A 57671-nucleotide genomic window follows, 5' to 3' on the forward strand; every position below is an offset into this window, starting at 1 on the left:
GGCGATATCTATGGTAAAAACAAGCGTATTGGTCTTTTTTTAATCCAATTTCTCTTGATAAGGAGTTCCTCTTTTTACTACGGCGACTACTCTATGGAGTAGTTTGTTTCTCACTGCATTGAGTGCACTCATTTTACTTTTCCCTTCTTCGGTTTTCCGAAGGTAATATCCTCGAAGTTCTTTGTGACATTTGATGGCATTCATCGCACACATGTGTAGATGAAATTTGAGTTGTTTGTTGGCAAAACTTGATGTGCCTGGACTGGCAAATATGCTGGTTCCACTACTGTATTCGAAAGGAGCTACACCGCAATAACAAGCCAGCTTTCGGTTGTCCAACATGCGAGTAAATCCTTCTGTATAAACGATCAGATCCACGGCCAAAACCTTGCCTACACTTTTCACCGAAGTGACCAATTCGTAGAGGGTCTTTAAGTGTTTATCTATCTGAATCAATTCGTCCATTTTGGCTTCAACTTTATCTAAAGATTTTTTTAACCCACTGATAGCTGACCTACTGATTCTTTCGATTTCACGTCCTGCTTTTGGGTCTACTTTGGTCAACTCATCTACAGCAATTTGCTGACTGTGTAAACTTTTTTGAAGCCTCATTCTGGTTTTCATTAGATCTTTGAGGCGGTTTAAGGTAGGATGTGAGAGTTTGACCAGTTTGGCATCACGTTGATGATCAAAAGCAAAATTGGCAATTCTTTCAGCGTCGATTTTGTCTGACTTACCCCTGATTAGTCCCATGCTTCTTTTGATGTGCAGGGAGGATTCCAGCCAAACTTTGCATCCTCTTTTGAGCAAATACTTGACAATGTTTCTGGTATAGATACCGGTATGTTCCATGCAGAAAAGGATGTCCTCACCACAGTCATTGCCATGTTGTTTAAGCCATCTTTTCATTTTCTGGAAGCCTTCGCTATCATTACTAAACAAGCCATTGTTGCACTTCATCGATGAGCTGTTAATCAAAGCCACATCAATACTCATTTTGCTAATGTCTATACCCACGATATGTGGGTAGAAGATTTGTTTAGGGGTGGTATTTTCCATAATTTCAATATTAAGTTCAAAACCTTGATGTTAGGGCATCTCGACGGATCGGGATCCCTGAATATCTATCTGAACATTTAACAATGGAAAGCAAGCCCTGAATCGCCCGATAAGTCTGGGTAACTTGGTTAGCGCGTAGTTCTGGCTTGCTTTCTTTTACTATTAAAAGTAAAACCTTTATTTCTTTGATTAATTATAGACAGGAAAGCTAAAGGTTAGGGCTAATTGCCGCACTGAACAAATTTCAATGCCAAACCACTTCACTGAACGTTTTAAGCAAAAAACTGATATTGAGCTAACAAGAATCGTTAATACTCCAAAGAACTACGTTCCTGAGGCGGTAGAAGCAGCAATTGAAGAACTAAACGCCCGAGAAAATGGAACATCGAAGTACATTGATCCTGAGGTAGTTCGAGAGGAACGAAGAAGGCAGTATGAACTTGACAACCCAACTAAAAAAACCAAGTCAAAACCCAGCTTTAGACTTATAAAATCCTTCATTCGACTAGTTAAAAGACCTGACACTCACCGGATAAGAACAACGACCAAGAACCGACTTTTACTAACCTTAAGGTTTTACTTTATCTCACTGTTATTGTTGCTGATTTCTGCAATTCCAACGATGATCTTAGAAGAGTTGGGAGTTTTCACAAGTCCTGATCAATTCAATGTAATCCCTGACTTTATTAATAACTCTTCTGACATATTTATCGCATCAATTCTGATCCCAATAATTGCTGGTGTCCTAGAGGAAACTAAATTTCGACTAGTACTTCATAAGTTCAATAAAAGGTATTTCGACATTTTCGTTTCTTTTTTTGCAAGCTATTTGGTAACGAGATTATTCGGCCGATACTTCTTAGCCTACACCGAATTCTATAGCAACCTATTGGTTCAATCGACTCTTATCTATTTGATTTTTTCCATACCCATTTACTTCTCACTCTCTCGGACTAACTCTCATTCATCATGGTTTGAGAACAACTGGAACAAGGTTTACAAGTATCTATTCTATGGACTTGCACTTTTATTTGCAGTTGCGCATCTACCAACTCTAGACTTAACTCTTGAACACCTAACTTTTCTGCCTTTAACGATCCTACCATTCTTTGTTTATGCGCTAACATTTTCCTACGTCCGAATAAGGATTGGATTTCAATACGCTGTTTTACTTCACTTTACTATCGACTTGATCATTTTAATGGGGAAAAACTAGCCCTAACAGACGCTGATCGGGCATTTGTCACCGTGCTTTCTGGCAGGTTTTAGTGAAACTCGCCCGTGAATCTGTCGCTGAGATACTGCGGTGCTTTCTACCGTCTTTAGTGCGCAGGAGCCTTAGACTTTCAGAACGCAGTGCCTCTCTTAACCGTTGTGAGCTTCGGCAGATTTCACTACTTTAGTGCTATTCACTAGCTGTTGGACATACGCCCGATAGCTGGCCGTTAGATTTAACTATCTAAATAACTTTCTACTTTTTCTTTACTTGATACCTTAAACACTATATTTCTCCCATCTTTCTCCTCCTGAATCACCCCTAATTTCACTAAATCATTAAGGTCTTTTCTCGCTGTTTGTCTTACAACATCGTGCTTGTTAGAATAAGCAGAGATATTCACTCTATTTGATTCTTTTGCATACAAATAACCTATCAAATCAGCTTGTCTTTTATGTAACCCCTTCTCTATTAATTTATATGCTATCAAATTTGCTTGGTCTCTTTCTTCTTTCTTTTTATCTCTATACCGAATCAAACTTTCAAAAGCTACTCTTAAACTTTTAATAGAGTATGTAATAAAGTATGTTAAGTCATTATCGTCATTTTCTGTTTTCAAGAAGGCTTTGTCATACTGTATACGAGAATCGAGAATAGCTCTAGAAATTGAAATATTCTTAATTAGACTATAATCATGCTTAATCAAGAACCAATAAAACAATGCTCGTGCGGTTCGTCCATTACCGTCCTTAAAAGGATGAATAAACCCTATCATAAAGTGTATAATAGCTGCCTTGACAATTGGATGTACAAAACTCTTATCTTCATTAGCAAATTGACATAGTTCTTCCATTAAATCATCTACCTGACTATGATCAGGTGGTGTGTGAGCTATTTCCCCGTCAACGTGATCTTGAACATAAATCTCACCATCTCTAAAAGCACCCGCACAGTCTTCGGCAGAAGTTTTAGCAGTCATAATCTTATGTAAATCAATAATAAATTTGATACTAAGGTTATTAGATATTTCTTCATCAATAAACCTTATTCCTCTAAGATTATTAAAGATCATTTGTTCCGATTCATTTCTCGGTTTCCTCCCTGATTTCAACATATCCCAAGCTACTTTAGTAGTAGTTGCAGCCCCTTCTATCTGCGAACTAGCTATGGCTTCCTCTAATAAGGAGTTTTTTAAATACTCTGTCTTTTCAAAATTTGTAATTGGGCTCTTATATAACCCTCCCACCATTTTTAAATCAAACTCATGCAGGCTCTTTTGAATTGATTCTGTCAAAAAATACTTAAAATCGAATCTACCAAAGGTTAATGTTTTATAATTTGAACGACGATTGAGTTTGATTAAAGCCCATGATTTAATCGGATCGAAAGGGAGGTCTTTTCGATATTTAACTTCATCCCAATAAAGATATCTAGAATCAACAGACTTAAAAAAAGCTTCAAACTTCTTAGAGAAGTAATCTTTAATTAATTGACTATCCTCAAATAAGGAGTTCTCAGTATCATGTGAAGGAGGATTTTCAAACTTCATAAGTTATAACATATTAAATTCACGTTCAATTTTAACATATTTAACATCAAAGAAAAAATAAATCTAACATTTTGTATGATATCATCCGTATTCGCTGCTAGAGGGTTTTAAGTGTTATAGAAACACCGCCAAAATTGTATTCTGATCTATTGGGAATCAAAAAAGGTAATAGATGAGAATACAGTTTTGGCTATTTTGATCATACCCCAAAAAATGGGACAGTGAGTTTAGTTCAGAAATAACAAAGAAAGTATAGATATCAACTCACTTCACAGCCCAAAGTTTCGCAGTACGATCGCTAGAGCCTGTGAGCACCTTGGTTCCATCTGGTGAAAAAGCCACATCATTAATTTGTCCCTTGTGCTGGGTGTACTTTTGTAGCATATCACCATTGAGTGACCACAAGATAGCGGTGTGATCTGCCGACCCAGTAAGCACTTTTTTGCCGTCAGGCGAAAAAGCCACTGCATTGACTCCCTTCGTATGTCCTACCAGCTTTTTATTTTTCCTATCCTTGAGCCTCCAGACACGAGCAGTCTTATCTCTCGATCCTGTAATGATAAATTTACCATCAGGAGAAAAAGCCACATCAGTTACCCAGTGTAAGTGACCAGAAAACTCTGCCACCATATTGCCCTTGAGATCCCACATACGTGCCGTGTGGTCATTGGAGGCCGTCAGGATGTTTTGTCCGTTAGGCGAAAAAGCCACCGCATTGACCCAGTCTCTATGTCCGCTAAACGACTGTACAAAAGTCCCATCGAGCTTGTATAGTCTGGCAGTCTTGTCGAAGGAGGCCGTGAGCACATACTGACCATCAGGAGAAAACACCACATCACTCACATGAAAACCATGGCCTGTAAATTCACCTATCATACGACCATTCACATCATACAGCTTGGCGGTCTGATCCCATGAAGCAGTTGCCATGCGTTTGCCATTAGGAGAAAAGGCTACCGATGTGAGCCAATCTTTGTGACCTTTCAATTCTTCTATCAAATTGCCTCTCACATCCCAAAGCCAAGCCGTCTGATCCCAACCTTTGGTAAGTATCCGACGACCATTTGGGTCTATGGCTACACTCAATACTTCTTTGGGCAAAGCATATTCCCTAATCAAGTAGCTCTTCGCCTTCACTTTGGCCGGGCGAACAGCTACTTTTTTGGTGCGTTCGGCAATGATGCGCTCTGCCTCATTGGCAAATTTACCATTAGGTGAAAGCCGAAGATAAACGCGGTAGCTCACCACTGTATTTTCCTCACTGGCTTCCTGCCAAGCCTGCTCGTCTTTGAGCTCTTCTATTCTGGCAAAAGCCAATTCTTTGTAAGCCCCTTTTGGATTTTCCTGAATATAAGCTTCTAATACAGGGATCGAATTGGCAATCAAGGCTTTCTCCCAACTGCTTGCCTCTTGTAAACTGTCCAATTTGAAAACTGCTACGCGTACAAACTTCCCTTCGGGATATGCGCTTAGGTATTGTTGATAACCAACCGCTTCATTTTTATTTATATACTCCTGCCAGTCTCTCAATTCTTCCGTACGGTTACGATGTAAAATAGACAGTATAAAAGCACTCCATATCACCACCAGCATGAGCGTAACGAATACAACTAAGTTTCTAAATATTCTATTAGACACCCGAATGGGTGGATGTCCAATCAGCTCATAAATATCGCTGAGAAGAATCTGAAAAGTCTTATGAGCCGTGTTTCCATTCCAATTAGAAAGGTTGGTATAGGTAGGTGATGGAATGGTATGTGTCTCCTGAACATCATCATAGACCAACGAAATCAGATTGTTTTTATTTAGCGCCAATTGGGCATGCGCCAAAATAGTCTCGTTGACCAAGGCAGCAGGAGACCAAAGTACGATAATGCAATGAGCACTTTTAAGCGCAGATGCAATTTGCGCATCAAAATGTTCGTCGTCAGCTATGGCAGATTCCCACCAAACCGACCAACCAAATTCTTCTAATGCTTCTGCCAGTTGCCTGGCTCTTCTTTTGTCTTCTGGAATATAGCTGATGAATACTTCTCGCAATGTTCCGATGTTGAGTTTAGAAAATCAAGTTAATTATTAATTGGGATAATTAGTGCTAAAACCAGCACCAGTACCTCCATCAACTCAATATTTTCTACATCTTAGTTAACTTTTTCTCCTATGTATGGTCATACATGAGAAGGAGTCACTCACATAGTAGATTATATCCTGACGTGATCACAAGCAAGTGGCATGAAAAGTAATGAGGAAGAAAAGACTAACTAACTTCTATAAAAACATTGGGAGGACTGGCTGCCATTAGCAAACAGCCAGTCACTTCCAAGTCTACGATTCCATTTGCACCGAAGGTCGGCCTAGTCATGTTTTTCAACAGTAACGAAGTCTATTTGGACAAATAGTGTGTTTCAGATTGTTTGTTGATCTGATCTGCAGCAAACTCTGGCGTGATGTCACGCTGTGGATTACCTAACATTTCGTACCCAACCATGAATTTTTTAACTGTAGCCGAACGCAATAACGGTGGATAAAAAGTCATATGCCATTGCCACTCTTCGTGCGCTTCTCCATCGTATGGTGCCTGATGAATACCCGCCGAATAAGGAAAAGAAGTCTCAAACAGGTTGTCATATTTGATGGTCAGATACCTGTAAGCCTCGGCCAATCCCAAACGCTCCGCTTCGGTCATTTCCGTAATGCGAGCCATTTTTCTTTTTGGCACTATCATCGCTTCGTATGGCCATACTGCCCAATATGGTACAAGTACAACCATATGCTCATTTTCGAAGATGATACGTTCTTGCTGTCCCTGCTCTTGAGCCAGGTAGTCGAGGAGCAAGCTTGCCCCGTGTTTTTCGAAATAATCGAGCTGCTGCTTTTGCTTCTTGGCTGGTTCTACTGGCACAGACTCCTGTGCCCAGATTTGCCCATGAGGGTGCGGATTGGAGCATCCCATTACCGCTCCTTTGTTTTCAAATATTTGAATATGGTTGATAAAATCTAGTGCTCCTATTTCATCACATTGCTCTATCCATAGGTCCACTACTTTTTTGATCTGATTGGCTTCCATTTCTGGAATAGTGAGGTCGTGACGTGGCGAAAAGCAAATCACTTTGCAGACACCTCTTTCGCTTTTGGACTGGAGCAACCCGCTCTCAAATCCACCCGACGGGATATCTGACTGCAACGCCGCAAAATCATTGGTAAACACAAATACATCCTTGTAGTCTGGGTTTTTTTCACCACCTATACGCTCATTGGTTGGGCAGAGGTAGCACTTTTCGTCGTAGGCAGGTCTGCGATCTACCGACAGTTTTTCTACCTGTCCTTGCCATGGACGTTTGGATCTGTGAGGCGATACCTGTACCCATTCGCCCGTCAGAATATTTAGTCTTCTATGCGAATGATCGTTTGCATTAAATTCCATTGTTGATAGCTTCTTTATATAGACCTACACCATCTCCTATCGCTACGCGGTAGATTTTAGTGTCTATCCCTGCTGTTCCCTTATACCCTTTCACTACTTGATCTATAACGTGATCTACAGCCTCTTTCTGAATCAGGTTAATGGTGCATCCACCAAATCCTCCTCCCATCATTCGACCACCGATGTGCCCATCCAGCTTAGTAGCAATATCGATCAGTATATCCAATTCCTTGCAGCTCACTTCATAGTCGTCGCGCAAGCCAGCATGAGTTTCAAGCATGATCTTGCCCACTGTTTTAATGTCTCCTGCTTGCAAAGCATCACAAACAGCTTGCACTCGGATATTTTCTTCTATGGCATATTTACATCTTCTATAAACTACTTCTTCCATGTCTGATTTGGCTTTCTCCAAATCCTCTAGCGAAGCGTCTCTTAACGATTGAACGGATGGCTGAATGGCTTGAATGGCAGCTACACCTGCTTCGCACTGGCTGCGACGAATGTTGTATTGAGAGTCGGCAAGATTGTGTTTTACATTCGAGTCGAACAACACCAGCTCATAGTCTTTGAAGTCAGCTGGATAATATTCGTAAGCCAAACTTCTACAGTCTAGCTTCACTACATGTCCGTCTTTGCCCATACAACTGGCAAACTGATCCATAATACCACATTTCACTCCGGCAAATTTGTGCTCTGCCTGCTGTCCCATTTTAGCCAGAGCAGTTTTTTCTACTTCGATATCAAACAATTGGCTCAAAGCCATACCAAACCCACACTCCAATGCTGCAGATGAAGACAAACCCGACCCCATAGGAATATCGCTAGTAAACATGAGATTGAACCCTTCTAACGAATGCCCTGAAAGACGAAATTGATCGATCACACCCAAGAAATAATTGACCCAGCCTTGCTCTACTGGCTCAAGTGTATCTGATATGTCGAAGGTATAAGAATCATCCAAATCAACTGATATCAACTTGGTTTTAGTCGTACCACTCTTCTGAATATATATATATACAGCCAAATCGATGGCTGCTGGCAATACGAATCCATCATTGTAATCGGTATGTTCTCCGATGATATTGATTCTACCTGGGGCACGAACCACCAATGGTTCATTGCCAAAGTTTTCTACAAACGTGTGACTTACGTCTTCCCTATTTCGTCCCATGGAAATATCTTTTAATTATAAACGTAAACTTAACGCTTATTATGTAATTTACAATTGTATTTTATACAATTAATAAATTAAGCGATTAAATTCGCCTATTATTCCAATCTAAATGACAGACGAAAGTACTTCAAGCTATATAGTTGCTCAGCCCATTTTAGTGGCTGTAGACAACGTCATCTTTGGTTTTGATGCTGAGACAGAGAGATTAAAAGTACTTTTATTCAAAAGGAAAATAGAACCATTTGCAGGTCAATGGTCGCTAGTAGGAAGTTTTGTACAACCCAACGAGTCTGCCGTAGTGGCTGCTTCTCGTATTCTTACGGAATTTACTGGACTGGAAAGTGTGTTTTTAGAGCAGCTACATTGCTACAGTGGTGTAGATCGAGATCCAGAAGACCGCGTAATTTCCATAGCCTATTACAGTCTGATCCAGCTACAAAAATACAGAGAGGAATTGGTAGAAAAACACCAAGCGGCTTGGTTTGAGATCAATAATGTGCCTGATTTGGTTATAGACCACAGGCAAATGGTGTCCGATGCGCTCATCAAACTACAAGACAATGCTCGTAGAAGACCGATTGGGTTTAACTTACTCCCTCCTAAGTTTACCTTGCCACAGTTGTTTAAACTATATCAAGAGATTTATCAACAAGAAATTGATGATCGAAACTTTAGAAAAAAGATATTGGCCACTGGTTTGTTAGAAAAACTGGATACCAAGGACAAAACCACTTCTAAAAAAGGCGCCTTTCATTATCAATTCAACAAGGCCAAGTATCAGCAGTATGAAACTGAAGGATACGACATTCTGTTTCATTAAGCCCATACTCAGCCTTATCGTTTACATCACTCTGTTTACTACAGTGATGAGATCCTCGGACGTAAATGGCTTTACTATGTACTCTGAAGCTCCCAGTTCGATGCCCTCATTGATCACGGACTGCTGTCCTACAGCACTCACCATGATAACTTTGGAGGCGATTCCTTGATCCTTAAATACTTTTAATATATCAGTACCAATCATATCTGGCAAAATATTGTCGAGCGTGATTAAGTCTGGATTCAATTCCATAGCAAGGTCTATCGCCATTTCACCATTGGGTGCTTCACCAACGATCTCATAGCCTTCGGCTTTCAATGTATCTTTGATCAACGTACGCATGTACATGGAGTCGTCTACTATCAATACTTTTTTGCTCATCTTACTAATTTTATATTTTTCCTTTTTTTATAAATTCTTGTTTTCACATCAAATACTTCGAACATCTTCTTGCCAGCTTCGGGCATAATATCATAATACCCTATGACTAAGAACCCCCCGTCGTTGAGACTATTATAAAAGAGCTCTAATACTTGAATTTTTAATTTCTCATCGAAATAGATCATTACATTTCGACAAAAAATAATATCATGTTTGGTCAGCATCGAATCGTGCACCAAATTGTGCCGTTCGAAAATAACATGACTTTTATAAGCTGATTTGATGGTGGCATGACTTTCATTGAAATTAAAAAAATCAGCCAATTTTCTATTAGGGTAAAACGCCAAAAATGGCTTGAGATACTGCTCCACTATGATGAGCGAATAATCCCCAGCTCTGGCTTTTTTCAACGCGATAGAACTTAGATCCGTCGCTATGGCCCTAGTCTTTTGCAGCATACCCTTTTCCTCTAATACGATGGCCATGGTATACACTTCTTCTCCTGTAGAGCAGCCAGCATGCCATATATTGAGCCTCGGTTTGGCTTTAAATTGATCGAGAATTTGATCTCGGATCACAATCCAGGCATCTGGGTTTCTGAATAACTCAGTCAGATTGACCAACAGGTCGTCTATTCCTTTTTCAAAAAATTCTTTGTCTTTGATGATTCTAGCCCACAGCTCCAGCATAGAACTCATCTTATGCTTCATCATCAGACGAACAATACTCCTCTTCAAGGACTTTTTTTCATAATTAGTAAAGTCCAAGCCATACCTGTTTTTCAAGGCCTGCATCAACGCATCTAATTCTTCATCCGATATATTATCTATCACGCTTGTTGTGGTTTACACACTATTTTTTAGTTTGATTATACTAATTCCTTAGCCAATATTTGCTCTGCGTTGGCTTTCACTTTTTCTATAAAACTCTCTTGTAATAGCCACACAAACTCTGGAGCCACACCCAAATGAGGAATACTAAAAATAGCACGAAACTCTACTTTTGACTTGTACACCACAGACTCTGCCTGAATGTACTTATTTACTTCATTGGCTTGCATCACGTGCAACGAAGGCACGTTGCCATATATTTCCAAATCCAGAAAATTAGCTAACTGTGTGATGACAGAACCAGCTACCATATTGTCGATCTCCGTGAGATACTCCAATTTCATCAAGCGAGTTTCTGGATTGTTGTTGAGCAATATTTCTTCGGGCAGACCTGCATTCTGAATCTTTTGCACTTCACTTTCTGAAAAGATCAAATGACAAAAGCCTTTGAGGTCGCCTACTAATTCTGTTTTTAGCAAATGTGTTTTGCTATCGGCTTTAGTGCAATACTGCGGTACATCAGACACCGTTTCAAGAGAGGTGGTGATGCTTTTGAGGGTAGCCTCCGAGCGCAAGATACTCTGGAAGGCAGTGGCCGCCTTTGACAATCCAAATTCTAGTAATTTGTTGGCTGCGCTGGTTTCCCTTTCTGTCAAATTATTAAACATGATCTGTGAGTTTATATCTAATTTTCACTTTCTACTGATTTCTGAGCCAATGTTTTAAACATTAGATCTGAGATGGTGGTCACGTCTATGACCAAACAAACTTTGCCATTACCCAAAATGGTGGTTCCACTGAGGAGCTTAGTTTTTTCTAATGGAGGTACCATAGATTTTTCTATGATTTCCTTTTGCTGAAGCAAACGATCGACTACCATGCCTAGCAGCTTGCCTGCATACGAGAGTACGATCACATCCAATTTTACATCTTCTTCGATCGCCTCAAAACTCTGGTGCAAAACACCTTCTTTCTGACAATCTGCAAGATTTTCAAGATTGACTATATCTTTCAAAAAGATGATCGGTATGGTCTGATCGAGGTATTGCGCCATCAGTCCATCCGTAATCCTGTGGATGTCGCTCTTGGCTAAAGATACCACTGCTTCGGTATAAGACAAGGCTACCGCATACTCTTGTTCGCCTAGTTCGAAGAGCAGTGCTCCTTTTAGGGCCATAGATGAAGGCAAGTTGAGCTTGATCGTAGTGCCCATGCCTACTTCAGTATCTACCTTGATCTGGCCTCCGATAGACTCTGCCGCTTTTTTCACCACATCCATCCCTACACCTCTACCAGAAATTTCGGTGATTTTTTCAGCATTAGAAAAGCCTGGTTCGAAGATGTACATAATCACTTCATCGTCGGATAGGCTTTGTGCTAGTTCTTTGCTGGCCAGCCCTTTTTCTACGATTTTTCTGCGAATGATTTTGGCATCTATGCCATTACCATCATCGCCTACTTCTATGACTACATTATCTTTCTCATAATGAGCACTGAGAATAATAGTGCCTTTATCTGGCTTTCCTTTGCCTCGCCTTTCTTCACTACTTTCTATTCCATGACTCACGGCATTTCGCACTAGGTGAATCATGGCATCACTCATGATTTTGAGTATGTTTCTGTCTATTTCACATTCGGTACCTTGTAGGACCAAACTCACCTGTTTGCCTTCGATGGCGGCTACATCTCGTATGATTCGGTGAAATTTATTGAACAAAAAGCCCACCTGAACCATACGGGCATTCATGACTCCATACTGCAGATCTGAAGTGATTCTTTGTAGACCTTCGAACTCTGAGGTTCGCTTACCATCTACACTATTGAGTGTGATTAGTCGATCTCTTTCGATGATAAGCTGTCCCACCATGGTCATGAGTTCGTCCATTTTTTTGACTGGAATCTGGATCACATCAGTAAATGTGATCTCCGATTTCATTGCCTGAAGTTTACTTGCATCGACCGATGGACTGCTGGCTTCTTTTTCTTTGATGAAATCCATCATTTCCTGACGATCTTCATCTTCTGCTGCTTGTACTTTGGCTTCGTTGGATGTTGCAGTCGCTGATTCTTCGTTTACCGCTTTTTGTTCAGGGTTTACTTCTGTGGCCTTGGTATGTTTTTCTAAGAGTACAAATAGTTTGGTTTTGATACCCAAGTAGGCCACTTTCTCACCTGTACTTAGTGCACCAATCAATGCACCCAATTTGTCATTGGCCTTAAAAAGGCTATCAAACAAGTCTTTGTTGAGCGCCATATTGCCTTGCTGCACAGCACCCATTACATCTTCCATGACGTGGGTCAGCTCAGCGATGTCATTGAACCCCATCCCCATCGCATTGCCCTTGAGGGTATGTACGATTCTAAAGATGGAATTGATGGCATTCAGGTCTGAATGATCGTTTTCCAGATCGGTAAATAAGCGGTTTAATTCTTCGAAATTCTCCAGCGCTTCGGCATGAAAGAGTTCTCTATATTCTGCTTCTTTGGACTTCAACGTTTTCCCTTTTTATAAACTATTGACTAAAAAACTTCCGATTTCTTTGATATCGATTGACTTGTCAATCGCTCCACACTGCACCGCTGCTTTCGGCATCCCATAGATGACACTCGATTTTTCATTTTGTGCGATGGTGTATCCTCCAGCCTCCTTGATGGCCTTCATTCCTTCTACTCCGTCTTTGCCCATACCCGTCAGGATGACTCCTAATGTCTTGGCGCCGTGTACAACAGCTGCAGAGAGCATAATCGAATTGATCGACGGATTGTTGTATTCTCTAAACTGTTGCTCCGTAAAATCGAGCTTGATTTTTTTCCCTTTTTTAGCCAAAACCATATTGCCAGATCCTGGTGCGATAATGACCGTACCGGCCATAGGCTCCATATTTTTGGCACCCACTACTACATTGAGTGGACTCAGTTTGTTAAGCCGTTTTACGAATGGGGCTATAAAATTAGTAGGCATGTGCTGGCCTATGATCACTGGCACGTTGAGGTTGGATGGTAGCGACACAATGATTTCTTCGAGCGCACTAGGCCCTCCTGTAGAAGCGCCTATGACAATCAGATCGTATTTGCTATTACCATCAAAAGTATGCTTATTCGTATTTCTTGTAACCGCTTTTACTGCCATTGGCTTGGCACGTGTCACACTTCTTATTTTTTGGATCAACTCATCCTCAATCAACCTAATCTTGGAATTGCCACGAGAAGGCTTGTTGAGATAATCCACGGCTCCTTCTTGCAAAGCATCAAATATAGGCTGCAAGTTGGTGTTGCCCACGGAGCTCAAAATCAGGATTGGTAGCGGAGCTTCCTTCATGATGTTTTTCACGGCATAGATACCATCGTACTCACCCATGTTCATATCAAGCAACAACACATCAGGCTTCAGCTCTTTCACTTTTTCTAATGCATCCTTACCGTCGATAGCTGCACCTACGACTTCCATACCTTCATTTTCAGACAGGATATCTGATATCAATAGGCGCATAAAGCCTGAATCGTCCGCTATGAGTATCCTCGTTTTAGTCATATCAGTTGCCGTCTTTTACAGACTCGGCAATTACCCTTACTTCGTCGCTTTCTATTAGCTCTATGATGTCGAGTAGGATAATCATCCCATCTTCGTTTTTGATCAACCCTTTGATAAAGGTCTCGTCCAAAACGGTATTGTTCATGATACCTGAAGAACTTTCGATAATATCTCCTTGTACCTTGAGTGTGGTAGGTACCTCGTTGACCAATATACCTGCTTTGAATCGTTCGTTTTTGATCACTAATGTGAACAGCTTTTCTTTGATGTCTTCTTCGGACTTAAACAATTCAAATTTTTCTTCCAAATCCATTATCACCATTACCGAACCACGGATATTGGCAACCCCTTTCATATACTTAGGTGCTCGTGGCAACTGAGATACAGTGGGTGCTGGTACAATTTCTTTGACTTTGTCGATCTCTAGTGCGTATCTCTCACCTCCCAACCTAAATACAATCAACTGAATGCTTTTGCCTTTGAGCTGTTTGATCTCTTGGTCGTATTTGGCCTTGAGTCTGTTGCGTTGTTCCATCTCCTCTTTGGTAAGGAAGTTGGCAGGCAACACTCTTTTGGCTTGGGTCAGAATCGGAGACTCCGCTACTGCAGCTACTTCGAGTACCTCTACTTTGCTCTCTACTGGGGGCTTGGCTGCTGTAGGTTTGACAGATGTCTTCTTGCTTTTAGTTGCCGCCTTTTTTACCACAGGTTCTTTCACTACTTTTTTTGTCTTGGGCGCAGCTTTTTTAGCTGGCTTAGACGCAGTCTTCTTTACAGCCTTTGTCTCCACTGCCTGCTCCTCCTTTTTGGGCTTGGAGGGGATCAACTTGTCTTTCTTTACGTTCTTACCTAAAGCCATTAGCGCTGTGATTTATCATTTTGCTTTTAATATTTCTTCGGCAAAAGCCATGTAGTCTTCTGCTCCATTCGATGTGGGGGCATAACTAATAAGGCTTTCTCCAAAAGAAGGTGCCTCACTTGCTCTCACATTCGTTCTGATTCGAGAATCAAATATTTTAAAATTATAATTCTCTTCTATATGCTCGTAGATCTCTCTGCTCAACTTGCGACGGCTATCCACCATCACAGGTAAAAGCCCCATTATTTCAAGGTTTTCATTCAATACTTCTTTGATTTGATTGATCGTAGAAATAATCTGATCTAAACCTTGTAGGCTCAATACTTCCATCTGCAAGGGCACGATGACCCTGCTGGCAGCATTGAGTGCGTTGATGGTGAGCAAGGACAACGATGGTGGACAGTCGATCAACACATAGTCATACCCTTTGGCTGTAGCCAATATTTTTTTGAGGATAGACTCTCTGGCTAGTTCGCCAGCAATGCTGATTTCTACATCTGCTAAATCGATCTGTGCAGGTGCCACTTCTAGTCCCTCTCTAGGGATCAAAATATCTCTAAAATCTATTTCTCCTAAGATCACCTGCCCGATGGATTTTTCGATTTCCAATATTCCAAGAGAATAGCTTAAATTGCCTTGGGCATCCAAATCAACCAGCAATACTTTCTTGCCTTTTTTGGCCAGAGCACAGCCGAGATTGACTGTAGTGGTAGTCTTTCCTGTCCCTCCTTTTTGGTTTACTATAGCTATAATCTTAGTCATCCGATGCTTTCATGTTTTGAGACAACATAAACTTACTGATTCCGCTCTTTAGGTCTTCGGCTACTTTGGCTAGCTGTTGCGATTTTTCGGTGTATCCCATCATACCAGAAGAAAGCTCTGTGGCTGAACTGGCCACTTGCTCTGTACCTGCAGCTGTCTCTTCTGCAATTACTACCACATTTTCAGTAATGGCCACTACTGCATTGATGTCTTTGACCTGTAGCCTAGTGGCTTCTAATATCTCCTGCGAATGTCGGAAGGTACGATCTGAAGTCTCAGATATTTCTTTGAATACATCAGAAGCATCTTTAGATGCCTGCTCTCCATTTCTCACAGTCTGACTCATGATCTCGATCACCTTGGCAGCCTCCCTTGTATCCGCTTGCACATCGCTGACGAGTTTTTCGATTTCTTTGGCAGAGTTTCTAGAGTCTTCAGCCAATTTTCTTATTTCTTCGGCTACTACTGCAAACCCACGACCTGCATCACCTGCCTGAGCAGCTTCGATAGCTGCGTTCAGTGCCAGTAGATTGGTCTGGGAAGCAATTTCGGTAATCACACTCAATACTCTTGTAATCTCTGCGGATCTTTCAGTCAAGATCTGAATAGACTCATGCGTTTTGGAAGAATATTCCGATATATCTACCATGTTGAAGACTACTTTATTGACCATCTCCAGTCCTTTTTCGCTACTGCCTACTCCTTGCTTAGCGGCTTCGTTGATGGTTTCAGCTCTTTCTCCCATTTCATTGGATGACTTGAGGATACCTTCTACCAAATTAGACGATTCGTCTACTTTGCTCACCTGAGTTTGTGCACCATTGCTCATTTCTGATATGGCAGAAGCAATCTCTTTGGTATTGGTATTCATTTCTTCGCTAACTACGCTCATTTCAGCAGATGATTCGTCTACGAAATTGGCGTTTTCAGCAATACTCATCAGCAGTTCGGTGAGGCTATCCAACGCCTTGTTGAGATTGCCTGAAAGGCGTGCCATATCTCCGCTAGCCTGTGAACGAAACCGTTTGGTAAGGTCTCCATCTGCCATGGCATTGACGATATCATTGACAGCCATGACGGGTGTGGATACAGACTGTAGCAAGTTGTTGACCGAATCGCTCAAATCTTTCCATCCTCCTCGCTTGGCTGCAGTTTGAATTCTGGCGTTCAAGTTACCTGCATTCCCGGCTTCCTCTACTACTTCTTTTACATCGTCGAGCACCGTTTTTAGATTGTCTCTCATGCTGAGTAAAGAATGACCGAGCATATCTTTATCGCTCGACACTTGGAAATTCAAATCCAAATTACCTTCTCCAATTTGCCTTGAAAACTCAGCTTTCTTAACTAATTCATCTACCAAGACATTGACTGATCCAGCCATCTGGCCCAACTCATCTGAGGAGTCCACAATGAGTTTTTTATTTTGATTTAAATCACCTAGTGCTAGGTCTTTCAAAAGACTGTTTGATTTTTCAATAGAAGTGGTGATATAGTTAGATATTTTAAGGATGATTATAAACAATACGGCCAGTCCAATCAGCCCTACAAAAACAGTGATAAGTAAAGTACGGTTAAACGACGCTGTAATTTCTGCTACAGGCACGATTGTCGCTGCCCACCAAACCTGACCAGTTTTACCCAAATTGACTGGGAAGAACGAAACATACACCTCTGCACCAAAATCCGGGTCGAAAACAGTAAAAGAGAAAGCCTCCTCTTGGCTTATTTTCCCAAGTATGTCGAAGTCTAATTGCTTCACAAAACCCAACTGTTCTAAAGAGGCATTGAATAACGCAGTATCTTGATGGGCAATGATCTTGCCTTTGGCAGACACTAGAAAGGCGAAACCATCTTCATAAAATTCTATGGTAGACATGGTCTGAAAATCGCTTAACGATAGGTCTGCTCCAATACAACCAAGATACCTATCTCCCGCTAAAAGCGGCACTACTGTGGATGTTCCTAAAATCGAATCTCGGTCTATCTTACTATAATCATAATCTGCATACATATAGGGTTCGGACAGAGATTCTACTTTTTCTGTTTTCAATAGATGATAGACGCTTCCTTCGTCATCTCCTTCGGTATTGGCTAATTCAGAAGAGGAACGCACTTGCCCATCTCTGACGTAGAAGTTTTTACGCTCTCTACCATAAGGGAGTGTCCATTCTGGATCGATAGCCGAAAGTTCCCAGCTCATAAAAACAGCATCGTACTTGGGGTTGTCTAGCAGTACACTGGTCATCAACTCTTCGCGTACTTTGTCACGTTCTTCTACGGGTGCATCCACAAACCGCTCAAGAACTCTGCCCATGGTACGAGCTATGGCCAAGTCTTCGGCAAGACTGGCTTTGATCTCATTAGCCTTGGTAGATGCATAAGTATCTGCCAAGATTTCAGCTTCTGCAATGGCCTTTTCTCTTAAACTAAAACTTATATAGCTTAGCGTAATCACATATATCAAACCCGTGACTCCCAAGATGAATACCATCATCTTTCTTCTAACTGTAATGCTTTTTATCATAAGCTAAATAAATTAATTAATTGCCTTCTTAAATATCCAGCACCACATCTGGATACTTTTCTTTCAACTGAGGAAGGTACTGCTTCCCTTTTATTTTATCTTCTTCAATTTCATTTTGAATGATCAAAAGCCCCCAATCTTCAAATTCAGGGATTAAAATCGGTACTTTTTTAATAAACCAATATTTCTGTTTCTCTCTGAGAATTACTTTTTCGAGACTATATACTGGCTCACGAGAAGCTACTAGTGCCTCTTCTTTAGTTTTAATTTTTGCAGCAAATTCTTCATCATAAAAATCGAAGTCACTCTTACCAATAATTTCCTCCAATGGATATCCAAAATCTTTGGCTACAGCTTCATTTAGCATATAAATAATCCCTTTGGGGTCTTTCAAGGCAATTTTATAATCTATTTTATTAATGATGTCTCCAAACAGACCATTTTGCTTTTTGATGAGCTCCATATTGCTTCTCATCTGCTCTTCTCTTGCCTCACTTTCCCGCTGCGCTGCCAATTTGATTTCGGTTATGTCTCGGGTAATGCCATAGGTACCTATGATATTACCATCCAAATCTCGAAGAGGCAGTTTAGTGGTTGCCACGTATCTAGTAGTACCATCCTTTTTATCTACTTTTTCTTCCGAATTTAGAATTGGTTCTCCAGTCTTGATGATGTTTAATTCTTCTTCATAGGACCTTTTGGCATGATCTCCAAAGAAGTCGAAATCACTTCGACCAATGACTTCCTCCCCTTTGTTTGCACCCAACATACGAACATGCGAAGCACTATTCCGGATGAATTTACATTCAAGATCTTTGAAATAAATATGATCTGGCATGTAATCTAGTAAAGCGTCTAAGAGCATCTTCTCATGCTCAAAGGCCTCTCTCATTTTGAATATAGCTGTATTCTGCCCTGCCTTACCTGAAAGCTTAACCATACTCACTCCGTTTTTCAACACTTCTGCTACTTGAGCAAGGCTTTGTGTCTTATCATTGAAAAGTTCCATTCCTGACGACAATTCGTTAGCCGAACTGGCGACCTGTTCTGTACCTGCAGCCGTTTCTTCGGCAATCACCACAATCGCTTCCGTAAGTGTCACCACTTCATTGATATCTCCAATCTGTAGTTTGGTGTCATTCAAAATTTCTTCCGAAAAACTTAAATTAGCTGTAGCCGACTCTAATATCTTTTGGAATACATCGGAAGCCTGAGCAGATGCTTCGCTACCGTTCTTCACACTGGCATTCATGATTTCGATGACATCTGCAGCCTCTTTGGTGTCTTTTTGCACTCCGCTGACAAGCAACTCAATTTCTTTGGCTGATGCACGTGAGTCTTCCGCCAACTTTCTAATTTCTTCAGCCACCACAGCAAATCCTCTACCAGCATCTCCTGCTTGCGCTGCTTCGATCGCAGCATTCAATGCCAATAGATTAGTCTGTGAAGCTATCTCAGTGATGACGCTCAGTACTCTTGTGATTTCCTTAGAGCGCTCCGTCAATATTTGTATAGACTCCTTAGTTTTTGATGAATAGTCTGAAATATCGTCCATATTGAACACTACTTTATTCATCATTTCTAGGCCTTTGGCACTACGATCTGCGGCATCTTTTGCTCCTCGATTGATGGTTTCGGCTTTGCTCGCCATTTCGTTGGAGGAATTCAGAATACCTTCAATCAAAGTAGATGATTCGTCTACCTTGGACACTTGATTTTGCGCACCATTACTCATCTGTGCAATCGCAGAAGCAATTTCCGACGTATTGGATGTCATCTCTTCTGTTGTCACTTTCATTTCGCCAGTGGCTTCGTCCACTGTAGATGAGCTGTTCAAAATTTGATTCAAAAGACCGTCAATATTGTCAAGTGCCTTATTGAAGTTGCTCGATATTTCTTCAATTTCCCCTTTGGCTTCTTCGGTATAGCGCTTGGTCAGATCTCCATCTGCCATGGCTTTGATGATTCTGTTGAGGGTGATGAGTGGTGCTACAAATGAACCTAGCAGATTATTGATAGATGCGCTCAACTCTAACCAGGCACCTTGCTTTCCTTCTTCTACTACTCGTGCACTGAAGTTGCCTTCCTCTACAGCCTCTCTTATGACCGCTTTGGTGTCATTGATCACGATTTGAAGATTGTCTCTCATTTTCATTAGCGACTGACCCAGTACATCTTGTTCGCCAGACACCTCAAACGGTGCGTCTAAATTGCCTTCTCCTATTTCCTTTGAAAAATTGGATTTCTTGCTCAACTCTATCAAAAGCTGATTCAGGGATCCTCTCATTTGTCCCAATTCATCTTCGTTATCTGCATCGATATTTAAGGTAAAATCAAGATCTCCTACTGCCAGTTTTTTCATAGCTTGATTCGTGTCTATGATTCGTTTTGCAAATCGGCCAGAAATATTCCAGATGATGAGGCTCAGCAAAACAAACCCAATCAAACCTCCTGAAATCAAAAATCTGAAAGCGATTAAAAATGAGTTATTGATCTCGTCGAGAGGCAATACGATACCCACTGCCCATGGCTGCGTAGCCCCATTTAATAAAATAGGGGCAAATGACACATAAATATCATCATTCAAAGTCTCATCATAAGTCACGTATGACGTAAAATCACCTTCTCCGATACGCTCTACCACCTCTAAATCAGCATCGAAAAAAGAGAGGTCTGCCACGGATTTCGTCACCATAGACTGATCATCATATGAAGCGATCATGCCGCTGTTAGCCACCAAGAAAGATTTTCCTTGGGCATATACGGTGTCTTGCACGGCCTCTGAATAACCCAACAAGGAATAATCTGTACCAATCAGTCCTACAAACTGATCCCCTTTCATAATAGGAATACAAGGTGATGTAATCAGTGATCGATTAAGGTACCCGTCTTGATAGTTATCGCTCACATAGGGCTCAGACATTTCTTCATGAGGCGAAGCCTTTATTCTATAATAGTCGCCCGTAAGATCTTGACCATCCGTATCCAAAGTTTCAATGGTTTCAAGGATCTGACCATCTTTCCAAAAATAGGTGATTCTTTGTCGGCCATATGGCAAAGTCCACTCAGGATCAATAGCGGATAGTTCCCAGCTCATCCATACGGCATCGTAGTTGGGGTACTTTTTCAATATACTGGTCATCAATGACTTTTGCATGGTATATCGAGTCTCTGGATCCAATGTAGTATAATCACTAAGGATCACGGCCATAGATCGAGCGATTGACATATCTTCTTGCATATTAGCATTGATGTCATTAGCCTTTTGTACGGCATATGTATTCGCCAAACTAACCGCCTCTTTAAGTGATTCTTCTTTTAATTGGAATCCTACATAACCAAAAATGATAAAATATATCAGGGTAGTTGCCCCTATAATATATAGCATCATCTTCTGCCTTATCCTTAGTTTTTTCAACTTTTCCTTCATCCTATTTCTCCCTACTGCTTAATCGTTTTCTTAGTCTTGGTCACTCTTGATCATCTCTAAAATATCGATAAGTATAATCATTCGATTATCTTTTTTGATAACGCCATTGATAAAGTGCTGCTCATTGTTTGACTTTCTCATCACATCGGCGGTACTGTTGATCTGGCTTTCTTTAATCATGAGTGTTTCGGGTACTTGACTAGATACCACAGCGACCTTCACGTCCTCGCTATTGATCACGATAACGTAATTGATCTCATCTGCTGCTTGTCCTTTTTTCAGTCCAAATTTTTTGGCTAAGTCTATTACAGCTAATACATTGCCACGCACATTGGCCACACCTTGGATATACTTCTTGGTCTGGGGTACGGGCGAGATGGGAGGTACGGGTACTACTTCTTTGATCTGGCCTATTTCAAAAGCATACTCTTCTTTTCCTACGGGAAACACCACCAGCATTCGACTGTTTTCTTCGACCTGCTGCGTAGCCTCTAGGTCATGGTTTAGTTGGTTCAGAGATTGTGTATCTCTTTGGTCTAGTTTGGTTTCAGTCTTGGGCACCAACGAGCTATCTACAGTTGCATCCTGAACTTCCTGTTTTTCAGGAATCGCTGCTTTGGTTCCTTTCTTCAAATTATTCCCTATTGCCATTTTATTCTATGTCTTTTTTTAAATCACTACACGCCTTAGAAGCGTACTCCAACCAAACTTTTGTACCTATACTCACGCAATAGCTTGGCCTGCATGATCATTGGAAATTTATGTAATTCTTCGAGAAGCAGCTGTGTACTCAAAAGTGCCGAATTACTATCTGATTTTTTAGTACTATCGTCGATCACATTATTAGGTATAAAATACAGTTCGGAAACTTCGAAGGTATCGAACTGAATCACGTCGATGTCTGGCTCTACACCGGGTATCAGTGGTGCCACATTTCCCGAAAGGGTCTTAAATTCTCCACTTTTATTGAAAGAATACAAGCTATGATTGGCTCCACCAAACAAGAGTGATTCGTCGTGCTTATCGTACACCAAAAGAGCGATATCTACCGAGCAAATGTTTTCATCGTACTTCTTTCCGAAGAATCGGTTTTGAATTCTGATAGACAGGGTAGATAGTATTTCTCTAGGGTCATAGATCCTGTCTTTGTACATGAGCTCCATCAATGTGGCGCAAATGAAGGTATTCAAGGTGAGTGCGTGTATGACGCCCGAGTTGGTATTGAAAGACGTGATCAGCAGTTTGTTTCCCACTTCGCCAAACCAATAACCATTATGGTTGACTCGGTTGTGCTCATAGAGGATGAAGGCATCTTCTATATATAAGCGTAGCTCCTCCTGGCGCGGCAAGAGGGATTCTCTTAGTGAGACGTTGAACTCAATGACTTGATCCATATTGACGGTAGACATCATGTTTTTTCGTGCCTCTACCGATTTGATAATTTCTTTTTTCAGCTCTTGCTTGGTCTTGACCCCAGGGTCCAAGGTAGGTTTGGGGACAACAGGAGTAACATCAGGCTTTTTTTCCTCTTCTTTAGGGTTACGGATTTCTAAAGCTTTATCAAATTCCTCTTTAAGGTCTTCTTGATTCCAAGGCTTCACTAAAAACCGATCGAGTCCTACCTCCTGATCTACACGAATAATCTCATCTTCGTCGCTAAAGCCCGTCATAATCATCCGTGCGATATTGGGGTACTGTGGTACGATTTTGATGAGGAGCTCTACACCCGTCATGCCAGGCATGCGCTGATCGGTCATGATCAAGTCTATTTCCTGACTTTCTAATATTTTGATCGCATCTGTACCAGATTCCGCGGTAAACACATTGTAGTGACGCTTGAACGCCCGCTGAAAAATTCGAAGGTTTACTTCTTCATCATCCACGTACAGAATACTGTATTTTTTAACTTCTTCGTCCTTGTATGTCCTGTCTAGTACTCCTTCCACAATAAAAAATTAAGCTGGTGCTGATTCCATTGATTTGTTTACTTTTCTGAGCTTTTTAGGCAATGTAATCACAAACTCAGTGCCTTTGCCCTCGGTGCTTTCGACTGCTATAGTCCCGTTGTGTTTTTCGATGATTCCATAGGTAATCGCCAAGCCTAGTCCCGTACCTTTCCCTACTTCTTTGGTAGTAAAGAATGGGTCAAATATTTTCTTTAGCGTGTCTTCTGACATGCCTTTACCGTTGTCTCGTATCGTGATTTTGACATGGTCTTGGTCTACTTCTTCTGTCTTTATATTGATTGTACCTTTAAAATCTATGGCATCACAGGCATTGCCTATGAGGTTCACCAACGCTTGATTGAGTTGTCCGGGAAGACACTTAATTGGCGCGATGTTGGTGTCCAAGTCTTTGAGTACCTTGGCTTTTTTCTTGTACTTAGGCTTTAGGATCACTACAGCGTTCTCCACGATCTGGTTGACATCTGCCTCTTTGATTTCTACCTCGTCGTGTCGTGCAAATACTCGAAGTCCGTTTACGATTTCGGTGATTCGGGTAGTCCCATACTCCACATCGTCGAGCGACTCACTGGTGGACGTTTGCAAATCGCTAAAATGATGATCGTCTTCTCGCTGAATTTTGTAATACTTCTTGATCTCCTCCAAACTATCGAGCTCGCAGATCCGCTTATAGTTTTCGATAAATACATTGAGCTGTTTGAAATTATCTTTGAGGGTATTCACTCCATTCGCCACAAAGTTGACAGGGTTATTGATTTCGTGTGCGATACCAGCAGTGAGCTGACCTAATGAAGACATTTTTTCGGACTGAATAAGTAAGGCTTGCGTTTTCTCCAGTGTCTTGCTCGTTTCTTTGAGTTCTCTACTTGCCGCAGCTTGCCTAGCCAATTCTACTTTTTCTTTGGCTTGCTCTTTATATTTAACCACCAACTTGTCATATTCTTTAGCGAATAAGACTTTCATTTCTTTCTTCTGTTCTACAGATTTTTGATACGCTTGATGAATTTTACTGACTTGAGCTTCCTTACTTTTTAGCTGGTTTCTAATATCGGCAATTTGCATTTCTGCCATGATGCTCTTCTTGCGAATAGCCGAAGTATAATAGAATGCTCCTCCCGCCACACCTAGCAACAGCAGTGCTAAAACCAAAACAATACTATTCGATGAGCTTTCTCTCGATCTCTCCACTTCTTCAGTAGTGTCCTGCTGGCTCTCCAACGGGCGTGCCATGGCTTGAAAACCATTCAAATTGATAAGCAGTACTGCAACAGCCACTATAAAAACAATCTCTCTTCTCATACTATTTGCCTACCGAGCACATCGCCCTTTGGGATAATTGGTTGAAAACTAGGGTAAAATTGGTTTTTCTAATATACACGATTCTACAACTAAATTATAACATTAAAACCATTTAGAAAGGGATATAATAAGAATACCGACCTTGGAGTTTCTATGCAGAAACTCTAACCACAAACCACCAAAAAAATAGAAAGAAAGAATCTGAAAATTATGAAGCCTGACGCAACTGATCCTTGATTTTGAATACTTCTACAAACTTGAAAGGATAATTGTAATGTTCACTTATTTCACGTCCGATTTCCAAAATATTAGGCCTATTTTTCTCATAATACCATGTGATATTCAATGGTCTGTTGTCTGACGACAAAGAAATCAGTTTTTTCACAAGGATGTGGAGATAGGTAGTAGAGTCTTCAATGTTTTTTAGTGCAAAATTCACATTGATCTCATTTATATCTTGGTTATCTAATGCTGGAAGGTGGCTAAATACATGGCCATAAAAGCTGAGTGGATCATCGGGCATAGAATTTCCTCGAAGCTCAAGCTCTCCATGACTCGGTCTAAAACTCACCGAAGGAGTAGTACCAGTAGGCCGTATGAAATATCCATCCATCATCACAATCGAATTATTCTAAAATCTCTATTTATTAAAATGGTCTATAATTATTCTAAGATCCAATATTAGACATTATTATGACGCATTTCAATCCGTTTTTGTACCTAATGTGACTTTTAGGTGAAATCACTAATCGGGTGATTAGCCGTAAAACAGTCCAAAAAACAACCTGAGGCCACACTTTATAAGTTAGCGTATTTCACCAAAAAATAAAAATTTGACAATCACGGATGACCTGCTGAATTTTATTCCTTCACAACGGCCTAAAACTTAGATTTCTTCTTTTCGAATGCGGATGGTTAAAATGAAAAAGCAGTGCTCTGCATCGAGTGGTTCGAAATAATATTCATACTCCGTGCCTGTCCGTTTTTTGATATCGATAAAGCCAAGACCAGCACCTCCTTTTTCTGAAATGGTAGTGTTTTCCATCGTGGTCTTATGCAATGCTCGCAGCTCTTCTTTGTCTAGCGAGTTTACTCGATCCAATATATCTCTAAGCCGCACTGCATTGTCTAGTGAGATTTGATTGCCCGTGGTTACATAATATTCGTAGTCGTTGTCGCCTATGAGGAAGATACCGTCTTTGGCCAGACCATCTTCTAGGCTATTCGAAGCATACTCAGCAGTACTGTCCGCGTGCTTACAAATATTTTGCAAGGCTTCTATCATCACATGATACACCCGACGAGACACTTTCTTGTCTTCTTTTTTGTCGGTCATATCTTCTTCGGTCATAGCCGTGATACCGTTGATGGTATTTTGAGTAATCTTCCCTAGGTAGACAATGTTGACATCGGATCCTTCCATAAGATCTCTGAAAGCCACAATGTTTTTGAGGTGGTTCAGTTGGTTCGTCTGTCTTTTTCTAATATTATCCATGCGATATTTTATTCAATAAGAAAAGGGATTTTTCACCCTATACACTGCCTGAGGATAAATATAGAAATAAATTCCCAAGCAGAATTATAATAAATTCTTAAAAATATTTCCCGAAAGAACTACGGGTTACATATTGGCTTTGATCTCCATCATTTTCCGATAGATTTCTAGGCATATCCAAGCATCTGTAGCCGCGTAGCTGATTTGAGAATCAGTTAGCTCTTCGTTTTCCCAATTAGACACTTGCTGGCTTTTAGATATTCGATGGTTCATAAACATGCCAGCGTAGTTTCTAGCCCCTATACTTTCAAACCCTAATTTAGCACCTAATTCATTGAGATCTACAAAGCCTTGAGGTTTGAAGTCTCTCAACTTCTGCAAGTCTTTGATGTCGTCACGAATTCCTATACCTACGATTTTGATTTTGGGGTCTTCAAAAAGACTGACAATTTCTTTGGAAAGGCTTATTTTATTGAGTCTAAACAAAAAAGCCTGATCGGGCAAAGAGAGCTGCAACAATGCGACAGGGTAAGATTCTCCTTTTCTAAACGCCGGCTTGGTCTCAGTATCAAAACCTAAAATAGTTGCTTTTTTGCAAGCTGCTACGGCTTGCTGCACCTGACTTTCATCGTCGATTATCTGATACTTCCCTTCGTACTTCATTAGCGGAAGCTCGTTTACTTCCTGCTTAGTAATCTTTCTAATCTTCATTCAACTCTTATTTTTTTCACTTAGGCGGCGAATCTTAATATTTAAATATCCAAATAATATCGTCATCATTGGGCTAATGATATTGAAAAAACAATAGGGAGCAAATGCCAATACGCCTACTCCCAACACGCTGGAATGATAGGCTCCGCAAGTATTCCATGGCACAAGTACAGAGGTGACTGTGCCAGAATCTTCCAAAGTTCGACTTAAATTTTCAGGTGCCAAATCTTTTTCTTTATATAGATCGGCATACATCCTACCTGGCACCACGATAGCCAAATATTGATCCGAGGCGGTGACATTAAAAAACACACATGTACCAGCTGTAGAAGCGATCAATGCTCCGCTACTTTCGATCCTGTTCATGATGGATCGAGCAATCACTCTGAGCATTCCTGCTCCTTCCATCACTCCTCCAAACATCATAGCAGACATGATCAGCCAGATCGTATTTAGCATTTTAAACATCCCTCCCGAACTCAGCAGTTCGTTGACCATCTCGTTGGAAGTGGAGACTCCTACATGACCGTAGAGCGCTTTCATCACTCCTACAAACATCGTCTTCCAATACTCTCCTGTATAGCCCGAAACTTCGGCAATGACTGATTGTTGAAATATGAGTGCAAAAACAACCCCAAGCAATGTGCCTACCATCAAAGCAGGAAATGCTGGCACTTTCTTTACGATCAACACGATGACCACTACTGGCACGATAAAAAGCCAACCAGATATATGGAATTTAGACGTGATCGCATCCAGCACTTCGACAGTATCTATACTTGTTTCGGGTACCGCATTGAAAAAACCCATCACCAGGAATATAATCAGCGTAATACCGATCGACGGGAAGGTCGTGTAGGCCATATAACGAATATGAGTAAACAAATCCGTGCCAGCCATGGCTGGCGCCAAGTTAGTTGTATCGGACAAAGGCGACATTTTATCACCAAAGTAGGCACCTGACAAAATAGCTCCCGCCACAATTCCTTCATTAATCCCCATAGCCTGACCAATACCCATCAAAGCGATTCCTACTGTAGCTGCTGTAGTCCATGAGCTACCTGTAGACATAGAGACTATCGTACAAACAATGCACGCTGCAAAAAGAAATATAGTGGGGTTTAGTATCTGTAGACCATAATAGATCATAGCGGGTACTACACCGCTAATGAGCCAACTTCCTGCCAGTGAGCCTATCATCAATAGGATCAAAATAGATCCCATAGCAGAAGTAATGCTTTTGACCATTGCCTTCTCAATATCAGCCCATTTGTAGCCGATACGAGCGGCTAGTATCGCTGCTACCATGGCAGACAATATTAGCACAATCTGATTGGAACCAGACAGTGCGTCATCTCCAAAAATAGATACATTAATGGATAGAAAAACGACAAGAAAAATAATGGGTATGAATGCCTCCAGAAGCGATGCTTCTCTCTTCTCACTGCTCGTACTCATTCGCTCATACATTTTTGGTATTAAAAACTCGGAAGTTAAGCAATTTTGCTCAACCAAAATGCAGCAACTGATTTTTCCAATTTTAAATTAGATACATACAGGCAATCTAGCATCTGCTTGCCTAAGCCAGATTTAACCTTTGAACAGATCACCATACTTTACAATCTCCTACGCCTGACAATTTCCTTTTTCACTAAGAGAAACTCCCGACTACTTTGCCCAGCAATAGAAGTATTTTCTTCGGCTCTTCTCATCAAATAGGGCAACACTTTGGCTACAGGGCCATAAGGCACATACTTAGCCACATTATATCCTTCATTGGCCAGAGTATAGGATAGATTGTCACTCATGCCATATAGTTGAGCAAAATATACCTTATGATCCGTCTTCGAGATGCCGTGTTTCTCCATCAATTCGGTAGTGATTTTACAACTATTTTCATTGTGAGTACCCACACAGAGGTGAATATCATCGATATACTCGATACAATAGGCCACTGCTGCATCATAGTCGGCATCCGAGGCGGCCTTGGTTAGCTGTATTGGGTCTGGATATCCTTTTTCTTCAGCACGATCACGTTCTTTTTCCATATAAGCTCCTCTGACCAATTTAGCACCTATCAAAAAACCATTATCCAATCCCAGCTGATGTGCTTTTTTCAAATTAGACAATGACGCCGTGCGATACATTTGATAGGTATTGAATATGTACACTTTTTCCTGATTGTACTTCATCATCATATCGTACACCACGGCATCGATCACATCCTGAATCCAGCTCTCCTCCGCGTCTATAAAAAGGTGTTTCTTTACTTCCACAGCTTTGGCGCAAATCTGATCCACTCTTTCGAGAAATTTGGCATATCGTTTTTCTTCGCTAGGAGATAAGGCCACTCCACTTTGTTTTCTGGCCAATAAGCTAAATGCAGTAAAACCCGTAAGTTTCATCACTCCTGTTGGGATGTTTTCGGTAGTAGCGGCCATCTCCAATGACCGAATAATTTCATCTCGATTGGCATCGAATACCTGCTCAGACTCTTCTCCTTCTACCGAGTAATCCAGAATGGTTCGAATATGAGATTCGGCAAGTTTTTCTACTGTGCCTTGGGAATCTTTCAGGGATTCTCCTCCACAAAATTGTGTGAAAATCGTTTTTTTAATCATCCACTTGATGGGCAAGTGAATTTTAAGTGCAAAGACTGTCATCCAAATCCCTATTTTGGCAATTATGGGATTATTCATCGACAGAAATAGGAAATACATTCTCTTCAAGTCAAAATTAGACTTGTCTGCGAATGCCACTTGGGTGTCATCGAAGTTCATCATTGGGGTATACTAAATGTTGTTCTTATTTTTTGGGACGGCAAATATATGCACGAAACCCTATTAAAAAGATACAAAAAAAGCGAGACCTTTTACAAAATCTCGCTTCAATTCCCTTTGTCTGATTGGAGATCAACTGATCCCTAATTTCCTATTCACCTTGGCAAAGAATAAGTACATCACTGGTACAATGATCAATGTCAAGAAAGTGGCAAATGTCAAACCATAGATAATCGTCCATGACATAGGCCCCCAGAAGGCTACATTGTCTCCTCCCAAGAAAAAGTCTGCATCATAGATAGAAAATAGTTTCAAGAAGTCGACATTGATCCCCACTGCCAGCGGAATCATACCCAATATGGTCGTGATTGCGGTAAGCAAAACGGGTCTAAGTCTTGTCGCACCAGAATGAATAATCGCATTAACGATCTCTTCCATAGGCAGCTTATCTACACCTAGCTCGGCTTTTCTTCTATCTCGAGTCAGCTCGATAAAGTCGATCAGTACAATAGCATTATTCACCACGATACCTGCTAGTGATATAATACCAATCATAGTCATGACTACAGAAAATTTCATCCCAAATATGACCAGCCCTAAGAATACCCCAATGGTACTCAACACTACAGACATCATAATAATGAAAGGAGCCGTGATTTTATTGAACTGCGATACAATAATCAGGAAGATAAAAAAAACAGCGATGAGCAAGGCGTTGCTTAAGAAAGCCATCTCTTTGGCTTGTTTCTCTTGCTCTCCTCCAAACTTATATTCATAGCCTGCTGGCAAATCAAAACTAGTCAATAGTTCTTTGATCTGATCGTTGATCTGTGTCGGGTTGTAGCCGGAGATCACATTCGAGCTAAGAGTAACGACTCTTTTCAGATCCTTTCTTCTGACCGAACCATAGGTAGAGCTCAATTCTGCCTTGGCCACAGACGAGATTGGTACACTGCGCATTTTTCCACTACTCTGGTTTCTGTAAACCACACTTTTGTTCATCAACGCATCTACATCGTATCGGTATTCTTCTTTGAGTCTTAGCTGAATTTCGTAATCATCTTCCCCTTCTTTGTACTTCGATATTTCTTTTCCAAACAATGCCGTTCTTACTTCCATGGCGATAGATTGAGTAGAGAGTCCAAACCTTCTGGCTTTTTCTCTATCAATGTTCACAATCAATTCAGGCTTACCTGTTTCCAGATCCATTTTCAATTTTTCAATCCCTTCGATCCCTGAATTATTGATATAACTCTTCATTTGCTCCGAAGTATTGATTAGCGTTTCAAAGTTGTCGCCCGAAATCTCTATACTGATAGGCTTGCCCGCTGGTGGCCCATCGGCATTTTGATCTACTGTGACTAACACGCCCGGATTACCTCTCATGGCATTTCGCAAAGCATCCAAGGCATCCAAGGTAGACAAACCTCCACGGTCTTTAAATTCTTTGAAATCGACCGTAATCCTGGCTTTGTTTGGCGTAGACTTTTGCCCAAAGGCAGAAGAATCATTAGGATCGGCTGTGCCTTCGCCTACATTGGCAATCACAGACTCCACAATACTCATATAAGGCTTGATCACCTCCATTACTTTAGCTTCAATCTGCTCCGCAAAAGTATTGGTTGTCTCTACATCTGTACCTACTGGAAATTCAATAAATACATTGACATATTTAGGATCTGTCTTTGGGAAATACTCAACCTCTGGAGGGAAAACAGCCATTAACACAAAAGAGAAAAACAACAAAAACACTGTTCCCCAAAAGAAGGCATAGGGTCTTAACCCTGCCAAGGCATATTTCAACAATCTACCATACAGTCCTTCTATCCAAGGCAAGAATACACTTTGAAATCTTCGTGACAACGGCACCAGCACATACACATTGAGTAGTGTAATGAAAGCCACTGCAAAAGCCATATTACTAAACACCGCAGAGCCCATCAGCAAAAACAAAAGGCCTACTACTACGGATACTCCGACGATCAATAGTATTTTCTTATCATTCCTTTTTTCGCCTGCGTCCAATTTCATAAAAATGGCAATCAGTACAGGGTTGATAATTAAGGCTACAAAAAGTGACGAGCCCAAAGTCACCATCAAAGTGATAGGCAGGTATTTCATAAACTCCCCCATGATACCAGGCCAAAAGGCCAAAGGTAAAAATGCCGCTAAAGTAGTAGCGGTAGAGGCGATAATAGGCCAAGCTACTTCTCCTACTCCTCGTTTGGTAGCTTCGAAAGCAGAATAACCCTCTTCTCTGAGTCTATACACGTTTTCTACCACTACGATACCGTTGTCCACGAGCATACCCAGTGCCATGATAAGCGAGAATAGCACCATCATATTGATGGAAATACCAAATGCTCCCAAGACCAAGAAGGACATAAACATAGACAGCGGGATAGCTACTCCCACGAAAAGTGCATTTCTTGATCCTAAGAAAAAGAGCAATACAATGACTACTAAAATCACCCCAGAGATGATATTATTTTCTAAGCTATCTACCATGTCGCGCGTCTGCTGCGATTGGTCGTTGGTAATGGTTACTTCCAGATTAGCTGGAAAAACATGTGTCTTGGCATGGTCCAATATGACATTTATTTTATCCGTAGCAATCAGTAAGTTTTCACCACTTCGCTTGATCACATCGACCATCACTACAGGCTGCCCTCCCAATCTGGCATAATTTTGCTTTTCTTTATATCCGAATTCTACCTCCGCGATATCACCCAGATATACAATATTGCCTTTCTCACTTTTGATAACTACATCGAGTAGATCGTTTGGGTCTTCGAACTCCCCCACTACTCTAATCGACCTACGAATATCTCCTTCTTTAAGGTTACCTCCAGAAAGCGTGATGTTTTCTGCACGAACGGCATTTTCTATATCACCGAAGTTGACCAATCGAGATTCCATTTGATATGGGTCTACATTGATACGTACTTCTTTTTCATCGATTCCACGTATTTCTACCTTAGAGATTTCAGTCAGTTTTTCTATTTCATCCTCTAGATACTCTGCATAGTCATTGAGCTGCTGCAGACTATAGTCTCCCGACAAGTTGATATTGAGTACCGGAAATTCCGAAAAGTTCATTTCAAAGACATTTGGATCTGATTCCAAATCGGACGGCAACTCGGTCTTGGCCCGATCCACCGCATCTTTCACCTTGGTGAGTGCATCTTCTATTTCTGTATCTGGCGTAAATTCTACTATGATCGTAGAATAATCCTGCACAGAAGTCGACTTTATCTCATCTACATCAGCTATTGTATTGAGCTCTTTCTCTATAGGACGAGTAATTAGGTTTTCCATATCCACGGGTGAGTTGCCCGGATGTGGCGTACCTATATATACTACAGGCTGCTGGATCTCTGGAAAACTTTCCTTGGGAAGGTTGATATAGGTAGAGATCCCCATAGTCACAATCAGGAATGTAATCACCATCACCGTTGTCCTATTGGTCAGCGACAATGTGGTCAGTCCAAATTGCTTTTCTATCTTATTTTCATCTTGCTTGTTCTCAGCCATGATAAAATTTGGTTAAATATTGTTTGAGTTTATTTTGCGGCTGTACTGGCATTGGCTTCTGCGGCTCCTTCTTTCATCAGCTTGACAATGGCTCCTTCTGACAACTCTCTGTATCCTTTGAAAGCAATCTGCTGATTCAGCTTTACTCCGCTTAGTATTTCGGTTTCGTTGTCAAAAGACAACCCTGCTTTGATATGGATTTTTGTAGCCACTAGATGCTCTCCGTCTTGCTCTAAACCAAATACAAAACTTCCCTTATGATCTTTCTGTATCAATTTGGTAGGAACTTTGAAGGCTTTCACATTTTTGTAATCTTCTAGTTTCAAAACAACCACCTGATTAGGCTTCACAGGGAAATCGAGCTTAGGCAACTGTACTTCTACTTGAAAGGTTCGGTTTTCGCTGTTGATCACCTGTCCCACTGACTTGATCTTGGAAATCAATTTTTTGTCTTGCGACGGGAAGTATATTTCTACAGGATCTTCAACCTTAAATTTGCCAATGTATCGCTCAGAAATATCCGCATTGATATGAATGTCATTCGGGTTTACGATTCTGATCAATGGCATGCCTGGCTGAGCCATTTCACCTTTTTTAGCAATCACAGCATCTATACTGCCTGAAAATGGCGCTGTGATTCTTGTTTGTCTGAGCTGAGAATTGGCTGTAGCCAATTTTCTTTCAAGCGACTCTTTATTGTTTTTAGCTTCTAGGTACTGAATCTCCGTTCCGATGTTTTTCTCCCATAGGCTTGCTTGCTTTTGTGCTACGATTGTTGCCAATTCTAGCGACGTTTTGAGCTCTGCAATATTATTTTGGATAATGTCTCCATCTAGTACAGCCAACAAATGACCCGATTTCACATAATCACCTTCTTTTACCCGTACAGATTCTATCTCCCCTGGAATCTGAGAACCAACGGTCACATTGGTACGTGACTCCACTCCTCCACGTACTTCTATCATATGTCTGAACGGTTCTGGCTTTACTGAAATGGCGGTCACCAAAACAGAATTGTTAGTCGCTTCCAAGAAAGACGGGTCTAATGCTGCAATCTCCTTTTCCAAGCCTTTAATTTGGGCTTGTATTTCTACCGATTGAGACTTGAGTTCAGATAACGCTTCTTTTTTGGCCTCAAGGTCTGATTCACCTCCACCACATGCACTTGCAAGGATGACCATGGCCAGTAGATATATATATTTTGTCATGATTGTTAGTTTTTCGCTGTTCTAATTATAGCAAAACGCCGTAGGCTTTTTGCAGGTCTATTTTGGATACTAGCGCGTCATACAACGCATTATAAAAATTAATTTGAGCTTGTTTGTAAGTAGCATCGGCATCGATTACTTCGATATTTGAACCTACGCCCTCATTGTATTTGATCTTGGCTACTTCGTATACTTCTTGAGAAAGTTCCATATTTTCACGTTGGGCTTCCATCATTTCTATGCTACGATTGTAGTCAGCCAAGGCTGATTCTATTTCTACATCTATATTGTTTTTGAGCAGATTTAGCGAGTAGTCGATCTGCTGCACTTGCAACTGTCTTTGTTGTACTTGTCTACGCTTCCTCAATCCATCAAAAATTGGTACAGTAGCCTTCACCCCAATCGCTCCAAGCCCAAACCACTGATCCGAAAATAAATCACCAAAAGAAGTATTACCTGTATTCTGACCATAAGTAGCTATGAGGTCAAGTTTAGGGTAATATTTAGCTCGCACATTTTTGATATCCAGCTCTTTCAACTCCTTATTGATATTCATCTGATCATATTCTACCCGTTGTTCATAGGTAAAATTGGCCGCATCGGCAAAATCGAAATAATCAATTCCCTCGATAGTAGAAGTCAATTCCAGCTCTTCCGAATGGTTTAGTCCCATTTGAAATTTGAGCAAAGATTCTGATACATTCAATACCTGCTCGTAGTTCTCCTTTTCTACTTTCACATTATTAAATTGAACCTGAACTCTGTTCACATCAATTTTTTCAGCAAACCCACTAGAATACATCACTTTGGTATCGCTAAGCAATGAATCCAATCTGGAGTAGTTTCGCTCTATCAAACCAAATCGTTCTCTATTTACTAGGACCAAAAAGTAAGCCTTGGATACAGCCTCTGCCACATCTATCTTAGTTTTGATGTGATCCTTCTTCGACAATTGTGTAAAGGTCTTTGCTGCTTCCAGGCCAATAAAAAATGATCCATCAAAAAGCATCTGAGACAGAGCTACATCAAAGCTAGACGTATAAGGAATCCCGAATTCCAACGCGACCGTTTCGCCAGCAGGCACGCCAGGAGGAAAATTTCCATCCGCTTCTATGAGCGACTGTTGTATTTTATAATTGTAAAATAAATTCGCATTTGCATTCAATTGCGGCAATCCATCTGCGATAATTTCACCGACCTGTCGATCTGCAATTTCTTCTTCCAGTTGCGCATTTTTCACACGCTGGTTATTATCCAGTGCGTAGTTGATCGCTTCCTCTAAGGAAAAGCGAAAAGTGGTCGATTCTTGGGCATAGCTCACCTGGTGAGCTGCTACAAGACTAATGGTGAGTATTAGATGAAATATTGGTTGTTTAATTACTCTCATAAGATTTAGCATCTATCAAGCTGTCATATAATTCTTGCCCTTTTATCGTCATCATGCCACGTGCAAAATGATCAAATAGGGTCATTTGTACTTCTGTAAAATCGAATTGATCTCGTGGAAAGACTTTTCCATCGAAGGTCATTTCTATAGATTCCACCCTAAAGGTGGCTAGTATTTCGGCATTTAGATCTTCTCTAAAAAAACCTTCTTTTTTCCCCCGGGCTATAGTTGCCAGCATGGTTCCTTTAATATATTCACTCTTATAGTCCATCCAAAGACTCCAAGACTTGGGATGATACTTTTGTAGGTCATAGATCATAGAGGGGTTGACCGTTTTTACGTGTTCACGGATACACGCCGACAAATTCACTAACTCCTCGATCGCATTGTTGGTTTTTTCCCGCGCCTCGGTGACTTCACACCTATTTCTATTTATATGTGCTTGAGCAAACGTAAATACCAATTCGTCTTTATCCTTGTAAGACTGATAAATAGTCTTTTTAGAAATAGACAGTTCTCTTGCGATATCGTCCATAGACACACTCCTCACGCCGTACCTATTGAATAGGCTCTCCGCTACTTCTAGTATTTTATCTTTTGTATTGTTAATCATTGACGCAAAAAAACGAAGGAAACGACAAGCATCCTAATAGTTTCCTCGGTTTCTACGAACGAAAGGCAGATTTGTTCGAATTTTTCCTGTATTTTTTTGTCCTCTATGAAGAAAACCCAACATCTCTTCAAATATTCTCCTGAATTCCAACTCGATTATCTCCAATATGGACAAGGTAACCAAAGGTTAATTTGCTTCCATGGATTTGGCCAAGAAGCTACTATATTCGAAGAGTTGTCTTCTCAATTAACAGATTATCAGATCATTAGTATTCACCTATTGTTTCATGGCCAAAGCGACAGAACCCATTCTTCCACTTACCTACAGCATAAAGAATGGAAAGCCGTTTTGGCAGGACTGTTAGATCACTTAAATATCTCTAGATTCTCCGTGTTAGGATATAGTATGGGCGGACGGTATACGATTAGTACCATTTATGCTTTTGCTAACCGAGTAGATCACTGCCTATTGATCGCACCTGACGGAATAGTAAAACGCATGTCTTATGAGCTGGCCACATTCCCATACGGCCCACAGCAGTTATTTAGCTATTTCATGTACCACCCAAAGTCCTTTTTTTCTTTTTTAGATCTCATCGAAAAAACCAAATTGATAAACCCATGGACAGTCAAGTTCTCTAGAAGCCAGCTCAAAGAAGATGCTCAAAGACATCGAGTATTCAAATCTTGGATTACACTCAAAAAACTCAGATTAAAACAAAAAGCACTAATTGCACTCATCAATAAAGAAAAATTCAAGACGCATCTAATCTTTGGTCGATATGATCGAATTATAATCCCCGAACATCACCAAAACTTTTGCGATCAGCTCCCCTCTACCCAAGTATCCATAATAGAAAGCGCCCATCATGATTTAATTACTCACGCTACAGATACGATTAAGCAAGCTTTGGCATCCTAAGTAGCCCTAATAATAAAGCGCCCGCAAATTGCAACGAAGAATATGAACTATTTGCTCTCCCATTACTGAATTTCATCTTACTTTTGCGGCTTGTAAACAGTCCTTCTCCGATGATCTTTATATTCAAGAACACCACCACCACCTACTACTTACTCCAGTCAAAGTCCGACCTGAATACGGTTGACATTGAAAAACTCCAGTGGCTTTTTGGCAACGCCGAAGTGCTATCAGAAAAATCTCTTTCGGGTACCTTTATCGGGCCACGCCAAGAGATGATTACACCATGGAGTACCAACGCCGTAGAAATCACCCAAAACATGGGTATAGAAGGGGTTGAAAGAATAGAGGCGTTTCACACGACAGGGACATTCGATCCCATGTTGAACCAAAAATACACGACGCTCAATGCCGACGTTTTCATTATAGAGAAGCAGCCAGAAACAATTCTGGACATCGAAGACATCAGAAGCTATAATCAAAGTGAAGGTTTAGCCTTGAGCGAAGAAGAAGTAATTTATCTGGAAAGCGTGTCGGAGCGCTTAGGTAGACCTTTGACTGACAGCGAGGTATTCGGTTTTTCTCAAGTCAACTCTGAGCACTGCCGCCACAAGATTTTCAACGGACAATTCATCATCGATGGAGAAGAGAAATCAGAAACACTGTTTAAACTCATCAAGAAAACATCGCAAGCACACCCTGGCCAGATAGAATCTGCCTACAAGGACAACGTCGCCTTCATCAAGGGGCCTAAAATCGAACAGTTTGCACCAAAAACACAAAATCAGGCCGATTACTTCGAAACCAAGGACATCGACTCAGTCATTTCGCTCAAAGCGGAAACTCACAATTTCCCTACTACCGTAGAACCATTCAACGGCGCTGCTACTGGTTCTGGTGGAGAAATCAGAGACCGTATGGCTGGTGGTCAAGGCAGCATTCCTCTAGCAGGCACAGCCGTGTATATGACTTCATATCCACGTTTAGAAAAAGGCAAAAACTGGGAAGAAAATATTGAAGCTAGAGATTGGCTTTATCAAACACCACTAGACATCCTCATCAAAGCTTCTAACGGAGCCAGCGACTTTGGAAACAAGTTTGGACAGCCTGTCATCTGTGGTTCAGTACTTACCTTCGAGCACGAAGAGAATGGCGAAACCCAAGGATTCGACAAGGTAATCATGATGGCTGGCGGCGTGGGTTATGGCAAGTTGTCTGACGCACAGAAAAAACCATTAACCAAAGGAGACAAAATCGTGGTAATGGGAGGCGACAACTACCGAATCGGCATGGGAGGTAGCGCTGTATCATCTGTCTCTACTGGCGAGCATTCCAATGCCATCGAGCTCAATGCGATCCAACGATCTAATCCTGAAATGCAAAAAAGAGTAGCCAATGCATTAAGAGCATTAGCTGAAAGCGACAATAACCCAATCGTATCGGTACATGATCATGGAGCAGGCGGTCACTTAAACTGTCTGTCAGAATTGATCGAAGACATAGGTGGCCAGATCAACATCGACCAACTCCCTGTAGGCGACCCTACCCTATCCAACAAAGAGATCATTGGCAACGAATCTCAAGAAAGAATGGGATTGGCTATAGCCGAAAAAGACATTCAAGGACTGAAAGAAATTGCAGACCGAGAGCGCGCACCACTTTTCGTAGCTGGCGAAGCCACTGGCGACATGAAATTCATCATGAAGCACAAAGGCAACGATAAGGCAGCCATGGACTGGAGTTTAAACGATATGTTTGGATCTGCTCCAAAAACAATATTAAAAGACAACACCTTAAAAAAGCCTTACCAAGCCGTCTCAGCTAATGACGCCAATTTTGAAGCCGATTTAAAACAGCTGCTTCAGCTCGAAGCTGTCGCTTGTAAAGACTGGCTCACCAATAAAGTAGACAGGTCTGTGACAGGCCGAGTGGCCAAGCAACAAACTTGTGGCGAAATTCAGCTTCCGCTGAACAATGTAGCCGTGATGGCACTCGACTTTGTAAACAACAAAGGAATCGCAACCTCAATAGGACATGCACCTATAGCTGCCATCGCCAACCCAGCCAAAGGTTCTCAATTGGCAATCACCAAAGCACTGACCAACCTCATATGGGCACCCCTCACTCATGGGCTCGATGGCGTATCACTAAGTGCCAACTGGATGTGGCCTACTAAAACCGACGGCGAAAGAGCCCGTCTGTATGAGGCCGTAGAAGCCGTAAGTGAATACGCTATTGCACTTGGAGTAAATATCCCTACGGGAAAAGACTCTTTGTCGATGACACAGAAATACAACAACGGCAAAACGGTAGATTCTCCAGGTACAGTAATCGTCTCCACCGTAGGCGAAGTCTCTGACATACGCCAAACCGTAACCCCTGACATTAAACCTGTAGCTGATTCTACACTTATATATATACCGCTATCCGACGGAGCCTTTGCTTTAGACGGATCTAGCTATGGCCAAATTAAAAATACTGTAGGTACCAACCCTGCTAGCTCACCAGAAGCCAATTACTTCAGAAAGGCATTTACTGGCGTACAGCAACTGATTAAAAAAGGTCAAGTATTGGCCGGGCACGATGTGTCTGCAGGTGGACTGATTACGACCTTGTTGGAAATGCATTTTCCTACCACACAAAGTGGTGCTTCACTCGATTTAAGTGCACTAGGCAGCAGCCTCTCTCAGATTGCATTTAGTGAAAGTCCAGCATTAGTCATTCAGGTGAAAACTGGCGCTTCTTTAGCTGCTCTCGAAGGCATCCAAACGGAGACCATTGGCACAGTCAACCTAGACAGAACCTTCACCCTCAAAACAGGCAACCAACAAATCGATCTCGATATCAATGAATTGAGAGATACTTGGTTCAAAACATCCTATTTGCTAGAGCTACATCAAACCGAAGAAAGTAACGCCACTTCGAGATTCAAAAGCTACAAAAAGCAAGCACTACAATATCAATTCCCAGCTGGCTGGACTGGGCTTTTGAGCGACTTAGGTCTAAACCAAAAAAGAAAAGAACAATCTGGCACGAAAGCAGCCATCATTAGAGAAAAAGGCGTAAATGGAGACCGTGAAATGGCTTACGCTCTTCACCTCGCTGGATTTGATGTAAAAGACATACACATGACTGACCTGATCTCAGGAAGAGAAGATCTTTCAGAGGTAAACATGATTGTATTTGTAGGTGGCTTTTCCAATTCCGACGTACTCGGATCAGCCAAAGGCTGGGCGGGAGCCTTTTTATACAATGAAAAAGCCAATACCGCATTGAAAAACTTCTATGCCCGACCTGACACCCTCAGTTTAGGTGTATGCAATGGCTGTCAACTGATGATGGAACTAGGCTTGGTATTCCCTGAGATCGAAAACCATCCTAAAATGGCACACAATGCTTCTGGCAAATTTGAATCTATCTTTCTTGATGTAACTATCCCTAAAAATGATTCTGTAATGCTTGGTAACTTATCAGACACCAGACTTGGCGTATGGGTGGCACACGGTGAAGGCAAATTCCAACTACCACAAGCAGAAAGCGACTATACCGTTTGCATGAAATTTGCTCATGAAGCCTACCCTGGCAATCCAAATGGATCTGACCATAATGTGGCTGGCGTTTACTCCAAAGACGGCAGACACCTGGCTATGATGCCTCATCTAGAGCGCTCTCTATTCCCTTGGAACTGGGCACACTACACAGAGCAAGCACAAGAAATCACCCCATGGATTCAGGCGTTTGTAAACGCTAGAGAATGGGTAGAGGGTCACAAATAAAAAAAAGTGAAATATTTGCTATTTTTTATTGCCAACACTTGGCATTATTCAGGCAAATCTCTACTTTTGTGTTCCCAAAATAAGGGGGTATAAGATTGGCCTATGGTGTAACTGGCAACACGTCTGGTTTTGGTCCAGAAGAGTCTAGGTTCGAGCCCTAGTAGGCCAACTTAAAAAGAAGCTGTCTCAACTGAGATAGCTTCTTTCATTTCACTAACGCACGAAACATGTCTGCAGTAAAGATCTTCGCCGGAAATGGCTCCAGAGAATTAGCAACCGAAATCGCTAATAGTTACGGCAAGCCACTTGGAAATTCAACCTCCAAAAAATTCAGCGATGGCGAGTTGTCTTTTAGCTACAACGAGACCGTTCGCGGCTGTGACGTTTTCATCATTCAATCTACGGGACCTTCTGACAACCTGATCGAGCTATTGCTCATGATCGATGCAGCCAAAAGAGCAAGTGCTAAGTCTGTAACTTGTGTCGTTCCTTACTACGGCTACGCACGTCAAGACAGAAAAGACAAACCAAGAGTATCTATTGCGGCCAAACTAATGGCCAATGTATTGCAAGCAGCTGGCGCTGACCGACTGATGACTTGCGACCTGCATGCCGATCAAATTCAAGGTTTTTTCGACATCCCTGTAGACCATCTAGTAAGCGCCTCTATTTTTGTGCCTTACATCAAAGATTTAAAATTAGACAACCTAATCTTTGCCGCACCAGACGTAGGAAGCACAAAAAGAGTTAGAGAATTTGCTAAGTTTTTTGAGGCCGACATGGTCGTTTGTGACAAACACAGAAAGAGAGCCAATGAAATTGCTTCTATGCAAGTCATTGGAGACGTAGAAGGAAAGAACGTTATCTTAGTAGATGACATCATTGATACCGCAGGCACCCTGACTAAAGCCGCCAACCTTTTGAAGGAAAAAGGAGCAGTTTCGGTAAGAGCTTTCTGTACTCACCCCATCCTATCTGGCAATGCCTACGAAAACGTAGACAGCTCAGAACTGGAGGAATTGGTAGTGACAGACAGTATCAAAATCAAGGAGGGTGTATCCTCCAAAATAAAAGTGGCCAGCATGTCTGAGCTTTTCGCAAAAGCGATTAGAAAAATTCATGACCACGAATCCATTAGTTCATTATTTATTCAATAACATATATAGTATTATGAAAACAATAGAGATTGTAGGGTATAAAAGAGCGAATCTCGGCAAGATTGATGCAAAAAATCTTCGTGCCGAAGGAATGGTTCCATGCGTAATATACGGTGGAGAGGAGCAAGTACATTTTTACGCTCCAGCGATTCTTTTCAGAGAATTGGTATACACAGCAGAAGCGCACTTTGTAAAAGTGAACGTAGAAGGCAAAGAATTTGATTGTATCATGCAGGATATTCAGTTTCACCCAGTAAGTGAAATGATCCTTCACGTAGACTTCCTTCAGTGGTTTGCTGGCAAGTCTATCAAAATGGAAATTCCTGTACACTTGACAGGTATTTCTAAAGGTGTATCTAACGGTGGTACATTGATCCACAAGAGAAGATCATTGACTATCAAAGCATTGCCTAAAAACATGCCTGAGCACATCGACCTAGATATTACCCCACTAGATTTCGGTAAGGCAATCAAAGTGAACGATGTACTCACCGAAAACTTTGAAATCCTAGATACGCCACAGGCATCTATCGCAGTAGTAGAAATCCCTAGAGCACTTAGAGGTAAATCTGCTGCTGAATTGGCTGGAGAAGAAGGAGAAGAGACTGAAGAAGGAGCTGAAGCAGCTGCTGAATAAGTCAACAAAATACACATTGAAAATCCTGCTCGTTGAGCAGGATTTTTTTTTGACTATTTTTAATTACGCAATTATTCTTTGCAAACCCATACGCATATGAAATTTCTTATTGTCGGCCTCGGCAACATCGGACCTGAATATGAGCTCACTCGTCACAATATCGGCTTTTTGGTTTTGGACAGACTAGCCGAAGAGCAGGGTGCCAAATTCGAACATTCAAAATTGGCCAACAAATGTGAGTTTAAGTACAAAGGCAGAACCATTCACCTTATCAAACCCACTACCTATATGAACCTCAGTGGAAAGGCAGCGAACTACTGGATGCAAGATCTCAAAATAAGTAAAGAAAACATGCTGGTTATCACAGATGACATTGCCCTGCCTCATGGCAATTTACGAATGAGAGCCAAGGGTAGTCCTGCTGGACACAATGGTCTAAAAAATATCGATGAGCAAACAGGGGGGAACAACTATGCCCGGCTCAAATTTGGGGTAGGCAACGACTTCCATAAAGGGCAACAAGTAGATTATGTCCTTAGTCAATTTTCCAAAGAGCAAATGAAAGACCTGATTTTTCCCATTGACAAAGCCTGCGAAATGGCACTTTCCTTCTGCACAATTGGAATTCAGCGCACAATGAACCAATTCAACGATTAAAACATAAATCGCTGAAAAACAGATGGTTGAAAAATTTATTTAACAATCATTAACACATTTTCTTGGTAAAGTGAAATTATCAATCTAGCTTCAAGTTTCACTAAACCAATTCGTATTTATGAAGTTTTTAAAGAACCTTAGTTTAATTGCTGCGGCAATGTGCTTTTTGTTTGTAGCTGGATGTGGTGCCAAGAGCACTTCTACTGAAAGCGAAGAAACTGTAGTAGAAGAAACTACTGAAGCAGTAGAGGAAGTTACTGAAGAAGCCACTGAAATGGCAGACGAAGCGATGGAGTCTATCGACTCTCTAGCTACTGAAGCTGTGGATAGCGTAGCATCAGAAAACTAAAAAACAGTTACGGGAAAAATTAAAATATTGAAATCAGCTATTAAAAAATAAAGATTTCATAAAAAAAACCCTGAGAATTAAAAAAAAGGGACTCTTATAGAGTCTCTTTTTTTTATGACCTGATGGCTACTACTGGATCCATTTTGGCTGCTAAGCCCGCTGGAACTATTCCAGATATCACACCAATGATCACTGAGACGGTTAGGCCTATGAGTACATTTTTTAAACTCATAATAAGTTCTAATGAGCCTAGATCCATAAAGGTAAGAAAGTAGACCAATAAGATTCCAAATCCTCCTCCAAACAGGCTCAGAAAAATAGACTCGAATAAAAACTGAAATAGGATGAAGTTGTTTTTCGCTCCTAATGACTTTTGTATACCTATAATATTGGTTCGTTCGCGCACAGACACAAACATGATATTGGCGATACCAAAGCCTCCAACCAAAATGGAGAAGCTTCCTATGATCCAGCCCGCCAAATTCAACACGTCGAACATCTGCCCTAAGAAGGTAGCAAAGGCTTCTGGTCTATTCATAGCGAAATTATTTTCTTCCTTAGGCTTCAACCCTCGCTTCTTACGCATTAGCCCAGTCAGCTCTCCTTCTAATCTCTCCTGACCAGGATCATCCTCCATGCCTTTGATATTTATTGATGAACCAAGACCTCGATAGCTACTAACAAGGTAAAACTTGCTTAACGTCTTATATGGAATCAAAATATTATCGTCATTGCTAGGTGTGCTAAGCAGTGCTTCTCCCTCTTCCTGAATCACTCCTATCACCATAAACTTAGCACCTTTCACTTTCACTACCTGCCCCACTGCTGATTGTGATTGAAACAACTCTGTAGCTGCACGCTGGCCGATTAACGCCACATTACTTGCATTCTCTGTCTCCTGAACACTAAAATACCTACCAGCTTGAAGCTGCAGATCATTGATGTCCTTATACCCATATGAAACACCTATCATATTTAGCCCAGAACTACTACTGCTCCCCTTTTTGGCCGTTACATTAGACTTATATGCATAAATGGCCAACCCGTCATGATTGACCAAATTGGCTTGGAGATATTTAAATTCATCATAGTCTGTCTCTGGTCTCTGATAATATTTCCACCAAGGGTACCCACCTCCACCAAACTGATATGGCCATTTTTCTAAAATAATATTATCTGCTCCAAGAAAATTCAGGCTATTGTTGATATTGCGCTGAAGCGAATCTACTAGAGTAAACACAGCAATAATGGCAAATATCCCGATCGTAACGCCCAGAAAGGACAGAACCGTCCGCATCACATTCATTCGCAACGCATTGAATGCAAACCGAAAACTCTCCCATACCAAACGAATCATTAACATCTTATAATAATTTAACTTACAAGCAACATTTATCGGAACAATTTACTAATTTTGCCCTCTTATTTTGACGTATTGGTCACACAATCGTTATTTTTATTACATGAATGCAATTGAATATTTTATCTTTCCTTTTTCAACCAATTATTCAATTCAGAACCCATTTCCTAGAAACAGATTTAGATGAAGCAAGCCACGAGCACAAGTATTCTTCGCTCAGCGACGGTGGTGTTGGCGTGTTTCGTATACTGATTAAATAAAACACAAACAGATGAAATTATCAGAATTCAAATTTGACCTCCCTCCAGGGCTGCTCGCGCTTTATCCTACTGAAAACAGAGATGAATCTCGCTTGATGGTCGTTCATAAGGACACTGGTGAGATCGAGCATAAGGTTTTCAAAGATTTAATCAGTTATTTAGATGAAGGGGATAGTGTAATCCTCAACGACACCAAAGTTTTCCCAGCCAGACTGTATGGCAATAAAGAAAAAACGGGTGCAAAAATCGAAGTATTCTTACTTAGAGAATTAAACAAAGAGCTCCACCTGTGGGATGTATTGGTAGACCCTGCTAGAAAAATCAGAGTAGGCAACAAGCTGTACTTCGGCGAAGGCGATCTGGTAGCAGAAGTTATCGACAACACGACCTCTAGAGGCCGAACCATTAGATTCCTATTTGACGGTACCGACGAAGAGTTTTACAAATCGATAGACGAACTTGGAGAGACTCCATTACCAAAAGAGATCGCTCGTAAAACTGAGCCAGAGGACAGAGAAAGATTCCAGACGATCTATGCGAAAAACGTAGGTGCTGTAGCAGCCCCTACTGCTGGCATTCACTTTACCCGACAGATGCTCAAAAGACTTGAGCTACAAGGTGTGGACACCAAAGCCATTACTCTGCACTTAGGCTTAGGTACATTCAGACCAGTAGACGTGGAAGATTTGACTAAGCACAAGATGGACTCTGAGAACTACAGCGTTCCTGAAGACACTGCTACATTGGTCAATAAGGTATTGGACGAAAAGAAAAAAGTTTGTGCCATAGGTACAACGGTGCTAAGAGCACTAGAGTCCTCTGTATCTGCCAACGGAAGATTAAAAGCCAATGAAGGCTGGACCGATAAATTCATCTTTCCCCCATATGATTTTAAAATTGTAAAATCATTGGTTACCAACTTCCATTTACCAGAGTCAACACTACTCATGAATGCCGCAGCATTTGGTGGTTTTGATTTGATTATGGAAGCCTATCAAGTAGCAATTAAAGAAAAATACAGATTCTTCAGCTATGGCGACGCCATGTTGATTATCTAATTATCTAATTATAAAATGACTAACTCCGGAGCCAGCTTCGGAGTTTTTTTTGTTTTACAAAATCATATTATAATATTGTTGGAATGAAGAAGTACACCATTATAGTAGCAGGAGGTTCGGGAAGTAGAATGCAAGCCCATCAGCCCAAACAATTTTTAGAACTCAACGGCCGCCCCATGCTTATGTACACGCTAGATGCTTTTGTACAGTATGACGCTGACATAGAAATCGTCTTGGTATTGCCCGAAGACCATGTGGCCACATGGGAACAGCTAGTCGCGCAGCACAACTACCAGACGCCTCACACCACCACCACTGGTGGCACCACACGATATGAGTCTGTGCGTAATGGACTTAACACTATCAGCGGAGAAGGGTTAGTTGCTATACACGATGGCGCTCGTCCACTCATCACCCAAAAAGTAATCAATAGAACCTTCGAACAAGCCAAAAAAACAGGTAATGGGGTCGCTGCTGTACAAATGAAGGATTCGATTCGCTTGATGGTAAATGGCAAAAGCCAAGCTGTAGATCGCAGCCAATACTTCGTAGTACAAACACCTCAAACATTCAGTATACCATTAATCAAAAGAGCATTCGAAGCCAGTACTGACAATAATTTTACCGATGATGCTAGTGTACTCGAGGCGCATGGTGGCAAAGTAACGCTAGTAGGTGGTAGCTATGATAATCTAAAGATCACAACTCCAGAGGACTTGCTAATTGCTTCCTCAATCTTAGATAGGAGAAAATAAAATGCCTGACCTCTCATCGTAAGCCAGGCAAAATATCTTAATGATTTGGTCGTCGCAGAGGGTTAATACTCGTCCTCATTAAAGAAGAAATCTTCTTTAGTAGGATAGTCAGGCCATATCTCTTCGATGGTCTCAAATGGATGCCCGTCGTCCTCTAGCTCTTGCAGGTTCTCTACCACTTCCAAAGGAGCTCCTGATCGAATAGAATAATCGATTAATTCATCCTTAGAAGCTGGCCATGGCGCGTCCTCCAAATATGATGCTAATTCTAGTGTCCAATACATAATTTACTTCCTTTAATTCTGGTGTTTTATATAATCGTGCAAAAATAAATTTTTCAATCAATAATCAAACTATTGGCTTGTTTATCTGAATATTTATTTTAACTGAATATAATTCGTATCAAAAAAAAATACAACTGATCCTCACAAGGATTTAATTTATTTTTTTGACCTGATAACGCAGGATGAATTAAGCTTGTTTTATTTTCTCTTGACATTCTTTTAGCAGACTCTTTTTGAGCGCCACTTTATCTTGCTGCACTTGCAGTTTGTCATTAAGCATATCTACAAAAGAGCCTTTATTGATATGCATATTACCCATATTTTCATGAAACGATTTCAACTCCGTTTCGTCTCGCTGCAGCAAATCTCGAACTACCCTTAACAAATCCTTATATTGATCCTTCGTTTCCTTTTTTGCAAAACCTTTATTCTTCTTCTGAGTCAAATTCCAAATAAAGCCACGCTCCTGCCATTCTCTAGACAATTGCATAAAACTTTCATGAACTTCGGGATGCGCTTTTCTGGATACATGTCCACTATTCTTCCACTTGGTCTTTAGCGCTTCGAAAGCCTTGTGATCGCTACCAAATGTACTTACCACCAACACCTTCAATTCTTCTAATATTTCAGTCTTGGCTTTCAAACTTTCTTTTTCGCCTTTAGACTTTTGTTTTCTCTCCGCGTTTCTGTGTTTTTTTTGCTTTTCGAAATACTCCTGTGTGACCTTCCAGTACGTATCATTAATCGCTTTAAAATCGGCTTCGGGAATTCTACCTATGTCCTTCCACTGCTTCTGAAGCTCCTTTACTTTTTCGAACGTGTGTTGAAATGCCTTTTTATCAATAAATGATTTAATCTCAGCTATAATCGACTGATACTCCTCCATCCGAGCATTGACCAGCATTTGCTTATCCGCCGTAAAAGTGTTTCGCTTTTCATAAAAGCTATCCACTCCTGCTTTAAACTTACCTTCGAGTTCTTCACGCGTCGATTGTTCTGGGCTACCCGTCTTCAACCACCTTGATTTCAAATCTTTGATTTGCTCAAAAGCCTCTTCTTGATCATTGTTGGTCAAAACCACCTCCAACTCCAACAATAGCGCCTGCTTGATATCAGTATTCTTTGCCCTGTTTTTCTGAATATAGTCCCCTAACAAAGCTTTCAACGGTGCTATTCTATCGAGCTGACTTTGATAATCTCCTAGCCCCTCATGACTAGAAATGGTCTCCTCAATATTTTGGAGGCTAGACAAAAAAGACCCCTTGTTGCTCTGGGTATTTATTTTATCCTCTATCTCATCTAGCTTCTGCTTGAGCTTATCAAACTTAGCTTCAAAGAAAGACACAGCATCTGTGATTTCTTCTTCCGAAAGTTCTTTTAGTTTAAGTGCCTCCACCTGACCAAAAGCTGAGCGAAAGAGTACGTTATTTTCTACGTGTCCGTATGGTATTTCCACAATAAATTGGCGAGTGCCTTTTCTTTGATAAATCGGCTGCAAATTTACAAAATCAGGCCAAAGACAGAATATTTTTCGCATATTTGTCTCAAAAATCACAATATATGAGCGACGAAAAAATCATCTTTTCCATGGCTGGGGTCAACAAAATCTACCCCCCACAAAAACAAGTACTCAAGAACATATACCTCTCTTTTTTTTATGGTGCTAAAATCGGCGTACTAGGACTCAATGGATCAGGCAAATCGTCGCTACTCAAAATCATCGCGGGTATAGACAAAGAATTTCAAGGCGAAGTAGTTGCTTCCAAAGAATACAGCGTGGGACTACTCGAACAAGAACCGCAGCTAGACCCTAACAAAACAGTGAAACAGGTAGTCGAAGAAGGCGTACAAGAGATCGTCGATCTTTTACAGCAATTCGAAGACATCAATGCCAAGTTTGCAGACCCTGCCGTACTAGACGACGCCGACGCAATGGACAAGGTGATCCAAGAGCAAGCCGTGGTGCAAGAGAAACTTGACGCAGCCAACGCCTGGGAGCTGGACAGTCGTCTCGAAAGAGCGATGGATGCGCTACGCACCCCTCCAGGAGATGCTAAAATAGAAACCCTCTCTGGAGGAGAAAAAAGAAGAGTAGCTCTTTGCAGATTATTATTGCAAGAACCAGACGTACTGCTACTGGATGAACCCACCAACCACCTCGATGCTGAGTCTGTTCTTTGGCTAGAGCAGCACCTCAATCAATACAAAGGCACGGTGATCGCCGTGACTCACGACAGATATTTTCTTGACAACGTAGCAGGTTGGATATTAGAATTGGATCGTGGCGAAGGCATTCCCTGGAAAGGAAATTATTCCTCTTGGTTAGATCAAAAGCAAAAACGACTAGCGCAAGAAGAAAAAACAGAATCGAAAAGACAAAAAACACTCGAAAGAGAGCTAGACTGGGTACGTATGTCAGCCAAAGGCAGACAAGCCAAGGGTAAAGCGAGACTTGCAGCCTACGACAAGCTGGCCAGCCAAGATGCCAACGAACGTGAAAGCAAGCTAGAACTCTACATCCCACCAGGGCCAAGATTGGGAGACAAAGTAATAGATGTAGAAGGTGTCTCTAAAGCATTTGGCGACAAGCTCCTTTATGAAAACCTTACTTTCTCCTTGCCACAGGCTGGCATTGTAGGTATCGTAGGGCCAAACGGTGCGGGTAAAACCACCCTGTTTAATATGATCACTGGCAAAGAAAAGCCTGATGCTGGCTCATTTGATATTGGCTCAACGGTACAGATTGCCTATGTAGATCAGGAACACGACAATTTAGATCCAAACAAATCCGTATGGGAAGTCATCTCTGATGGCAATGAACTGATCGAACTGGGTGGCAAGCAGATGAACTCAAGAGCCTATGTGAGCAAGTTCAATTTTGGCGGTGGAGACCAAGGTAAAAAAGTAGGCACGCTCTCTGGTGGAGAACGAAACCGTGTACATCTGGCCATGACTCTTAAGCAAGGTGCTAACCTCCTCCTACTCGATGAGCCTACCAACGACTTGGATGTAAACACTCTGCGTTCGCTAGAGGAAGCCTTAGAAAATTTTGCAGGATGCGCGGTAATCATCAGTCACGACAGGTGGTTCTTAGACAGGGTATGTACGCATACTTTGGCATTCGAAGGAGACAGCCAAGTTTATTTCTTCGATGGGCCATTTTCTGCCTATGAAGAAAACCGCATCAAACGCCAAGGTAATGTAGAGCCTAAGCGAATCAAATATAAGAAGCTCCAGTAAAAAACTGAGATCGTATTATAAAATAAAGGAGGTGAGGCTCATAAGCCCCACCTCCCAAATTAACCCTTCCTAAAAATTCCCTCTCCCAATTTCTTGGAAAAGAAAATTAGCAAAGGTACTTTTCCTTAACCCTTCGGTTATTTGATTATCAATCTTTTAGAAATAGTAGATGTACCTGTCTTAAACACTACATGATACAGACCTGACGGGTAACTATTTACAGGAATAGTCAAGCTTTTTACGCCACCCAATTCCAACTCCATAATTTGAACCCCTGCATTATTGATAACCGAAAGTGATCCTACCGACTCATTCATTTTAGATAGATCAAAGTTCAATACTTGGCTAGCAGGATTAGGGAATATAGAAATATAATGCTCTAGGCCATCATCAATACTGGTTACAGTTGTTTCGCCATCTTCTTCGTCCTCCACAGTAATGGCAACCTCTAGATTGACCTCATTAGCACCATCGCTGGCCACAACAATGATCTCATACACATTGTCTCCATCAGCGTCTATTGGGTTTTCGAAATCAGGAGATACCTTGAAGGTCACCACTCCTGTGCTTTCTTCGATCGTAAACAACGACTCATCATTCGCTGTACCTAAGCTATAGGTGATACTCCCTGCATCTGTAGCTGTGGCAGTATACACAGTACCCGTTCCGTTTTCCGTGAAACTAGCCGTCGTGCCAGATGCAAATACTGGGCTGGTTGCATCTTTAGCTTTGGTATCCTCGGCGGCACTTCCTGTATTAGTAGCCTCATCGGTAAGGGTCACGCTGAGCGTGATCGTACCGTCACCCAATCCACTCGCATCTATACCCGACACTTGATCGGTAGCTGCACTGATCGTGCCACTGCCTGTCACGTCGGCACCTCCGCCTGTGCTGCTCAGTGTATAATCGTAAGTAGCGCCTACTTCTGCGTCTGTGAAAGTGAAACTCAATGCGCCCTCATTTTCTGAATTGACTTCCGCCTGATCTATACTTACGGTATAGCCAGATGGTGCTGTAAGGTCAATTTCCAAATCGTACTCCGAGGAATTTGTGGTCTGATTACCCGCCGCATCTGTGGCTGTAATAAATAAACTATACGTGCCTTCTGCTAATGAGGAAAGTACACCAGCTGCTATCTCCCAAGTTCCATCTCCGTTGTTGATCACTGTCGGCGTTTGTCCATCTGATATGATGCCTAGCATGGTAGCACTAGCGTCATCTACCACACCCGTGATTTTCGGTGATTGGTTATTAGTCACTAAAACATCTACTGTGACTACTGGTGCAGTAGTGTCTTTTGTCTTGATACTAGCTGTAGCTTGTCCCACATTATTGGCCACGTCGGTAAGCGTGACACTTAGCGTGATTATTCCTTCCGCTAACCCACTGACATCTATATCTGATATTTGATCGGTAGTAGTACTGATCGTCCCACTGCCCGTTACTTCGGAACCTCCGCCGCTACTGCTCAAGGTGTAATCATAAGTAGCTCCTACTTCCGCACCTGAGAAGGTAAAACTCAATGCGTCCACGTTGCTGCTATTGATATAGGTTTGATCTATGCTTGCTGTATAACCTGTTGGAGCGGTCAAATCGATCGTCAACTCATTGCTAGTCGCATCTACGCCAGTATTCATTACATTATCATTGGCATATATAGTAACGCCATAGACGCCTTCCTCCAATGCGGTGATGGTGTTGTCTGCGACTTCCCAGGTGCCATCACCGTTATTGGTGATCGTCAAGGATTGGCTGTTAGACAGAAACCCAGTCAAATAGCTAGTAACATCATCTACGGTACCTGTCAGCTTTGGCGTCTGATCGCTGGTCACCAAGGCATCTACGGTCACTACAGGTACTATGGTGTCTTTTGTGAGGGTACCTCCCACAGCACTTCCTACGTTGCCATGTGCATCGGTAAGTGTGATGCTAAAAGTAACGGTGCCATCGGCCAAGTCGCTCAAATCTATACCAGAAATGTTCTGACTTGAGCTGGTGATCGTGCCACTGCCAGTCACATCAGTATCTCCTGCGCTAAATGTATAATTGTAGGTAGCTCCTACTTCAGCAAATGAGATAGGAAAACTAAAAGCAATCTTATTTCCATATTTGATGGCCATGTCAGAGGTATTTACAAAATACCCCTCGGGAGCTGTAGCATCGCTCACCGTGATGGTAAACGACTGGGTAGCTATACCTCCATTGCCGTCATTGGCTGTGAGTACAACATCGTGCGTACCTACTTGTCCAGCAGGATTACCCGAAAGGGTATAAACTCCCTCTTGATACGTTTGAACCTGATGGCCGCCCTGAGCGGCAATACAAAGTCGGTCAGATGCGTCTAAGACAATCCCATTGGCAGACGATAAGTTTACAATTTTTGTAACTGTTGACCCTCCAGGGGCAATTTTATCTATTTGCGTACCATTTTTCACAACATAAAAATTGCCATCAGCATCTCTAGCCATTCCTGTCATATTAGACACTCCCGACATTACGGTGGTTCTGAATCCTGTATTGTCAATTTTATAAATGATGTTAGACGACTTATCTGCTAGATAGAGATTATCATCCGCATCTATATCCAGCGCCGATATTTCACCAAACCCAAAAGCAACCTCCGTTCGGACCATGGCGGGTGTAATTTTATAAACTTTATAGGTGGAGAACCATCCGCCTACATAAACGTTGTCGTCGCTATCGACTACCACTGCAGATAGTCGGAGCAGTGCGGTCGCAATGGTGGTCACTTCTCCTGCTGGCGTTATTTTTCTTACGGCGTTGCCAGGGTCTTCTGTCACATAGACATTGCCCGACGCGTCTGTGGCTATGCCTACGGGGTGATTGAAAGCGGCAGCTGTACCCGTGCCATCCGTAGTGGCGGCATCACCCGATCCCGCAAATGTAGATACGACACCCTCTGGGGTAATTTTTCTGATTCGGTTGTTGTTGGATTCTGCCACGTAGATATTGCCACTGGCATCTACAGCCACATCGCTTGGCCCGTCGAATGTCGCTACATCAGCCGCTCCGTCCGTGTCTCCTGCAGTGCCAGCACCTATTTTAATATATCGGGTGATGGTCTCCATGGCTAGCCATGATGGCTTCGTAGTAGCGGCTACAGATACATCATCGTCATTGATATCGGAGGTGGCTACATAGTAGTTGTAGGTACTGTTGTCGCCCTGCTCGGTGATCGCCGTAGAAGTGAATGTAGGCGCTGAATTTGGCACAATAGTGCTTTGTACATCGCCAGTGAATGTGGAAATTGGACCACAACCAGATATATTCGACCAACTACCTAAAGATAGGGCTGGTGGATTTGGGTAGGATGCTACAGTTTTAGTATGAAACAATTCATACCCAAATCCATAGTCAGCCAATATTTCCCACTGGTTATTCTGCCATATGATTTTAACCATTTCACCATAATCACTCTCACCAATAAAAGTATTTCTAATCTGGCCATCACTAGTAGTGCCACTCTGAGTTAGGGTCATGGTTCCGCCTCCGGGAAAACAAGCATCCGCAAAAATAATCTGACCAAATGAGAGATGTGTGATGCTTAGTATAATGCCCAGCAACCAGAGCTTTTTTTTCCAAAAACCTATTCTTTCCATCTTTTTAATATTAGCTGTTGAATTGATTAATCTGTCGTATAATGAGCACCAAAAATTGGTTTCATTTCCTTAGTCCAGAGTCAATATTTTGGCGAAGGTATAGGGTGTATTCATCGTTTGTAAACGGAGGTGACGAAAGTGAAAAGTTGGTGGACGAATCTCCAAAAGTCGGTGACGAAAGTGAAAAATCAATTCATCATGAGTTGATAGATAATTGCAAGTACGTGAAAGCATTTGCTACTCTTTCATTGGGTGCCCCATGGAGTAGTCCTCACTCAGAAAATTCAAAAGATCATCGACTAGCGGAAGCCAGCCGTAAAAAAGTAATTGGCAAAACCTAGTCCATCAGCAAGGACAGCAATTCATCTCTTCGTCGCTTCACGATGGGCAGCTCCTCCTCACCAACTCGGATAGACGTACCTCCAATACTTTGTATTTTTTCGATATTGACCAAATAGGAACGATGGGTCTTAAAAAAGGTGTCTTTGGGCAGCTTCATTTCAATATTTTTCAACGTCTCTTTGATCACTTTTCTATTGCCTTGGCCATGAATCTCTACATAGTTGCCATCGGATTTGATGTAGTCCATGTCTGCCCATTTGAGTTTCACAAAACGATATTCGTCTTTTACAAACAAAGAGCCTTTGACGAGCAAAGCTCGTTTGCTCTCTGTTTTTTCAGTTCTAAACTGGGCTATAGCGGATTGAATAACCTTGAAGATGTCTTGTGCCGAGGCAGATTTGGGTACGTAGCCATAAGGCATCGTTTTAGCAGCGGATACCTTCTTTTGATCGGCTTGGGTAGTCAGGAAAACAGTAGGGATATTCAATTCCTTTTTCAGTTGATCAGCAAGCTCAATCCCATTCTGATCACCTTTTAGGTCAACATCCAATAGAGCGATGTCAGGTTTTTCAGCTTTTATCATCTCAAGCCCTTCTGCTGTACCGATCGCTGTCCCCACGCATTCAAATCCCATTTGCTCTATCTTACTCACAATCGACCGAGCAATGATAACCTCTACCGCTACTACCAACACTTTCCCCTTCCCCATTAGGCGCAAATCTAAATTGAAATGTGACACTACTACACTATCACTCTTACTAAATGTAAATCTCCTTCGAGATGTATGAGATAGCCTACAAGCCAAAAATGCCATATTTTTTTTATTGATGCATATCATTCTGCAAGAATTTGAAAACAAAAAAGAGTGCATGCCACATCAGTATACTATGACTAGATTCTGATTAGACAATTGCTTTCTCCAAGTAATCTTCGCATATTTAATGCATGCGTAATCTAATTTTAATCGCAGGTCTATGCCTCTGCTTTTCACTCACCAGTCAGGCAGATTCTTGGGAGCAAGCCCTTGAATCCAAAAATGCTACTTTAAACCTACATTGGTACACTTCCATCCCTTTTGTCTATCATAATCAGAAAGGAGAGTTGATCGGTTTGGAGTACGAGTTGATGGAAGCATTTGGCCAATATTTACGAAATGAGCATCAGATAAACGTAGCGCTAAACTGGAAAGAAGACATCAGTTTTTTTAACATTCTGAAACGTATAAAAAACACGGCTGCCCCCAACGATCTAGGGGTCTCTGCTTTCTCTATTACCGAAGAGCGAAAAACATACTTGCAGTATACAGACTCTTATTTACCAGATATCACAGTTTTGGTATCGAGTCAGGGTACACCTATTGTGCGACAGCTAGAAGACGTAAACCAACTGATGGAGAACATGGCAGCAATCACTATCAAAGGCACTATTTATGAGACTTTCCTGATTGAAATGAGAGAAGATTTAAACATTTCGTTTGAGATTCAATACATAGAAAGTGACGAAAATGTACTTGATCACATCAGTCGGTCTGATCGCATGTTTGGATTCATAGACTTACCCATCTACCTCATGTGGATCAAGGAAGGCAAAGATCTCACCCGTCAAAATTTTTTCACTGTACGGGGGATCGGCTACGGATTTATCCTATCACCTTCAAGTGATTGGAATATTCCGTTCAATGCATTTTTAGCAAACCCCAAATACAAAACGAAGATTGCAGATATCATGTCTAAATACCTAGGTAGCGAGCTCTACCAGTTTATAGACAACTCCTACGACCGCGAACAACTAGGCACTTATATCCTAACCAAAGAGAAAGAAATTCAACTGGCTCTCATTCGAAATGCTAATCTAAAACTCGAAGAAGAGGAAAATTTCAAACGAATCTTGATACTCGGGATTGGCATATCACTCGTTTTTCTGTTTATTATTCTTTATCTATTCTATCATAATCAGAAAACCACCAAACTCATCATTGACCAAAAAGATCAAATAGAATCTCAACAAAAAGACATCCGCCAGAAAAACGAACAATTAATCAATCGAAATGCTCAACTGGTTACACTCAATGAAGATAAAAACAACTTGGTCAATATTCTAGCTCACGACCTACGATCTCCTCTTAGCCATATCCTTGGGTTGTCGAGCATTATGACATCCAACCTAAAAGACATCTCTGACGAAAATAAAGACTACCTGGATAAAATTGGGAACGCTGCCAAGCATATGAACCAGATGATTGAAAAGATACTAAACACAGACAGCCTGGATAGCGGCCACAAAATGATACTCAAGGAACAGGTGAATGTAGATCAGCTGATAGACGATCTCTCTACTCGCTACAATACACTAGCTACCAACAAAGACATCCAGCTATCAGTAATTAAACCTCAGCCCTCATTGACCATAGAGACCGACCATATGCTCCTGTATTTAATTTTAGAAAACCTGATATCTAACGCTGTAAAATTCTCCCCCCCTTATACAAAAATCACATTAGAGATAGAACAATCTAAGGATAAAACACACTTCAAAATTACAGACCAAGGACCTGGATTTTCGGAGGAAGACAAACTATTGGTATTCAACCGATTTCAAAAACTGAGTGCTCGTCCCACTGGAAACGAATCTTCAACTGGCCTAGGCTTATCTATTGTCAAAAAATATACAAAAGACTTAGGAGGCCATGTATGGCTAGACAGCACAT

At 41.4% G+C, this 57671-nt stretch carries 43 protein-coding genes and 1 tRNA gene (1 of these 44 running past the window's edge); 13 read left to right on the top strand and 31 right to left on the bottom strand.

The window, feature by feature from the left end; all coding sequences use genetic code 11:
• Positions 1-39 precede the first annotated feature (39 nt).
• The 5 genes from N7E81_RS00005 to N7E81_RS00025 form a co-directional block, all read right to left on the bottom strand.
• On the bottom strand, positions 40-1059 hold the full coding sequence (locus N7E81_RS00005) for an IS110 family RNA-guided transposase (RefSeq protein ID WP_263051206.1): 1020 nt from the start codon (positions 1057-1059) through the stop codon (positions 40-42).
• Between the two features lie 1451 nt (positions 1060-2510).
• Complete coding sequence (locus tag N7E81_RS00010) at positions 2511-3824, bottom strand: Fic family protein (RefSeq protein ID WP_263051226.1); 1314 nt, start codon at positions 3822-3824, stop codon at positions 2511-2513.
• 264 nt (positions 3825-4088) lie between these two features.
• Complete coding sequence (locus tag N7E81_RS00015; protein ID WP_263051227.1) at positions 4089-5864, bottom strand: toll/interleukin-1 receptor domain-containing protein; 1776 nt, start codon at positions 5862-5864, stop codon at positions 4089-4091.
• Positions 5865-6207: 343 nt separating this feature from the next.
• Entirely contained in the window at positions 6208-7248 is a 1041-nt protein-coding gene (locus N7E81_RS00020; RefSeq protein WP_263051228.1) for a UDP-glucose--hexose-1-phosphate uridylyltransferase, read from the bottom strand.
• Complete coding sequence (locus N7E81_RS00025) at positions 7238-8419, bottom strand: galactokinase (protein WP_263051229.1); 1182 nt, start codon at positions 8417-8419, stop codon at positions 7238-7240. Before N7E81_RS00025 ends, N7E81_RS00020 begins: the two co-directional genes overlap by 11 nt.
• Positions 8420-8531: 112 nt before the next feature.
• On the opposite strand from N7E81_RS00025, the gene N7E81_RS00030 reads away from it, so the two are divergent.
• A complete protein-coding gene (locus N7E81_RS00030) occupies positions 8532-9242 on the top strand; it encodes an NUDIX hydrolase (RefSeq protein ID WP_263051230.1) in 711 nt (236 codons plus the stop codon).
• A 21-nt stretch (positions 9243-9263) separates the two neighbouring features.
• Here the strand turns inward: N7E81_RS00030 and N7E81_RS00035 are convergent, their stop codons facing one another.
• From N7E81_RS00035 to N7E81_RS00135, 21 genes are all read right to left on the bottom strand, one after another.
• The gene (locus N7E81_RS00035) at positions 9264-9623 is read right to left on the bottom strand and encodes a response regulator (RefSeq protein WP_263051231.1); all 360 of its coding nucleotides are present in this window, start codon (positions 9621-9623) and stop codon (positions 9264-9266) included.
• Positions 9620-10456 (bottom strand): CheR family methyltransferase, encoded by an 837-nt coding sequence (locus N7E81_RS00040; RefSeq protein ID WP_263051232.1) that lies wholly within the window; start codon positions 10454-10456, stop codon positions 9620-9622. The genes N7E81_RS00035 and N7E81_RS00040 overlap by 4 nt, the downstream gene beginning before the upstream one ends.
• Before the next feature lie 35 nt (positions 10457-10491).
• Complete coding sequence (locus N7E81_RS00045) at positions 10492-11121, bottom strand: chemotaxis protein CheC (RefSeq protein ID WP_263051233.1); 630 nt, start codon at positions 11119-11121, stop codon at positions 10492-10494.
• 17 nt (positions 11122-11138) lie between these two features.
• Positions 11139-12947 (bottom strand): chemotaxis protein CheA, encoded by a 1809-nt coding sequence (locus N7E81_RS00050; RefSeq protein WP_263051234.1) that lies wholly within the window; start codon positions 12945-12947, stop codon positions 11139-11141.
• Positions 12948-12959: 12 nt separating this feature from the next.
• On the bottom strand, positions 12960-13985 hold the full coding sequence (gene cheB, locus N7E81_RS00055; protein WP_263051235.1) for a chemotaxis-specific protein-glutamate methyltransferase CheB: 1026 nt from the start codon (positions 13983-13985) through the stop codon (positions 12960-12962).
• A gap of 1 nt (position 13986) precedes the next feature.
• On the bottom strand, positions 13987-14844 hold the full coding sequence (locus tag N7E81_RS00060; RefSeq protein WP_263051236.1) for a chemotaxis protein CheW: 858 nt from the start codon (positions 14842-14844) through the stop codon (positions 13987-13989).
• 15 nt (positions 14845-14859) lie between these two features.
• Positions 14860-15606 (bottom strand): ParA family protein, encoded by a 747-nt coding sequence (locus tag N7E81_RS00065; protein WP_263051237.1) that lies wholly within the window; start codon positions 15604-15606, stop codon positions 14860-14862.
• Positions 15599-18130: a methyl-accepting chemotaxis protein gene (locus N7E81_RS00070; protein WP_263051238.1), complete on the bottom strand. Its 2532-nt coding sequence runs from the start codon at positions 18128-18130 to the stop codon at positions 15599-15601. Before N7E81_RS00070 ends, N7E81_RS00065 begins: the two co-directional genes overlap by 8 nt.
• A gap of 28 nt (positions 18131-18158) precedes the next feature.
• Positions 18159-21521: a methyl-accepting chemotaxis protein gene (locus tag N7E81_RS00075; RefSeq protein ID WP_263051239.1), complete on the bottom strand. Its 3363-nt coding sequence runs from the start codon at positions 21519-21521 to the stop codon at positions 18159-18161.
• 69 nt (positions 21522-21590) lie between these two features.
• Positions 21591-22211 (bottom strand): chemotaxis protein CheW, encoded by a 621-nt coding sequence (locus N7E81_RS00080; RefSeq protein ID WP_263051240.1) that lies wholly within the window; start codon positions 22209-22211, stop codon positions 21591-21593.
• Between the two features lie 35 nt (positions 22212-22246).
• Entirely contained in the window at positions 22247-23506 is a 1260-nt protein-coding gene (locus N7E81_RS00085; protein ID WP_263051241.1) for a response regulator, read from the bottom strand.
• Positions 23507-23515: 9 nt separating this feature from the next.
• Positions 23516-24823, bottom strand: a complete 1308-nt coding sequence (locus N7E81_RS00090; protein ID WP_263051242.1) for a sensor histidine kinase — start codon at positions 24821-24823, stop codon at positions 23516-23518.
• A gap of 208 nt (positions 24824-25031) precedes the next feature.
• Positions 25032-25439, bottom strand: coding sequence for a DUF1987 domain-containing protein (locus N7E81_RS00095; protein WP_263051243.1), 408 nt, complete (start codon positions 25437-25439; stop codon positions 25032-25034).
• A 270-nt stretch (positions 25440-25709) separates the two neighbouring features.
• The gene (locus N7E81_RS00100; RefSeq protein WP_263051244.1) at positions 25710-26318 is read right to left on the bottom strand and encodes a SiaB family protein kinase; all 609 of its coding nucleotides are present in this window, start codon (positions 26316-26318) and stop codon (positions 25710-25712) included.
• Positions 26319-26444: 126 nt separating this feature from the next.
• Complete coding sequence (locus N7E81_RS00105) at positions 26445-27029, bottom strand: 3'-5' exonuclease (protein WP_263051245.1); 585 nt, start codon at positions 27027-27029, stop codon at positions 26445-26447.
• The gene (nhaC, locus tag N7E81_RS00110) at positions 27030-28487 is read right to left on the bottom strand and encodes a Na+/H+ antiporter NhaC (RefSeq protein WP_263051246.1); all 1458 of its coding nucleotides are present in this window, start codon (positions 28485-28487) and stop codon (positions 27030-27032) included.
• A 158-nt stretch (positions 28488-28645) separates the two neighbouring features.
• Positions 28646-29812: a proline dehydrogenase family protein gene (locus N7E81_RS00115; protein ID WP_263051247.1), complete on the bottom strand. Its 1167-nt coding sequence runs from the start codon at positions 29810-29812 to the stop codon at positions 28646-28648.
• 129 nt (positions 29813-29941) lie between these two features.
• On the bottom strand, positions 29942-33343 hold the full coding sequence (locus N7E81_RS00120; RefSeq protein WP_263051248.1) for an efflux RND transporter permease subunit: 3402 nt from the start codon (positions 33341-33343) through the stop codon (positions 29942-29944).
• A 29-nt stretch (positions 33344-33372) separates the two neighbouring features.
• Positions 33373-34551 (bottom strand): efflux RND transporter periplasmic adaptor subunit, encoded by a 1179-nt coding sequence (locus N7E81_RS00125; protein ID WP_263051249.1) that lies wholly within the window; start codon positions 34549-34551, stop codon positions 33373-33375.
• Between the two features lie 25 nt (positions 34552-34576).
• Complete coding sequence (locus tag N7E81_RS00130) at positions 34577-35938, bottom strand: TolC family protein (protein WP_263051250.1); 1362 nt, start codon at positions 35936-35938, stop codon at positions 34577-34579.
• A complete protein-coding gene (locus N7E81_RS00135; RefSeq protein WP_263051251.1) occupies positions 35925-36551 on the bottom strand; it encodes a TetR/AcrR family transcriptional regulator in 627 nt (208 codons plus the stop codon). Before N7E81_RS00135 ends, N7E81_RS00130 begins: the two co-directional genes overlap by 14 nt.
• A gap of 105 nt (positions 36552-36656) precedes the next feature.
• Between N7E81_RS00135 and N7E81_RS00140 the strand changes: the two genes are divergently transcribed.
• From N7E81_RS00140 to N7E81_RS00170, 7 genes are all read left to right on the top strand, one after another.
• Positions 36657-37472: an alpha/beta fold hydrolase gene (locus N7E81_RS00140; RefSeq protein WP_263051252.1), complete on the top strand. Its 816-nt coding sequence runs from the start codon at positions 36657-36659 to the stop codon at positions 37470-37472.
• 110 nt (positions 37473-37582) lie between these two features.
• Positions 37583-41245, top strand: a complete 3663-nt coding sequence (gene purL, locus N7E81_RS00145; protein WP_263051253.1) for a phosphoribosylformylglycinamidine synthase — start codon at positions 37583-37585, stop codon at positions 41243-41245.
• A gap of 96 nt (positions 41246-41341) precedes the next feature.
• Positions 41342-41414 (top strand) — tRNA-Gln (locus tag N7E81_RS00150).
• Between the two features lie 58 nt (positions 41415-41472).
• Positions 41473-42402 carry a ribose-phosphate pyrophosphokinase gene (locus tag N7E81_RS00155; protein WP_263051254.1) on the top strand — a complete coding sequence of 310 codons (930 nt, stop codon included), beginning with the start codon at positions 41473-41475 and terminating at the stop codon, positions 42400-42402.
• A gap of 13 nt (positions 42403-42415) precedes the next feature.
• On the top strand, positions 42416-43039 hold the full coding sequence (locus N7E81_RS00160; protein ID WP_263051255.1) for a 50S ribosomal protein L25/general stress protein Ctc: 624 nt from the start codon (positions 42416-42418) through the stop codon (positions 43037-43039).
• A 96-nt stretch (positions 43040-43135) separates the two neighbouring features.
• Entirely contained in the window at positions 43136-43696 is a 561-nt protein-coding gene (pth, locus tag N7E81_RS00165; protein WP_263051256.1) for an aminoacyl-tRNA hydrolase, read from the top strand.
• Between the two features lie 118 nt (positions 43697-43814).
• The gene (locus N7E81_RS00170; protein WP_263051257.1) at positions 43815-44045 is read left to right on the top strand and encodes a hypothetical protein; all 231 of its coding nucleotides are present in this window, start codon (positions 43815-43817) and stop codon (positions 44043-44045) included.
• A gap of 112 nt (positions 44046-44157) precedes the next feature.
• On the opposite strand, the gene N7E81_RS00175 is transcribed toward N7E81_RS00170, so the two are convergent.
• Positions 44158-45408, bottom strand: a complete 1251-nt coding sequence (locus N7E81_RS00175) for an ABC transporter permease (RefSeq protein WP_263051258.1) — start codon at positions 45406-45408, stop codon at positions 44158-44160.
• 268 nt (positions 45409-45676) lie between these two features.
• Between N7E81_RS00175 and queA the strand changes: the two genes are divergently transcribed.
• Complete coding sequence (queA, locus tag N7E81_RS00180; protein ID WP_263051259.1) at positions 45677-46723, top strand: tRNA preQ1(34) S-adenosylmethionine ribosyltransferase-isomerase QueA; 1047 nt, start codon at positions 45677-45679, stop codon at positions 46721-46723.
• A gap of 83 nt (positions 46724-46806) precedes the next feature.
• Positions 46807-47478: a 2-C-methyl-D-erythritol 4-phosphate cytidylyltransferase gene (locus N7E81_RS00185; RefSeq protein ID WP_263051260.1), complete on the top strand. Its 672-nt coding sequence runs from the start codon at positions 46807-46809 to the stop codon at positions 47476-47478.
• A gap of 62 nt (positions 47479-47540) precedes the next feature.
• On the opposite strand, the gene N7E81_RS00190 is transcribed toward N7E81_RS00185, so the two are convergent.
• Both N7E81_RS00190 and N7E81_RS00195 read right to left on the bottom strand, forming a co-directional pair.
• Complete coding sequence (locus tag N7E81_RS00190) at positions 47541-47762, bottom strand: DUF2795 domain-containing protein (RefSeq protein WP_084371582.1); 222 nt, start codon at positions 47760-47762, stop codon at positions 47541-47543.
• 187 nt (positions 47763-47949) lie between these two features.
• Positions 47950-49299 (bottom strand): DUF349 domain-containing protein, encoded by a 1350-nt coding sequence (locus N7E81_RS00195; protein ID WP_263051261.1) that lies wholly within the window; start codon positions 49297-49299, stop codon positions 47950-47952.
• A 23-nt stretch (positions 49300-49322) separates the two neighbouring features.
• On the opposite strand from N7E81_RS00195, the gene ettA reads away from it, so the two are divergent.
• Positions 49323-51002, top strand: coding sequence for an energy-dependent translational throttle protein EttA (ettA, locus tag N7E81_RS00200; RefSeq protein WP_263051262.1), 1680 nt, complete (start codon positions 49323-49325; stop codon positions 51000-51002).
• Positions 51003-51139: 137 nt separating this feature from the next.
• Here the strand turns inward: ettA and N7E81_RS00205 are convergent, their stop codons facing one another.
• Positions 51140-54622, bottom strand: a complete 3483-nt coding sequence (locus tag N7E81_RS00205) for an Ig-like domain-containing protein (protein WP_263051263.1) — start codon at positions 54620-54622, stop codon at positions 51140-51142.
• A gap of 41 nt (positions 54623-54663) precedes the next feature.
• Here N7E81_RS00205 and N7E81_RS00210 point away from each other — a divergent pair, with 41 nt between their 5' ends.
• Positions 54664-54963: a hypothetical protein gene (locus N7E81_RS00210; protein ID WP_263051264.1), complete on the top strand. Its 300-nt coding sequence runs from the start codon at positions 54664-54666 to the stop codon at positions 54961-54963.
• On the opposite strand, the gene N7E81_RS00215 is transcribed toward N7E81_RS00210, so the two are convergent.
• Positions 54960-55673, bottom strand: coding sequence for a LytR/AlgR family response regulator transcription factor (locus tag N7E81_RS00215; protein ID WP_263051265.1), 714 nt, complete (start codon positions 55671-55673; stop codon positions 54960-54962). The two genes, N7E81_RS00210 and N7E81_RS00215, sit on opposite strands and share 4 nt — an antisense overlap.
• A gap of 236 nt (positions 55674-55909) precedes the next feature.
• Between N7E81_RS00215 and N7E81_RS00220 the strand changes: the two genes are divergently transcribed.
• Positions 55910-57671, top strand: the 5' portion of a protein-coding gene (locus N7E81_RS00220) for an ATP-binding protein (protein ID WP_263051266.1). 41 nt of this gene lie beyond the right edge of the window; 1762 of the gene's 1803 nt are visible here — the first part of the coding sequence; the start codon lies at positions 55910-55912; its stop codon lies beyond the right edge, outside the window.

Source organism: Reichenbachiella carrageenanivorans, from assembly GCF_025639805.1.
Lineage (GTDB): Bacteria > Bacteroidota > Bacteroidia > Cytophagales > Cyclobacteriaceae > Reichenbachiella > Reichenbachiella carrageenanivorans.

Excerpts from the sequence above, each read along its gene's own strand:
- N7E81_RS00140 (WP_263051252.1), top strand. The coding sequence starts at position 36,657 with ATGAAGAAAACCCAACATCTCTTCAAATATTCTCCTGAATTCCAACTC.
- N7E81_RS00175 (WP_263051258.1), bottom strand. The coding sequence starts at position 45,408 with ATGTTAATGATTCGTTTGGTATGGGAGAGTTTTCGGTTTGCATTCAAT.
- N7E81_RS00135 (WP_263051251.1), bottom strand. The coding sequence starts at position 36,551 with ATGATTAACAATACAAAAGATAAAATACTAGAAGTAGCGGAGAGCCTA.
- N7E81_RS00035 (WP_263051231.1), bottom strand. The coding sequence starts at position 9,623 with ATGAGCAAAAAAGTATTGATAGTAGACGACTCCATGTACATGCGTACG.
- N7E81_RS00030 (WP_263051230.1), top strand. The coding sequence starts at position 8,532 with ATGACAGACGAAAGTACTTCAAGCTATATAGTTGCTCAGCCCATTTTA.
- N7E81_RS00010 (WP_263051226.1), bottom strand. The coding sequence starts at position 3,824 with ATGAAGTTTGAAAATCCTCCTTCACATGATACTGAGAACTCCTTATTT.
- queA (WP_263051259.1), top strand. The coding sequence starts at position 45,677 with ATGAAATTATCAGAATTCAAATTTGACCTCCCTCCAGGGCTGCTCGCG.
- N7E81_RS00125 (WP_263051249.1), bottom strand. The coding sequence starts at position 34,551 with ATGACAAAATATATATATCTACTGGCCATGGTCATCCTTGCAAGTGCA.
- N7E81_RS00005 (WP_263051206.1), bottom strand. The coding sequence starts at position 1,059 with ATGGAAAATACCACCCCTAAACAAATCTTCTACCCACATATCGTGGGT.
- N7E81_RS00080 (WP_263051240.1), bottom strand. The coding sequence starts at position 22,211 with ATGGCAATAGGGAATAATTTGAAGAAAGGAACCAAAGCAGCGATTCCT.
- N7E81_RS00155 (WP_263051254.1), top strand. The coding sequence starts at position 41,473 with ATGTCTGCAGTAAAGATCTTCGCCGGAAATGGCTCCAGAGAATTAGCA.
- N7E81_RS00060 (WP_263051236.1), bottom strand. The coding sequence starts at position 14,844 with ATGGCTTTAGGTAAGAACGTAAAGAAAGACAAGTTGATCCCCTCCAAG.
- N7E81_RS00195 (WP_263051261.1), bottom strand. The coding sequence starts at position 49,299 with ATGCGAAAAATATTCTGTCTTTGGCCTGATTTTGTAAATTTGCAGCCG.
- N7E81_RS00130 (WP_263051250.1), bottom strand. The coding sequence starts at position 35,938 with ATGAGAGTAATTAAACAACCAATATTTCATCTAATACTCACCATTAGT.
- N7E81_RS00215 (WP_263051265.1), bottom strand. The coding sequence starts at position 55,673 with ATGGGGAAGGGGAAAGTGTTGGTAGTAGCGGTAGAGGTTATCATTGCT.
- N7E81_RS00205 (WP_263051263.1), bottom strand. The coding sequence starts at position 54,622 with ATGGAAAGAATAGGTTTTTGGAAAAAAAAGCTCTGGTTGCTGGGCATT.
- N7E81_RS00190 (WP_084371582.1), bottom strand. The coding sequence starts at position 47,762 with ATGTATTGGACACTAGAATTAGCATCATATTTGGAGGACGCGCCATGG.
- N7E81_RS00070 (WP_263051238.1), bottom strand. The coding sequence starts at position 18,130 with ATGATAAAAAGCATTACAGTTAGAAGAAAGATGATGGTATTCATCTTG.
- N7E81_RS00045 (WP_263051233.1), bottom strand. The coding sequence starts at position 11,121 with ATGTTTAATAATTTGACAGAAAGGGAAACCAGCGCAGCCAACAAATTA.
- nhaC (WP_263051246.1), bottom strand. The coding sequence starts at position 28,487 with ATGAGTACGAGCAGTGAGAAGAGAGAAGCATCGCTTCTGGAGGCATTC.
- purL (WP_263051253.1), top strand. The coding sequence starts at position 37,583 with ATGATCTTTATATTCAAGAACACCACCACCACCTACTACTTACTCCAG.
- N7E81_RS00025 (WP_263051229.1), bottom strand. The coding sequence starts at position 8,419 with ATGGGACGAAATAGGGAAGACGTAAGTCACACGTTTGTAGAAAACTTT.
- N7E81_RS00090 (WP_263051242.1), bottom strand. The coding sequence starts at position 24,823 with ATGAGAAGAGAGATTGTTTTTATAGTGGCTGTTGCAGTACTGCTTATC.
- N7E81_RS00210 (WP_263051264.1), top strand. The coding sequence starts at position 54,664 with ATGAGCACCAAAAATTGGTTTCATTTCCTTAGTCCAGAGTCAATATTT.
- ettA (WP_263051262.1), top strand. The coding sequence starts at position 49,323 with ATGAGCGACGAAAAAATCATCTTTTCCATGGCTGGGGTCAACAAAATC.
- N7E81_RS00100 (WP_263051244.1), bottom strand. The coding sequence starts at position 26,318 with ATGGATAATATTAGAAAAAGACAGACGAACCAACTGAACCACCTCAAA.
- N7E81_RS00095 (WP_263051243.1), bottom strand. The coding sequence starts at position 25,439 with ATGATGGATGGATATTTCATACGGCCTACTGGTACTACTCCTTCGGTG.
- N7E81_RS00120 (WP_263051248.1), bottom strand. The coding sequence starts at position 33,343 with ATGGCTGAGAACAAGCAAGATGAAAATAAGATAGAAAAGCAATTTGGA.
- N7E81_RS00105 (WP_263051245.1), bottom strand. The coding sequence starts at position 27,029 with ATGAAGATTAGAAAGATTACTAAGCAGGAAGTAAACGAGCTTCCGCTA.
- pth (WP_263051256.1), top strand. The coding sequence starts at position 43,136 with ATGAAATTTCTTATTGTCGGCCTCGGCAACATCGGACCTGAATATGAG.
- N7E81_RS00075 (WP_263051239.1), bottom strand. The coding sequence starts at position 21,521 with ATGATGCTATATATTATAGGGGCAACTACCCTGATATATTTTATCATT.
- N7E81_RS00020 (WP_263051228.1), bottom strand. The coding sequence starts at position 7,248 with ATGGAATTTAATGCAAACGATCATTCGCATAGAAGACTAAATATTCTG.
- N7E81_RS00185 (WP_263051260.1), top strand. The coding sequence starts at position 46,807 with ATGAAGAAGTACACCATTATAGTAGCAGGAGGTTCGGGAAGTAGAATG.
- N7E81_RS00065 (WP_263051237.1), bottom strand. The coding sequence starts at position 15,606 with ATGACTAAGATTATAGCTATAGTAAACCAAAAAGGAGGGACAGGAAAG.
- cheB (WP_263051235.1), bottom strand. The coding sequence starts at position 13,985 with ATGACTAAAACGAGGATACTCATAGCGGACGATTCAGGCTTTATGCGC.
- N7E81_RS00115 (WP_263051247.1), bottom strand. The coding sequence starts at position 29,812 with ATGATGAACTTCGATGACACCCAAGTGGCATTCGCAGACAAGTCTAAT.
- N7E81_RS00160 (WP_263051255.1), top strand. The coding sequence starts at position 42,416 with ATGAAAACAATAGAGATTGTAGGGTATAAAAGAGCGAATCTCGGCAAG.
- N7E81_RS00170 (WP_263051257.1), top strand. The coding sequence starts at position 43,815 with ATGAAGTTTTTAAAGAACCTTAGTTTAATTGCTGCGGCAATGTGCTTT.